Here is a 54,838-nt window from a genome sequence, read left to right as displayed (position 1 = left end):
GCCGACCCACACCATGGGCCAGTACCGAGCCTCGAAGCGATCCGGCAATGACACCGCGAGGTACACGGTCCAAGGCACGAGCAAGAGCACGGACACGCCGAACTGCCGTAGAACCCGCCGGTAGCGGCGGCGCAGCGCGACACTGTCCAGTGAGAAGGAGCCGACTGTCATACCGGCGGGGGCGGTGGGGTCCCTCTGCTCGCTCATCTTCGCCTGTTCCTTCCGGCAGCTGGTGGCCCTGCGAACCGCCGCTGTTGGTGCACTTCCTTCATGGTTGCATCCCACCCGAGTGGGGTGGGGTCCGGCACCATGGGAATGCCGCTGCCACTGTTCCTGCTGCTGTGGGCGCCGATGAGTTCGACGGCCGGGCGGGGTCTGGATCTGAGCACCGCAAGCTGCGCACACGACAGTGAGGGATCATGAGCGCCAACGCACTACCGCCCGTCGTCGACGCCGAGACCTGGCAACGAGAGCTCGATGCCCTGCGCGTCCGGGAGAAGGCCGCGACCCGAGAACTGGACGCGATCGCCGCCCAGCGTCGCCGCCTGCCCATGGTCCGGATGCCTGAGTACACCCTGGAGGGTGAGAAGGGGCCGGTCCGGCTGGTGGACGTCTTCGAAGGCAGTACGCAACTGATCGTTTACCACCACATGTGGTTCCCCGGGAAGCAGTGGCAGTGCCCGGGGTGCACGGGCTTCACCTCACAGTTCACCCGACTGGAGTTCCTGGACGCCTATGACGCCCGGTTCGTCATCGTCACCCAGGGGCCGATCGACGAAGCGCTCGCTTACAAGCGGCGAGTCGGAAACCACATGACCTGGTACTCCACGGCGAACAGCCCGTTCGGAAGCGATGTCGGCGCACCGCCCGGCGGGGGATTCGCCGTCAACGTCTTCCTGCGTGACGGCGACACCGTCCACCGGACCTGGCACACCGACGGTCGTGGCGTCGAACAGCTCAGTCACACCTTCTCGCTCATCGATCTGTTGCCCTACGGGCGACAGGAGGACTGGCAGGACTCGCCCGAAGGCTGGCCACAGGATCCGACCTACAGCCGGTGGAGCTCCTCCGAAGACATCGCGGCACTCTACGGCCCGGGACAGCACACGTAGAACTGCCACCGCCGGGCAGTCCAGGGGGCCCGGGCCTGCACGGCTACGAGGATCCCCGCCTGCCTCCCGGACCGGTCACCCGTAGCGTGCCGAGGGTCGGCCGCGAGGGCGCCCACGACGACGGGTGCACAGCGGCTGCCTCCGCGTCGTCGCGCACAGCGCCCAGTTGCTGTGCGCGGCGAGGAGCGTGGCCAACGACTCACCTGTCTGCGCCGTCATTGTTCGACTTCGGGCATCCGTGGAGCCGCCCATTGCCGTGCCGGCTTCGGTCAGGTCCTGCTCAGCGTCGGCCTCGGCCGTCCAGCCCCGTTGATCAATGCCTCAACTCCGAGCCGCTGGAGGCCACTTGCCGAACGAGAGCACCGCGTGACGCCCTCCGGCGTTTCCTCCGCCTCACCGCCGACGCTCCCAGCGAGGCCATGGCCGATCTGTTCGGTACGGACACCGTTGCACGGTCGGTCGCATGGTGAGCCACTCCGGCCGCACACTGCATCAGGTCGCGCCCAGTGGCACGGGGTGTGGTGCGACAGCCGGTGGCTGCTGTGCTGGTGACGGCTGGCCGACGTCGCCAGGAGCGGCGGTCGGTGGGCCTCCGGGGCATGCGGAAGCGCAAGAGCCGGCCCATGCGGCCGTCCAGCTGCAGGCCACCGTCGTCACCGTGGCTCGGCCGTCCGGCCAGGTGACACATCGTCCCTGGTCCATGCCCCGGGCCACAACCCAGGGGGACGGGCAGCGGCCCCAAGCTTGCGTCCCCCACCTGTCTCACCCGTTCGGCGGTGGGAAACACCGGAATGGAAGCCCAACGGCCACGACGTCGGGACAGGGACTGACGGGAGGCGTTCGGGCGGGCATCACCAGGTGGATCGGCCGGTGAACGAAAGGACGGGCGCCCGGAGAGCAGTCCGGCAGCGTCTGGTGCATCGCTCCGGTGGGCTGCGTACGGCGCGTGTGGTGTCGGACAATGGTCAGTACTGGGCCCCGGCCCGATTCCGGCGGGCCGGGGCTCCAGATCATTCACTTGACGCCGGCCTAGCCCCAGCGGTCCCGGACCACGCGGAAGCTGGCGACCACGCCGTGATGGACGTGGATCTCATGGGTGGGGCACACGCGCACGCCGTCGCTCTGGCTGTGGGGTCCGACGATGGCGACCGGAGCACCGTTGTCGCAGACCGCCCCACGGAAGACCTCGACGGTCTTGTGCGTGTCGTTGCGGACGTTCAGGGTCTTGGCGCCCAGACCGCTGACCACGGTGATGCAGTCGCCCGGGTGGGCGGAGTACGACCGCTCGTTGATCAGGATCCGGCCCCAGTCGCCTTCACGACCCTCACGGCCCTCACGGCCCTCACGGCCCTCGTTGCCCTTGCCCTGCCCGGACATGCCGTCGGAAGGAGCCGCAGCGGCGACGACCGGGGCCGACTGGGGCACCGGGGCGGAGGCCGCCGATGCGTAGGTGATACCGGTCGCGACCAGAGCTGCGGCGGCCGCAGCTCCAGCAGTGACCACGGTGGAACGGGGGACCTTCATATCGCTTCTCCTGTCTGCTGTCTCAGAGATACCGGCTCGTCAGCCGGCCGTGATCAAAATTACCTAAAGGAGTCATACCAGTCATATTGAATGACCGCCCTTGGGCGCCGAATGGGGTATTTCCGGCGCCACATGCCGTCGCGTCAGGGGTGCGGATGAGCTTGAAGTACCCCAAGAACAAAGCAGATTGATGCGGCATTAACCCTTTTGGTTGATCCTCTGATGCCCACTCACCATGCAGACCACGGCGTGTCGCTACGGAAGGGGAGGCCGGGTCGTGCTAGCGGGCGGGCTGCCTGCACCCAGACCACGACCACGATCCAGTTGACGCAACCACTTGGTTGCCATAGTATCGCAATCAGACGGTTGCTATATCTCTGGAGGCAGACATGGCGTTCCCCGATCGAATCGAGCGGACCATCGAGATCGCGCACCCGCCGGCCAAGGTGTGGGCGGCACTCACCACGGCCGAGGGACTGAGCGCCTGGTTCGGCAACGAGGCCGCGATCGACCTCCGCCAAGGCGGCACGGCCTGGATGAAGTGGGACGGCGGCCACACCGCCGACATGCGGGTGGAACGGGTCGAGGAGCCGACGGTGTTCGGCTTCACGTGGCGCATGGCCGAACTGTCCGAGGACGATCCGCGCCGGACCTATGTGGAGTTCACGCTCGAACCGGTCGGCACCGGCACCCGGCTCACCGTGGTCGAGACCGGCTTCGCCCAGCTCGCGGACGAGGTCTACCGCAAGGAGTACGACGGCCACACCGAGGGTTGGGCGCGCGAACTGGGCGAACTGGTCGACTACCTCGATGCCGCGGCCTGACGTCGAGGCGATCGCCGAACAGGTCTTCGCCGCACTGGCCGACCCGAGCCGGCGCGCCATCCTGGCCGCGCTGGCGTCAGGGGGGCCGGCCACGGCCACGGACCTGGCCTGCCGGCTGCCGATCACCCGGCAGGCGATCGCCAAACACCTGGCCCTGCTGGCCGATGCCGGCCTGGTGACGGCCGAACCGGGTGAGCGGCGCCGGGTGCGGTACCGGCTGCGGTCCGCACCGATGCAGGTGGCGCAGCAGTTCCTGGCCGCGCTGGCTCGCGACTGGGACAGCCCGCTCAGCGCTCTGAAAGATCACCTCGACGAGCAGGCGCGCGGATCCGAGTGACGAGGACCGCCGCCTGACACACCGGTGGGAGAGCCGACGGTGAACGTGGACATCCGGCGCCCGAGCGCGCCGGCGCTGGTGCTGGGGGTGACGCTCGGGCTGGCCGCGGCATGCTGGGTGGCCGCGGTCCGGCTGATGCACGGCATGGACATGGGGGTCGCGACCGGGCCCGGGTCGTTCGGGTTCTTCGCCGCGACGTGGATGACGATGATGGCGGCGATGATGCTGCCGGGCGCGGCCCCGGCGGTCGCCGGGTACGTCCGCCTGGTCGGCAGGATGCGTGGCGCGCTGCCGTTCACCGGGGCTTACCTCGCCGTCTGGGCGCTCGCCGGTGTGGTGGCGTACGCGCTGGACCGGCCGCACGGATCACCGGCCGCCGGCGCCGTGGTGATCATCGCGGGCACCTATGAGCTCACGCCGGTCAAGCGGTGTTTTCGGCGACGCTGCCACGAGGTTGCCGGTTCCGGGCTGAGGTTCGGGCTGTACTGCGCCGGATCGAGCATCGGGCTGATGGCGATGCTGGTGGCGCTGGGCGTGATGAGCGTGTTGTGGATGTCGTTGGTCGCCGCCCTCGTCTCCGCGCAGAAGCTGCTGCCCGCGAAGACCGTGATCGATGTACCGCTGGCGCTGGCGATCGTCGGGCTCGGCGTCGTGACCGTCGTCGCGCCCTCACTGCTCCCGGGGCTCACGCCACCGCCGATGTAGCGACGCGCGGCAGGACGAGGCAGAACAAGGCAGAACAAGGCAAGGAGACAGGCGATGACCGGTCACAAGACAGGGACACGCGAGGAGTGGCTCGCCGCGAGGCTGGAGCTGCTCGAGGCGGAGAAGGAGCTGACCCGGCGCGGTGACGAGCTGGCCCGGCGGCGGCAGGAGCTGCCCTGGGTCCGGGTGGACAAGGACTACCGCTTCGAGACCGACGAAGGGACGGCATCGCTCACCGACCTGTTCCGGGGTCGCTCGCAGCTGCTCGTCTACCACTTCATGTTCGGGCCCGACTACACCGCCGGATGCCCGTCCTGCTCGGCGATCGCCGACGGCTTCAACGGCTCCGTGGTCCATCTGGCCCAGCACGACGTCATGTTCTGGGCGGTGTCGCGAGCCCCGCTCGCCAAGCTCCACGGCTACCGGCAGCGCATGGGCTGGACCTTCCCGTGGGCGTCGTCCTACGGCAGCGACTTCAACTTCGACTTCGGGGTGGCCCACACCAAGGAGGAGTGGGAAGCGGGACTCGTCGCGTACAACTTCGGTGAGGAGGACATGCGGCCGGCATCGGACGACGAGCAGGGTTCCCGCGATGCCTTCAGCCAAGCGATCGTCGGCACGGACTGGGAGACCTACCGGCGGGAAGGGCCCGGCGTGAGCGCGTTCGCGCTGCAGGACGGCGAGGTCTACCACACTTATTCGGCGTACGCGCGCGGCCTGGACGCCCTGTGGGGCATGTACCAGTGGCTCGACCGTGCGCCGCTGGGCCGCAACGAGACCGGCTTCTGGTGGCGCCGCCACGACGAGTACGACAACCGGTCCTGACCGTTGCGGTGCTGAGCACGAGTTGCGGTCGATATGGCCGTTGAGGCTGCGGGTGTGGACGCGACCGACCTTCCCACAGCGGCCACAAGGCCGACGTGGGGCTCGGTCGATGGAATGCTATGAGCTGACGACGCCGGCCACCGCGGCATGTCAAGTGGCGGGCTTGTCGCGGCCGTTCCCTGAATCCGCTCGGCCCGGAGAGGACTGCCACTGTTGGCGGCATACAACCTGCGCCCGATCGGGCACGTCGAATCACCGTTGACCGATCGGGCGGCGGCTCCCCGACAGCCCGATGAGGGAGCCCCCGACGCCTGGCTCGTCTTCGAGGACCGGTACGCCCCCGCCCTGGACGGACTGACCCCGGGCACCGACGTGCTGCTGCTCACCTGGCTCGACCGCGCCGACCGCGACACACTCAGAGTCCGCCCGCGCGGCGACACCGACCGCCCGCTCACCGGCGTCTTCGCGACCCGCGCCCCCGACCGCCCCAACCCGATCGGCCTCCATACGGTCCGCATCCTCGCCATCGCCGGAACGCGCGTCCACGTCCGCAACCTCGAAGCGCTCGACTCGACCCCGATCCTGGACGTCAAACCCCTCCTCACTCCGGACCGTTGACGGCCGGGCCCCGGCCTTCGTGGAACGGAGTCCCAGCGGTTGGCGTTCGTGACGTGGCAGACCACGCGGCAAGGCAGGTGTCCGTAGTCCACCGTCCCGGGGATCCGGAGGGACCGCCGCTGCGTGTGCGGGTGGGCGACGAGGTCGTCGTCACCTTGCACGGACCAGCCGCCTATGGGTGGACGCCGGTCGAGGTGGTCACCGGGCCCTTGAGGGTGATCGCGGCGGAAACGGCCGACGGCACCGTGCGGGCCACTGTCCGGGCAGTCGCGGCCGGTGCGGCGGAGTTGCGGTCGACGTCGTCGTTCCGCGTCGACCGGTTCGGGCCGCAGACGCGGCTGTGGCGGCTGCTGGTGGATGTCGAACCTGCCTAGACCTACGGACGGTTACGGGATCACGGTCAGAGTCAGTCGCCAGACCCGCGAGCTCGGGCCGTGCGGATCGGGGGTGTAGGTGTCGGCCGAGTTGAGGCTGGCGGTACCCGCAGCGGCGGCGCATGCGGTGGCGGACCGGGTTCCGTCCGGTGCGGCATGGTCGTCCAGCAGCGGCACCGTCCGCGGATCCGAACTCGTGACCGGCGCCCAGCCGTAGCGGGGCGGCGGCTTCAGGATGATGTGGATCGTCGTGCCCACGTGGACGCAGGCGGTGCGCAGGGGGTTGTCCGCGGGCGGGTAGCGGACCGTGACGGTGCCGCTGAGGCACTGGCGGGTCGAGCCGGACGCAGAGGAGCCGACGGGGGCCGGGCTCCCTTGGGACGACCGGGTCGAAACGGCGAGGGCGGAGGCGCCCGTCCTGGCAGGCAGTGCGCCCCCGGCGCCACAGGCAGCGGCTGAGACCATGACGGCGACCACGGCAAGCGATCGGGCGCCCAAGTGGCGGTGTCCCACGATGCCCCCAGGGGAAATCCCTTCAGCGCCACAGAGCGAACCCCTGCGGTTTTACTGCGAGTTGACTGTACTCCGTAAATTCTCGGTTGCCTCGCGCCACCCTGGCGTCTCCCCTCTTGTTGCTTGACATGTCCGGTGCAACCATGCCGGATTGCGAACACGCGCTCCATCGGCGTGAACGTCCTTCTTCTCCCCGCACGCCGGAGGATCTCCGGCTGTTCGAAAGGATGTTCCGTGCCCCGATCCAGACGCAGACGCGGCCGCATAGCCGCGCTCACCGCGATCCTGACCGCAGTTCCCGCTCTGTGGCTATCCGCTCCGGCCGCTCAGGCTGATCCCGCGCCGCACACCCCGGCGCCGCACCGCTCGGCCGACACCGGCCCCGCCGTCCGGCACGACACCTCCCCCACTCTGCGCTCCATGGCCGCCCACGCGCACCACGGGCACCACGGCAAGAAGGAGCAGGACGACGACCCCGGCGAGGAGCGGCTGCCGCATCCGCCCGCCTCCCGTATCCCCGACCCGGTCGTGCAGTCCAGTCCCGGCGGACCCTCCACCCCCTCGACGGGCACGAAACAAGGACAACACCACCGGCACGACCACCACCGTGCTGGCCAAGACCTGTGTGTCGTCCTCCGGCTGGCATCAGAAGACCGCCCCGGTCACGGCCGGGCACAGCTACTCGCTCACCCTGATCAGCCATGACGACAACTGGACGGGTGACGCCACGTACACCCGCTACGACGACGTGACCCTGTCCTGATCCACCGCGTCGTCCCAGGGGCCGCCAACCTCACGCCGGCGACCCCGCCCGAACCTCCCTCCACGACAAGGGGTCTTCTCATGTCGCGCACTGCTGTCCGCAGATCCGTGGCGATGGCCACCACCGCTCTGCTCTCGTCAGGCGGTCTGCTCCTCGCCTCGCACCCGGCACTGGCCGACGTCTCCAACGGCGGCTTCGAATCCGGCGGTCTGACCGGCTGGACCGCCGCGGGCACCACCGCCGTCGTCAACTCCGGTGCCCACACTGGTACATACGCCGCCCGCGTCGGCGGCACCTCGCCCACCAACGGCGACTCCTCGATCGCCCAGAGCTTCACCGCGCCCACGGGCGCCACCCAGCTGTCCTTCTGGTACGACGTCACCTGCCCCGACACGCTGACGTACGACTGGGCCACGGCCACCCTGACCGACACCACGACCGGCACCACGACGACCGCACTGGCCAAGACCTGCACCAACGGTCAGGGCTGGAAGCAGGTCACGTCGTCCGTGACCGCCGGCCACAGCTACACCCTCAAACTCGTCAGCCACGACGACAACTACGCGGGCGACGCCACCTACACCCTCTACGACGACGTCGCCTTCACCACCGCCACCCCGCCGCCCGGACTGACCCAGGTCAGTACCGACCCGTTCACCAACTCCTCCAGTCAGCACGCCACCGAGCTGGAACCCGACACCTTCGCTCACGGCAACACGATCGTCGCCTCCTCGCAGGTCGGCCGGTTCTCCGACGGCGGCTCCTCCGACATCGGCTGGAACACCTCCACCGACGGCGGCACCACCTGGCAGCACGGCATGCTGCCCGGCATCACCACCTACCAGGGCGGCACCTGGGCCCGAGTCTCCGACCCGGCCGTGGCCTACGACGCCAAGCACGGCACCTGGATGATCGCCGGACTGGTCATCGACTCGAACGTGAACGGCGCCGGCGTCAGCGTGAGCCGCTCCACGAACGGCACGAACTGGCAGAACCCGGTACTCGCGGTCGGCAACGACGGCCAGGGCTACGACAAGGAGTGGATCGTCTGCGACAACTCCGCCACCAGCCCCTACTACGGCACCTGCTACGTCGAGGTCGACATCACGTCCTCGGGCAACGCGGTGGTGATGAGCCGCTCCACCGACGGCGGCGCCACCTGGTCGACGCCGGTGGCCCCGTCCGGAGGCCCGAGCGGCCTGGGCGGCCAGCCCCTGGTCCAGCCCAACGGCACGGTCGTGGTCCCCTACTCGGCGAACGGCAGCGCCGTGCGTGCCTTCAACTCGACCAACGGTGGCGCCGGCTGGTCCTCCAGCACGCTGATCGCCAACGTCTCCAGTCATGGAGTGGCCGGCAACCTGCGCGACGGTGAGGGCCTGCCGTCCGCCGAGATCGACGGATCCGGCAAGATCTACGTCGCCTGGCAGGACTGCCGCTTCCGCTCCGGCTGCCCGGCCAACGACATCGTCTACGCCACCTCCACCAACGGCACCAGCTGGTCGGCCGTGACCCGGGTTCCCATCGACGCCACCACCAGCGCCGTCGACCACTTCATCCCGGGCATCGGCATCGACCCCGCCACCTCCGGCACGACGGCGAAGATCGGCCTCTACTACTACTTCTACCCGAACGCCAACTGCACTGCCTCCACCTGCCAGTTGGAGGTCGGCTACATCTCCTCCGCCAACGGCGGCAGCACCTGGAGCAGCCCGACCACGGACGCCGGCCCCATGTCCCTGTCCCAGATAGCGAACACCACTCAGGGCAGCATGGTCGGCGACTACCTCTCCACCTCCGTCATCGGCGGCAAGGCGGTCTCCGTCTTCGCCGTCGGCAAGGCCCCGGCAGGCGGCCAGGCCTTCGACGAGGCGCTCTACACCGCCGGCCCGCTAGCCGTCACCGGCGGCAACTCCGCCGCCACGACCCGAGGTGCCGCCAGCGTCGCCGCACCGCACACCACCCATCCCCTCCCGACCCGGCACTGATCCAGGACGGCGGGCGGGTGCGCCCCGGCAGGCAACCCAGGGGCGCACCCGTCAGCGCGCGAGAGAGCGGCCATGGCGCGCACTTCGCTGGGGAAATGGTCCTCGGCCAGGTCCGCGGCGGCTGACCGGGATCCGCGCCGCATCCGCTGCCCGTGTCAGCTGCCGCCCGCTCCCAGTGCCGCCAGCAGCACCAGCACCAGCACCAGGGTCGCGGCACCGAGAAGGCCATGGGCGGCGACGACGGGAACGGGCAGATGCGGTTCCGCGGGCGTCGATTCCTCGCCTGCGGCCGCCGGGGCGGAGCGGTACACGGGGACCCAGCGGGCGAACATCGTGAAACCGAGCAGCGCGACGGCGACGAGGATGCCGAAGGACGTCCAGGCCAGGGCCGACCGGTCGGCCGCGAGACAGACGATCCAGACGACCAGCCCGGCCGCCGCGAGCAGGAAGTGGCCGAAGACGACCGGGGCCGGGAAGCGGGTCGTCCCCGTCTGCTGCTGGCGCAGGCCACCGCGCGCGATCCAACGGGCCAGCAGATGTCGTACTCCAGTGGTTCCGAGGTGCGGATGGGTGAGGATCGGGCTGCCGGTCAGGGGCGGTGCCGGGTGCGGTAGCCCTCGGCCTGCGCGGACTCCTCGGCGACCCGGACGCCGTAGCGGTAGGCGAGCTTGCCGCCGAGGTAGCCGGACACGCCGAGGACGGCGAGCGAGACGGCGGAGAGCACGAGTTGGCCGTATCCGACGCCCTGCCCCTCCGGGTGCCCGCCGCCCTGCCGCCAGACGAAACCGGCCGCGTACGCGGCGGTCACGGCCAGGTTCAGCCCCATGTGCACGAGGCCCGTGCGGAAGGCCGGCGTGCCGGTGGGAATGGCGAACAGGTCCAGGAACCCCAGGCAGGCCGCCGCCAGCGCACCCAGCATGCCGATGACGATCAGCCAGGTCGAGCCGTGGGCCAGAAAGGCCGGCCCGTGGACGATCCGCGAGGCGATGTCGAAGACCAGGCTGCACACCCAGGCCCCGATCGGCACGGTGACCAGAATCGGATGGAACGGATGCCCGTACGGCCCTGCCAGCGCGCCGCTGACCGGCTGCTTCGCCTGCCGCAGGCCCTTGAGATCACTGTCCACGGTCATACGGCACGCACCTCGCCCTTGAGCCGGCCGTCGAGCCGTTTCACCAACGATTGTTGGTCTTATTGGCGCCACGGGTCAAGAGGCCGTCACTCTCCGCCGCGTAGGCGGTCTCGGTGCGGCACCGGTCGTCGGGCGTCCCAGCCAGGCAAGGAAGGCAAGGACGAACAGTCCTTCGACGATCAGGGACAGCGGGCCGTACGGCGGATCCCAGCTGGTTTCGTGGTAGCCCTCCGGCAGGCCGACGGTCCGCGACAGCAGAAATCCGGCGATCATGCCGAGGCTGACGAGGGTCCCGGTCAGCCAGACGATCATGGGGCGCGCCAAGGCCACCAGTGCCGCCGCCACGAAGAGCATGACGACAGCGCCCACGGCGAACAGAACGCCGATGTAGAACTTCTCCTCGAGGTGATCGGGAATGAGGACGGTGTGCAGCACCACGTTGCCGATGGCGCAGCACGCTCCCAGTCCTCTGAGGGTGACTTCGGTCGCGGAGGTGGAGTTCATCGGTGACTCCAGCTGTTGTCGTTGAGGGAGCAGCCCAGCCGGGGGGCGGTGGCGGCCGGCGGTCGATCCCGCCTGTGTTCACCGCTCGCAGGCGGTGCCCGCCTCCGGATTGCCTCCCGGCATGCGCTCACCGCGCAGTTCCACGCAGCATGCGCCGGGTCGCGGGGCGAGCACCGCTGTGGTCCTGTCGCTTCCCAGGCCGTGCAGATAGCCGGCCAGGAACGCCTGATTGACGGCGCACACCAGTTCCGGGGCCTTGGCCGCCAGGGGGTGGAAGGGGCAGTTGCGCAGCCGCAGCAGGGTGGGTGTGGTGCGCTCGGGCTCGAAGCCGAACTCCTCGAGCGTCTCGGCCGCCACGCCCAGTCCGCGCTCGGCACCGAGGCGTCCGGGACGCACCCGTTCGCGTTCGGCGCCGCCCAGGGCTTCGCCGCGCGCGTACGCGACGCGGAGCGCGGCATCGCGGGCGGATTCGCCGTCGGTCTCGGTGAGCACGGCCTCGGTGAGGACGTCGGCCAGCATTCCGTAGCGACGCTCAGGGATGCTCACCGCGATGGCCTCGCCCGTCGGTTCATAGACCTTGGGCCTGCGTCCGACCTTGCGGATGCCCGTCGGAGGTTCGTAGCTGGCCTGGAGCAGACCGGCGGCCACCAGCTTGTCGAGATGGAAGGCCGCCAGCTTGCGGGAGATGCCGAGGCCCTCGGCCACCTCCTCACGCGTCATCGGCCGCCGCTCGTGCCGGATGAGCTCGAACATGCGGCGCCGTGTGGCGTCGCCGAAGGCCGCCAGGCTGGTCAGCGAGGCGTGGTCCAGTCCCACTCGTTCAGTGTATTCGCCCATGAGAATTGGCGAAACTCTTCAGTGGTGCTGTTGTCCGGGAGGTTTCCCTCCCATGGCGTCATACGAATAGGACCTTGGACGAGATTGCCCCGGTCGCGGGTCAGTCGGTGCCGCGCCCACCCAGCAGGCCGGTGACCTGCGAGCGTACGACGTGCCACGCGGCGGTCGGCAGGTCGCCGAAGGCCGACGCGCGCAGCGTCTGCAGCGCCTGCGCCGGGTCGGCTCCGCACGGGGCGCTGCCGCTGAGCACGTCGTAACCGTCGCGCACGGCGACCCGCAGCCTGTCGCCACCGTCGTCGACGTGCACCGCCGAGGCGACGACGGGAGGCGGCGGTCCACCCGCCTCACCCGCGAGCTTCCGGTACGCACAGGCGATCGGTTCACGCCAGCGCAGGCTGAGCAGGACGGGGCGCTTGGCCACCAGCTCGGCCAGGTCCGTCTCCCGGACGCCGTCGGATTCCAGCACCGTCGCCCGCGCGTCCAGGACGATCGCCGCGGGCAGCAGACAGCGCAGCGCGCTGCCGACGAGGTTGCCGCCGACCGTCGCCGTCCGCCGCACGGCCCCGGTGCCCACTGCGGCGGCTGCCAGGCGCAGCACGTCCGGCACCCGGTCGTTCATCCGGTGCAGGACTACGGCGCCACCCACGGTCTCCCGCTCCAGCACGTTGGCCTCCGGCACATCGCGCAGGGACATGGCCAGCTCGGGGAAACCGTCCCGCTGCCATGTGGCCCACACGAGCGTGGCCCCGCCGATCGGCACGGCCCCCTCGGCCAGGCACTGCTGCGCTTCGGACACCGACGTGGGGAAACGCACCAACACAGCGACCGGCCTGCCTTCCTCGGGAGTTGACCGAAGGCGGTGAGCAATGCCTTGGCCAACCGCCCTCACCGAGGCAGTCTTCTCGCCCGGGCGGGGGCGCGTACAGGGCTCACACGAGCACGCCGCGCCCTCGCCACGCCGATCCGACCGCCGCCGCCGCCGCCGAGCATGGTTTTGGACCTTCGTACCGGTGACATTGTGGACCTGTCGCCGACGTCCACGGTGCGGGCAGCGTGGACGACATGGACACGCCTTCCGCTTCGTTCGCCCAGCTCCTCGCCGGCATCATCGGGATGACGCTGGTCGGCAGCAGCGTCACCGTCTCGCGCACGCTCGTCGACGCCCCGCTGTTCACCACCCAGGCGGTCCGCTACGCGGCCGCGACCGTCATCCTCTTGGTCATGGCACGGCTCGCCGGTGCCCGGCTGGTGTGGCCTCAGGGCCGCGAGTGGCTGTGGCTGGCCGGGATCGCGGTGACCGGTCTGGTGCTGTTCAACGTGGCCGTGGTCCGGGGCGTCGATCATGCGGAGCCCGCGGTGGTCGCCGTCGCGGTCGCCTGTGTGCCGGTGGTTCTCGGGGTGGTGGGTCCGGTGCTGGAGCGGCGCAGGCCGAGCCGGCAGGTCCTGTGGGCCGCGCCGGTCGTCATGGCGGGCGCGGTGCTGGTGGAGGGAACGGGCCGCACCGATGCCGTCGGGGTGGCCTGGGCCGCGCTGGCCCTGGGCTGCGAGGCCGCGTTCACGCTGCTCGCGGTGCCGGTACTGCGGCGGCACTCGCCGTGGGGGGTGTCCGTGCACGCGATATGGCTGGCCGCCGTGCTGCTGGCCGTGCTCGGTACGGCGGCGGATGGGCCGTCGGCCGTACGGGAGCTGTCCGGGCCCCAGTGGGCGGCCGCCGGATATCTGGCGTTGATGGTGACGGCGGTCGCCTTCGTGCTGTGGTACTCCACGGTCCGCGCCGTAGGGGCGGGGCGAGCGGGGCTGCTCACGGGCATCGCGCCGCTCGCCGCGGCGGTCGTCGGCGCCGTCTCGGGCAGCGGGGTGCCGAGGCCGTCGGTGTGGCTGGGCATCGCCGTGCTGATCGCCGGCCTGGTCGCTGGTCTGCGGCCACGCGGCGTTCCCGGCGCAGAGGCCGCGGATCCGGATCCCTCGGCCGCGGCGAACCCTTCCCCGGCCTCGGCCCGCTCCAGATAGCGGGCCACCGGGGTAGCGCCCGTTGCCGGAACCCCTCGGTGCGGAATCCCCCCGTCAGCAAGTCCGGCATAAGTAGGGTGATATGCATGAAGGCACTTTTGTTGTCTGGCGGCTCAGGTACCCGTTTGCGCCCCATCACCCATACATCGGCGAAGCAACTTGTACCGGTCGCGAACAAACCGGTGCTGTTCTACGGTCTGGAGGCGATCGCCGAGGTGGGCATCACCGAGGTCGGGATCATCGTCGGGGACACCGCCGAGGAGATCCGGGAGGCGGTCGGCGACGGTTCCGCGTTCGGCCTCGACGTCACCTACATCCCGCAGGCGGCGCCGCTGGGTCTGGCCCACGCGGTGCTGATCGCCCGTGAGTTCCTGGGTGACGACGACTTCGTGATGTACCTCGGCGACAACTTCGTCGTCGGAGGCATCACGGACCTGGTGGACGCCTTCCGCAGCGAACGGCCGGAGGCGCAGATCCTGTTGACGAAGGTGCCGGACCCGACCGCGTTCGGGGTGGCCGAGCTGGACGCGGCCGGCCAGGTGATCGGCCTTGAGGAGAAGCCCCGGCACCCCAAGAGCGAGCTGGCGCTGGTGGGCGTGTATCTGTTCTCCCCGGCGATCCACGAGGCCGTGCGCTCCATCGAGCCGTCCTGGCGCGGCGAGTTGGAGATCACGCATGCCATCCAGTGGCTGATCGACGCCGGACGTGATGTGCGTTCCACGATCATCTCCGGCTACTGGAAGGACACCGGGAACGTCACCGACATGCTCGAGGTCAACCGCTCGGTTCTGGAGACCCTGGAGCGACGGATCGACGGGACGGTCGACGACGAGAGCGAGATCATCGGCCGGGTGCGGATCGAGCCCGGGGCGAAGGTCACCGGCAGCCGCATCGTGGGACCGGTGGTCGTCGGTGCGAACACCGTGATCACCGACTCGTACGTCGGCCCCTTCACCTCGATAGCCGGCGACTGCCGGATCGACGACAGCGAGATCGAGTACTCGATCGTGCTGCGCGACTCCTCGGTGAGCGGGGTCCGGCGGGTGGAGGCCTCCCTCATCGGACGCAACGTCGAGGTGACTCCCGCGCCTCGCAAGCCTGCCGCCCACCGTCTCGTCCTCGGCGACCACAGCAAGGTGCAGATCTCCTCATGACCACCAGGATCTTGGTGACCGGCGGTGCCGGTTTCATCGGCTCGCACTACGTCCGCACGCTGCTCGGCCCGGCCGGCCCGGATGACGTGGCGGTCACGGTGCTGGACAGGCTCACCTACGCGGGCAACCCGGCCAATCTCGACGAGGTGCGCGATCATCCCCGATTCGCCTTCGTCCAGGGTGACATCTGTGATGCCGCGCTGGTCGACGAGCTGCTCGCCGGGCACGACCAGGTGGTCCACTTCGCCGCCGAGTCCCATGTGGACCGCTCGATCCTGGCTGCCACCGAGTTCGTCCGGACCAACGTCCTGGGCACGCAGACACTGCTGGACGCGGCGCTGCGCCACGGAGGTTCGAAGACCTTCGTGCACATCTCCACCGACGAGGTGTACGGCTCCCTCGACTTCGGCTCCTGGCCGGAGACGGACCCGCTGCGCCCCAACTCCCCGTACGCCGCCTCCAAAGCGGCCGGCGACCTGATGGCCCTCGCCCACCACCGCACCCACGGCCTGGACGTGCGGGTGACCCGCTGCTCCAACAACTACGGCCACCACCACTTCCCCGAGAAGGTCATCCCGCTGTTCATCACGAACCTGCTGGACGGCAGGAAGGTCCCGCTGTACGGCGACGGCGGCAATGTCCGCGACTGGCTGCACATCGACGACCACGTCCAGGGCATCGAGCTGGTGCGCACCCAGGGGCGCGCCGGTGAGGTCTACAACATCGGCGGCGGCACCGAGTTGACCAACAAGGAGCTGACCGCGTTGCTGCTGGAGGCCTGCGGCGCCGACTGGGACACCAGCGTCGAGCACGTCGCCGACCGCAAGGGCCACGACCGCCGTTACTCCGTGGACTGCACGAAGATCCGCGAAGAGCTCGGCTACCAGCCCCGCAAGGACTTCGCCACCGGCCTTGCGGAGACGGTCGCTTGGTATCGCGAGAACCGCGCCTGGTGGGAGCCGCTGAAGGAGCGCGCGGCGTTGTAGTGCCGGCATCGACACCCCTTTGACGACGAACAGGGAACCATGACCACCACTTGGCTGATCACCGGCTGCACCGGAATGCTCGGACAGGATGTCCTCGCGCGGCTGCGCCGGGACGGGGAGAGCACCGTCGGCCTCGCCCGTGGCAGTCTCGACATCACGCACGCCGAGGCGGTGGCCGATGTCGTCGACGCGCACCGGCCCCGGATCGTGGTCAACTGCGCCGCCTGGACGGCCGTCGACGACGCCGAGTCGCACGAGGCGGACGCCCTGCGGGTCAACGGCGACGGACCCCGGCACCTCGCCGAGGCCTGTGTGAAGACCGGCGCCCGGCTGATCCAGGTCTCGACGGACTATGTGTTCGGGGGCGACGGGACCGGCCCGTATCCAGAGGACGCCCCGACGGCACCGCGCGGAGCGTACGGACGTACCAAGCTGGCGGGGGAACAGGCGGTGCTGACGACGCTCCCGGACGCGGGATACGTCGTGCGTACGGCGTGGCTGTACGGCGCGGGAGGCGGAAACTTCGTCGACACGATGATCGGACTGGAGTCGGTCAAGGACACCGTAGACGTGGTCGACGACCAGCGCGGACAGCCCACCTGGACGGTGGACCTCGCTGACCGGCTCGTACGGCTGGGGCGTGCCGCCCTCGCCGGTGCCGCGCCCGCCGGGGTCTACCACGGCACCAGTGGCGGGGAGACGACCTGGTTCGGCCTGGCCCAGGAGATCTTCCGGCTGCTGGGCGCGGACCCCGGACGGGTCCGGCCGACCACCGGCACGGCCTTCGCACGGCCCGCTCCCCGCCCCGCGTACAGCGTCCTGGGGCACGGCCGCTGGCGCCGGGCGGGGATCGAACCGATCCGTGACTGGCGCGAGGCGCTGCACACGGCTTTTCCGGCTCTGCTCGACGAGAAGAAGGGCTCATCCCGGTGAACTTCAGGATCCAGCCGACCGCACAGGTCGACGAGACGGCCACGATCGGTGACGGGACGACGGTCTGGGACCTGGCCCAGATCCGGGAGGACGCCCGGCTGGGCAGCGGGTGCATCGTGGGCCGGGGAGCATATGTCGGCCCGGGGGTGCGGATCGGCGACAACGTGAAGCTCCAGAACTACGCGCTGGTCTACGAACCCGCGCAGCTCGGTGACGGGGCGTTCGTCGGTCCGGCGGCGGTGCTCACCAACGACTACTTTCCCCGATCGGTGGACCCGCAGGGCCGGCTCAAGCGCGGTGGCGACTGGGAGGCCGTGGCGGTGGTGGTGGGCGAGGGAGCGTCCCTGGGGGCCCGGTCGGTGTGTGTGGCACCGGTGCGCGTCGGCCGTTGGGCGCTGGTCGCGGCGGGTGCCGTGGTGACGAAGGACGTGCCGGACTTCGCGCTCGTGGCGGGCGTTCCGGCGCGCCGCATCGGCTGGGTCGGCCGGGCCGGCGTACGACTGGTCGAGCGGGACGGCGAGCCGGGCGGATGGGAGTGCCCCGAGACAGGGGCGCTGTACGACGAGAAGGACGGCCAACTCGTCGAGCGCGCCTGACTTCTCGTCGAGCGCGGATGACTTCTGATTCTCCCAAAACACCAATGCTCGAACACGTGCAGGCATAACATGTGTGCGAACTGTGCAGACCGGGCACAGTCAGCGCACAAACCAGTGCCCAGGGGGGGTTACCGGGTGGGACGCCTGTGTCCGAAGCGCGGAGTGACGACCGCTCCGACGCCTGACGTCTGACGTTCCGACGTCTGCTGTCCGCCGCGTGGCCGTCCGCGACGCGGCGCCCACAAGCCTGCGCAAAAAGAGGACCCACAGGGGGGTTGGTGTGTCCAGAAGATGACCAACACACGTCTGGCGGCGCTCGGTCATGAAGAGCCGCCGCTGCTCGCGCTCGGCCGGCGACTGCTGGCAGTCGCCGAGTCGGGACTTCCGTCGATGCTGCTTCCCGGCGGTGAGGCCTTCGCCTTCACCATGGCGGGGCGGGAGGCACCCGATGGTTCCTGGACCCTGGAGCGGCGTGGGACCAGTACCCGGTACGCGGCCATCACCGCGCTGGGTGCCCGGTTCCTGCCCGAGGACCGCCAGTGCGCGGTGCTCGGCGGGCGCACTGCCCAGGAGTTCACGGGTCTGCTGGTCGAGTCTCTGCCCGGGGTAACCAACCTCGGCGACGCGGCGCTCATCGCCTGGGCCGCCGCCGAGACCGCACACCCCAAACTCTCCGACGCCCTCGCACGGGTCGAAGCCCTGGACGAGGAGGGCCGGCCGCAGTACACCGTCGAGGCCGCATGGGTGCTGTCCGCCCTCGCGGCGGCTCGCGGCACGGTCGACGTGGAGAGCCGTCTCACCGCGGCCCGCGACCGCCTGCTGCGGGCCCGGATCGGGAACAGCCCGCTGTTCCCGCACGCCACCGGGCCCGGACTGGTGCCCTGGTACCGGGCGCACGTGAGCTGCTTCGCCGACCAGACGTACCCGCTCCAGGCCCTGGCCCGCGCCCACGCCTCGGGCGAAGGCGGCGGCGATCCGGAGGCGCTGGCCGCGGCCGAGGCGTGCGCGGCCCGCATCTGCGAGTTGCAGGGCGCGGGCGGTCAGTGGTGGTGGCACTACGACGCGCGCACCGGCGATGTCGTGGAGGGCTACCCGGTCTACAGCGTCCACCAGCACGCGATGGCGCCGACCGCGCTGTTCGACCTCGCCGACGCCGGCGGCACCGACTTCGGCGCGTCGGTCCGCAAGGGCCTGCGCTGGATGACGGACGTGCCCGAACTCGCCGAACGCCCGGAGCACCGCGAGCCGTTGATCCTCGACGAACTGGGCGTCACCTGGCGCAAGGTCTACCGGGGCGACCCGAAGAAGGCCGTACGCGCCGCCCGGGGACTCGGCAGCCGGGTCGCTCCCGACCTCCGGCTGAAGGCCCTGGACCGGATTTACCGGCCCCTCTCCGTCGACCGCGAATGCCGGCCGTACGAGTTCGGCTGGACGCTCTACGCCTGGCAGGGGGGCCGCATATGAGCGGGCGTCAGTCCCTCTTCGGTGTCGAGCTGGACCCGCTGACCATGGACGAGACCGTACAGCGCTGCCTCGAAGCGGTCCAGGACGGCAGCCAGTTGGAGATCGGGGTGGTCAACGCCGCGAAGCTGGTGAACATGCGGCGCGATCCGCGGCTCGCCCGGGCCGTGACCGGCTGCGATCTCGTCCTCGCCGACGGACAGGCCGTGGTCTGGGCCGGCCGGGTGTTACGCGCCCCGCTGCCGGAACGGGTGGCCGGTATCGACCTCTTCCTGCGGTTGCTGGCAGAGGCGGAAGCGGCCGGCATCTCGGTGTACTTCCTCGGCGCCAGGAAGGACGTGCTGGAGCGGATGCTGCACCGGGTCGCCGACCGCTTCCCCCGCCTGACGGTGGCCGGCAGCCGGAACGGCTACTTCGACGATTCCCAGCAGGAGGCCATAGCGGAGGAGATCGCCCGAAGCGGCGCCCAGATGCTGTTCCTCGGCATGACCTCGCCCAAGAAGGAGGTCTTCACCGCCGCCTACGGCGCCCGCACCGGCGCCCGAGTCGTCCACGGCGTCGGCGGCTCCTTCGACATCCTGGCCGGGGTCACCAAGCGGGCCCCCGAGTCCTGGCAGCGGTGGGGCCTGGAGTGGCTCTACCGCGCGCTGCAGGAGCCGCGCCGCCTGGGCCGACGCTACCTCACCACCAATGCTGCCTTCCTCCTCATGACGGCGCGAGAGTTCATCCGGCTCAACCCGTCGACCGCTCCCGCGAACAGGAGTCACTGATGCGCGTCGTCGTGGTTGGACAGGGATACGTCGGCCTGCCACTGGCCATCCGCGCCGCCGAGGTCGGACACGAGGTGATCGGCTACGACGTCGACTCCCGGCGGGTCAAGAGCCTGTCCGCCGGTGAGTCCTTCGTCGAGGACGTCTCCTCCGAGCGGATCCGCGCTGCGCTGGACAACGGCACCTACCGTCCGAGCGAATCGGCCCGCGACTGCGGCGGTTTCGACGTCGCCGTGGTGACCGTCCCGACCCCGCTGCACGAGGGCACTCCCGACCTGCGCTACATCAAGGAGTCCGCGGTCACCCTCGCCCGCTATCTGCGCCCCGGAGCCACCGTCGTCCTGGAGTCGACCACCTATCCCGGCACCACCCAGGAGCTGTTCGCCCCGATCCTGGAGGACGGCTCGGGCCTCACCGCCGGAAGCGACTTCCACCTCGGCTACAGCCCCGAGCGGATCGACCCGGGCAACACCGTCTGGGGTTTCAAGGAGACCCCGAAAGTCGTCTCCGGCGTCGACGCGGCGTCGCTCACGGCCGTTCAGGACTTCTACGCAGGCCTCGTCGACACCACCGTGCCGGTGCGCTCGCCCAAGGAGGCCGAACTCGCCAAGCTGCTGGAGAACACCTTCCGCCATGTGAACATCGCGCTGGTCAACGAGATCGCGATGTTCGCCCATCATCTGGACATCGACGCCTGGCAGGCCATCGACGCCGCCTCCAGCAAGCCCTTCGGCTTCATGAGGTTCACCCCCGGACCGGGCGTCGGCGGCCACTGCCTGCCGATCGACCCCTCGTACCTGTCCTGGCGGGTGCAGCGCGAACTCGGCCAGAGCTTCCGCTTCGTGGAACTGGCCAACGACATCAACAACCACATGCCCGAGTACGTGGCGCGCCGCATCAGCGACCTGTTCAACGAAAGACGCCGTTCCGTGAACGGCTCGCGCATCCTGCTGCTGGGTCTGGCGTACAAGAAGAACACCGGCGACGCCCGCGAGTCGCCCGCCCTGCGCATATCCCAACTGCTGCTCGACATGGGGGCCCAGGTCAAGGCGGCGGACCCGCATGTCGTCGAGAGCCTGCCGGTGGACACCCGGCTGGTGCGGGTCGACCTGACACCGGAGGAGCTGGCGGCCGCCGATGTGGTGGTGCTGCTCGCCGACCATGACAGCTTCGACTACGAACTCGTCGCCGAGCACGCCCCCTTCGTCCTCGACTGCCGTCGACGGCTGCCGTCCGGTCCCTCGATCGAGGTGCTCTGAACCATGCAGCGCATCGTCTGCGTCGCCGGGGCGCGCCCCAACTACATGAAGATCAAACCGGTGATGGACGCCTTGGAGCGCCGGGGCGCCGAGGTGGTCCTCGTCCACACCGGGCAGCACTACGACCCGGCCATGAACGACGTGTTCTTCGCCGACCTCGGCATCCGGCCGCCCGACCGTTTCCTCGGGGTCGGGTCCGGCACCCACGCCGAGCAGACCGGACGCGTGATGACCGCGTTCGAGCCGCTGCTCGGCGAGGTGTCCCCGGACATCGTCGTCGTGGTCGGCGACATCAACTCCACGCTGGCCTGCGCCCTCGTCACGGCCAAGGCCGGGCCGCTGCTGGCCCACGTCGAGGCCGGGCTGCGCAGTCGCGACTGGAGCATGCCGGAGGAGGTGAACCGTGTCGTCACCGACCGCCTCAGCGACTATCTGCTGGCGCCTTCGCCCGACGCCGGCGACAACCTGCGCGCGGAAGGGTACCGGGACGACCAGATCCACCTCGTCGGCAACGTCATGATCGACACGCTGCTGGCCAACCTGGAGCGGGCCAGGGCCTCGGATGTCCTGGGCCGGTACGGCCTGGCCAGGGGCGAGTACGGCCTGGTCACCCTGCACCGACCCGCCAATGTGGACGACCCCGAGGTCCTCGCCGCCCTTCTGAAGGCCCTGGGCGAGATCGCCGGCCGCTGCCCGCTGCTGCTGCCCGTGCATCCCCGCGCTGCGCAGCGGCTGGCCGACGTCGGCGTCCCAGGAGGCGTGCGGCTCGTGCCGCCCGCCGGATACCTGGACTTCATCGCCCTGCAGGACGCGGCCCGGCTCGTGCTGACCGACTCGGGCGGCGTGCAGGAGGAGACCACCGCGCTGGGCGTGCCGTGCGTGACCCTGCGGGACAACACCGAGCGGCCCGTCACCGTCGAGCAGGGCACCAATGTGCTGGCCGGCCGGGATCCGGCACGCATCGTGGCCATCGTGGACCGGGTGCTGGACGATCCGCCCGCGCCGCGCCGGCCCGAACTGTGGGACGGCCGCGCGAGCGACCGCATCGCCGATGTGCTCTTGGAAGGAGGCACGGCGAGCACACGGCCGAGGCCCACCGACCAAACGTTCCCCATATGATCCGCTTGCGACATATGCTCGTCGAACATCTGGTCGCGAGGGGGGACCACCATGGATCTGGCTGAGATATTCCGTGTCATGCGCAGGCGCTGGTACGTCCTGCTGCCCGGACTGCTGCTGACCGTCGGCCTGACGGTCGCCGTGGCCCTGCTGGTTCCCGTCACCTACCAGTCGCAGAGCACGGTGGTTCTCCTGAACTCCGAGAAGGCCACGATGGCCTACGACGGCAACCCCTTCCTCAGCACCCAGACCTCGCTCACCGGCATGGCCGACGGCCTGGCCCGCAGCCTCAACTCCGACGGCTCGGTCCGGCAGCTGAAGTCCCGTGGCGCCACAGGAACGTTCGCGGCCAAGCTCGCCGACAACGCGCAGGGGCCGCTGATGTGGCTCACCGTCACCGGCACCGACAAGACCGCCGTCCTGGCCTCGGACAAGATCCTCACGGCCTATGCCAAGCAGCGGCTGGACCAGTTCCAGCAACAGCAGTCGGTCGCCCCGAAGGCCATGATCCGTATGACGACCCTCGTCCCCCCGCAGAACCCGGTGGCGCAGACCAAGACCCGGCTCGAGTACCTGGTCATGGGCGGGTGCCTGGGTCTGGTGCTGAGCCTGGTCGCCGTCTTCTACGTGGAGGCGCGCCGTCGGCCGCAGAGGTCCGCCCGGCCAAAGGAGCCCGCGCAGCCGACGGCCGGGGAACCGGTCGCGGAACAGACCATCGCCCTCCGGCAGACGCCCAGTTGGTCGCGGTCCACCGAGAACAGGTCCGCCGCGGAGCCGAGGGCCGGGCGGCCCGTCGTGGCCGTGGTGCCCACCGCCGAGCCGCTCGACGAGGAATCGACTCATGGACAGCGTTCGCACACCGGACAGCGAGACCGCTGAGCCGAGCGACACCCACACCACCCCCGCTCCCAACTCCCTCGGCCGGAAGGTCCGTTCGGCGGCCCGCTGGAGCCTGATCAACACCGTGGTGATGCGCCTCGGCAATTTCGCCACCGGCGTCCTGCTGGCGCGCTTCGCCCTCGGACCGGCCCAGTGGGGCGTCTACGGCATGGCCCAGACCGTGCTCCTGGTCCTGCTCTCCGCGAACGAACTGGGCGTCAGCCTGGCCATCGTCCGCTGGGACGGCGACCCCCGCCGCTTCGCGCCGACAGTACTGACCCTGGCCACCGCGTCCAGCGGCCTGCTGTACGCCGCCCTCTTCGTCTCGGCGCCGACCGTGGCCCGACTGCTCGACTCACCCGACGCCTCGGGCGTACTGCGGGTCATGTGCCTGTGCCTGGTGATCGACGGGGTGGCCCAGGTCCCGGCCGGCTTCCTGACCCGGGAGTTCGCCCAGGGCAGGCGGATGCTCATCGACGCGCTCAACTTCGTCCTCAGCACCGCCGTGACGCTCGTGCTGGCCTTCGCCGGACGGGGCGCGATGAGCTTCGCCTGGGGCGCGGTCGCGGGCAACATCGCCGCCCTCGCCGGCTGCGCCGTGGCGGCCCCCGGCACTCTGCGGTTCGGCTGGGATCCCCAACAGGCCCGGGCACTGCTGAAGTTCGGTCTTCCGCTGGCCGGGGCGAGCCTCCTCGCCCTCGCCGTCGTCAACGTGGACACCATGGTCGTCGGCTCCACCCTCGGCGGAGTCTCCCTCGGCTTCTACGTCCTGGCGTTCAACATGTCGGGCTGGCCGGTGCGCGTCATCTCCGAGGCCGCCCGCCGTGTCTCCTTCGCCGGCTTCTCCCGTCTCGCCGCCTCCCCGCAGGCCCTCGCCCAGGGCTTCAGCCGCGCCCTGGCGGTGCTGGTCACCGGCACCGTGCCCCTGTGTGTCCTGCTCGGGGGCCTCGCCGCCCCGGTCGTCCGCCTGGTGTACGGCGGCAAGTGGGTGCCCGCCGCCGATGCGCTGCCCTGGCTGATGGCCCTGGGCCTGATCCGCATCGGCTGTGAACTCGCCTACGACTGCCTCGTCGCCACCGGGCAGCGCCGCTTGCTGATCCTCACCCAGGCTCTCTGGGTCGTCGCCCTCATCCCCGTCCTCGTCGTCGGCGCGCGCCTGGGCGGCATCGTCGGCGTCTCCCAGGGCCATGTGCTGGTCGCCGCCGGACTCGTCGTCCCCGCCTTCCTGTACGCCCTCGGCCGGGCCGGGATCGGCCTTGCCCCCGTCGCCGGGGCCTGCGCCTGGCCCTTCTTCGGAGGAGTCGTGATGACCCTGGTCGTCGTCGCGGCGAAGCGCCTTCTCGGCGACGGCACCCCCGCCCTGTTCGGCATCGGCACAGCCGCGCTGGCCTGCTACGTGGTGTGCGTGCTGCCCGGCCGCCGTTTCCTGCTGGGCTCCCGGACGCCGGAGACCGTATGACGAGACTCCGCCGTCTGCTCGCCGGCCTGGCCCTCCTGCTGTCCGCCGCCTGTTCTCCGGGCGCCTCGGGCACCGACTCCGCACCGCCCGCCCGGAGCCACTCCCCCGGCACGGCTCGGGCCAGCACCGCGGCGCCGGGCGAAGCCGGTTTCCCGGACGCCCGCACCACCGGTCCCCGCATCCCCCTGGCACCGCACTCCACGGGGAACATGAGCGTCAAGACCGACGGGACCGTCATCAAAGGGTGGGACGTCACCGGCTCACTCGACATCTACGCCGACGACGTGACCATCGTCGACAGCAGGATCACCTCCGCCAACTGGTGGGGGGTCAACCTGCGCCCCGGCCACCGCGGCCTGAGGATCCTGCACACCACCATCACCGCCGTCCCCGGCAAAGGCCCCGACAACGGCGGAGTGGACTACGCCGTCTCCAACATGGGCACCAGCTCCGTCGAGGTCGGCTGGTGCGACATCGCCGTCTTCGGCAACGCCCTCTCCATGGGCCAGGGTTACCTCCACGACAACTACGTCCACGACCTCGTCCCCTTCCGCAACAACGGCGGCGAGTGGCAGCACACCGATGCGGTGATCAGCGGCGGCGGCACCAAGGGCCGGCTGGTCATCCGTCACAACACACTGCTCAACCCCGTCGCCGTCGACCGGGGAGCGTCCGCCGCCCTGGGCCTGTTCGCCGACACCGGCCATGTGTCCAACACGGTCGTCGACGGCAATCTGCTGGCCGGCGGCGCGTACGCCCTCTACGGGGGTGGCGCGGGCGCCACCGGGATCCGGGTCACGAACAACGTCTTCTCGACCCGGTACCACCGCAACAGCGGCGTCTACGGGGCCGTCACCGCCTGGAACGCCGGCGGTCCCGGCAACGTCTGGCGCGACAACCGCTTCTCCGACGGCACCCCGGTCAGCCCCGAGCCGGCCGGCTGAGAAGGAGGATCATGCGACGCATCATCCGCGTCCCCTGGGAGGTCCTCAAGCGCACCTTCGGCTGGCTCGTCCTCTTCGAGCTTCGCAACAAGGTCCTGCTCCTCCCCTCCGCACTGCGGCTGCGCCGCTTCGAGACCGCGGAATCCCGCCGCCTCGCGGCTGCTGCCGCTTCCCTGCCCGCCGCCCTCGTCGCGACGGTCATCGCCACCCACCGACGCCCGGACGAGCTGCGGACGGCGGTCCGGTCGGCCCTGGCCCAGACCGTTCGCGATCAGGTCGTGATCGTCGTGGACGACGGTGCCGGTCTTTGCGAACTGCCCGACGATCCACGGCTCTTCGCCGTTTCGCTGGCGCGCAACACCGGCGTGGCCGGCATCGTGCGCAATGTCGGCATCCGCCTCACCCGCTCGCGGTACGTGGCGTTCCTGGACGACGACAACCTGTGGGAACCCGACCATCTGCAACGTGCCCTGGCGGTCCTGGAGTCCCCCGGCGGTCCGGACGGCGTCTACACGGCGCTGCGCCGTGTCCTCCCGGACGGGACCGAGCGGGACATCCTCTCCGTGCCGTTCGACCGCCGGCGCGCCGCCCGGGAATCCTTTCTGGACACCAACGCGTTCGTCGCCCGACGCAACCGGGCCCTGCACTTCAGCCGTCTGCGGCGTACCCCGGACGTGCTCCCGCGTGAGGACTGGGAGCTCGTGCACCGGTACAGCCGCCGCCACCGCGTGCGCCATGTGCCGTACGCCACCGTGCGGTATCTGGTGAACCCCGGGAGTTTCTACACGACTTGGTCCGGCTGAGCGTCCGTCGACCGGGCCTCAGGGGCCCGGCGTGACCTGCAGCGCGCCCGGCCTCAGCAGTGCGGTCGCCGCCGCGCGGCTGGCCTTCCGGCCGAGAAGAGCCCGCGATGTCTCGCGCAGGAACACGGCACCTCTGAAGCACGCGGTCGCGACGGCTCCGTGCCGCCGCCCGTACAGCCGCACCCGGTTGAGCGTGAGCAGGGTCCACAGTCGGGGCGAGACCTGGGAGTCGCCCCCCAGATGCACGGCCTCGGCCTTCGGCTCCAGTTGCGTGACGTATCCCAGGTCGCGTGCCCGCAGGCAGTACTCGGTCTCCTCCGAATAGAGGAAGAAGGACTCGTCCCACGGGCCACAAGCGGCCAGGCAGTCGGCCGAGACGGACATGAGCGCGCCGGTCGCCCAGTCGGCGCGCGTGGGCCGTCGATACGCGGCGGGGTCCGTGACGAGTTCGCTGAGGCGCGGGAATCGCCCGGCCCGGCGGTTGCCGATGACGGCCTCGCCGAGGGCCCTCAGCACGCTCGACTCGCGGCGCAGCGAGTAGTGGGGCGTGTCCCGGCCCTCTTCGTACAGCAGGGGCACGGCGATGCCCACTCCGTCGCCGAGGCTCTCGACGAGCCGTTCGGCGCAGCCTTGCCGCATACGGATGTCGGGGTTGCAGATGAGAGCGACCCGGTACTCACCGGCAGCATCCAGCGCCGCGTTGATCCCTGCGGCGTACCCGGCGTTGCGGCCGGTCTGGACGACGGTGGCGTCGGGGGCCAGGGCCTGGAGAACCTCGACGGTGTCGTCGGCCGAGTCGTTGTCGGCGACGACCAGCCGCCAGTCGAGGCCGGCCATGCCCTCGCCGAGCGCGGCGAGGAACCCGGGGAGCACCGAGGCGCTGTTCCAGGTGACGACGATGACGGCGACGGTGCTCATCGGGACTCCACGAGTTGGGGGAGCTGGACTTCTGGGGTCTCAACGGGGCCCTGTGCGGCAGCGGCAGCCTCGCGCCGTACAAAGCCCAGACAGCTGCCCCCCGCCCCCAGGATCAGGAAGAACATTCCGGCGAACATGGGGAAGCTGAGCGAGTCGAACGTGGCGCTGATGACCAGGGCGACCAGCGACGAGGCGAAGAACGCCTGGCCCAGCTCGCGGTCGGACTCGGTCCGGGCCAGGCGCCGGATGGCACCGCCGTGATGGATTCCGGTGATGAACAGGACGAGCAGGGCGACGAGCCCGAGCACGCCCATCTCGGCCAGGCCCAGCATGTACTGGTTGTCGGTGAAGAAGTACAGGTCGGGAGTGAAGGTGCCGAAGCCCCTCCCGAACCAGGGGTGTTCCTTCAGATACGGCATGATCGCGCTGTACTTGACCGTACGGGCCTGGGTGCTGCTGTCGGAGTTGGACAGGAAAGAGGCGAACAGAACCGTGATGGTGCCGATCAGCCCCGGCACGAGAACCTTGAAGACGGCCACGGAGGCCGTCATCACGCCGATCGCGGCCCAGCGGCGGGCCGGTTTCCAGCGCGGCACCATCACCAGCGCCACCAACAGCAGGCCGATGATCGAGGTCCGCGACACGGACAGGGGCAGCGCTCCGGCCATCAGCAGCACCGGACCCCAGCGGCGCAGCGCGTGGCGGTGGCGTCGTACCGGATCCAGGGCCTGCTGGATGGCGAAGGGCAGGAGGATCGCCAGCATGCCGGCGAACTCCAGCGGCTGGGCCGTGGTGGCCCGGGGCCGGGTGAAGGCGCCGCGGTCCATGACGCTCACCTGGGCCACGCTGGTCTGGAGGCCGGGGATGTGAATGGAGTCGGCGATGTTGGTAGCGGCGAAGAAGTCGTAGAACCCGATCGCGGCGACCACGGAACCCATGACGACCATCCGGCGCATCAGGACGTCCAGCCGCTCGCGCTTCTGTACGGCCGCCGAGGTCAGGACGACGATCGACACCCACACCAGGAATCCGATGAGCCCTCGGTCGGCCCCGAGGACCTCCTCGTGCGAGCTCTCGCGCATCGCGTCCGCGACGTAGGCCGTCAGGACGGCCAGCCCGAGCACGCACAGCGCGACCCGGGGGGACCTGGTGCCCGGCGCGGGAAGGATACGGCCGCCGAGCCAGGTCGCGAGGTACCACAACAGTCCCAGCAGGGCGAAGACGTTGGCCGGGGTGCCGACGCCGCCGAGCGCGGGCAGGGCCAGGTTCGACGGGATGAAGAAGGCCAGCACCAGGTAGACGGTGAGGATCGCCGTGGCGTCGACCCGTCGGCCGAGCACTCCTCGCTCGGTGGTTCGGGCGTCCTGTGGTCGCGGGGCGGGGGCGTTCCCGGCGCGCCGCCTGCGGCGGACCACCGCGACGCCCTCCAGCAGGATCGACAGCAGGAACGCGCTGACGACGCCCAGGATGACGACCGCCGCGATGTCCTGGTAGCGACTCTTGGACTTCGCCACCGGGGTCTGCGGCAGGACGACCGGCGCCGTCTGGACGAAGTAGGTGGGCGGGACCTTGGCGGCGGCCTGCAGGGCCTTGAGTTGTTCGCCGGCGAAGGCCGTCAGGGTGTTGGTCTCCTTGAGTACCTTCGCCCGGTCGGTGCCGGTGACGCTGAGCGAGAGGAGCGGGCTCTCGCTCTCCGGCGCGAAGCCGGCCGTGTAGGGATCCGTGACGCCACGGCTGTGCAACTCCTTGGCGGCGTCGGCCGATTCAAGGGTTCTGATCAGCACGTCGGCCGTGACGATGAGCGAACCGCCCGCATTGGAGATGGGGTTGCCGAAGGTGGGGGCCAGCCGGGCGACGGCCGAGGAGTCCAGCAGCGCGACCGAGCTCTGCGACTGATAGGAGACGGGCACGGTCACGTACAGATACGCGCCACCGAGCAGGCTGAGCAGGGTGAAGGGCACCATGAAGTACCAACGTCTGCGCAGAATGGCCCATATCTCACCAAGGCTCACGAACCAACCCCCCATTCGGTGGCATCCAGCCGCGCGTCCTGCCAGTATCGGGGGTGACGGAAGGAACTCGTATGTCGCCCGGGAACGTCGCCGATGCGCTGCTCCGTCGCTGGTACGTCGTGGTGGTCGCGCTGCTGCTGACGGCCGCCGGTGCGTACCACGTGGTGCGCCCGGCCCCCCAGTACGTCGGCTCCGCGGTGGTCGTCCTCAAGCCGCCGGTGACGCAGAACCAGCCCAACCAGCTCACCAATCTGCAGCCGCCGCTCGCCGTGGTCTCCTACGCGGTCGTCCAGCAGCTGCAATCCCCCGGCGGGGTGAGGGAGTTGAGCGCGGCGGGGGTCCACGGGACCTATCACCTCGTGCCCCGCAACAGCGGCACCAGCGCGACACCGCGCTATCTGATCCCTTCCCTGCAGGTGCAGTCGCAGGCGTCCGACCCCGACGCGGCCGTCACGGCGGTGCGCCGCATCATCGACGTCTACACCCAGCACGTCGAGGAGATGCAGACGGGTCAGGGAGTTCCCTCCGGGGCACGGATCACCGCCTCCGTACTGACCTCCCCGAGCGCCGCCGAGGTGCAGGGCACCAAGAGCCGGGGCCTGGCCGGCACGGCCCTGCTGGGCCTCGCCGGCGGGATCCTCGGCGCATTGTGGCTCGACCGCTATGTGATGAGGCGCCGTCAGGCCGTGCCTGCCCGGCAGGCCGGTCCCGTTCCCGTGGCCAACTGAGCCGTAACGGTCGCTCATCAGATTCCGCGGCGCTTCCACGACTCCCACCACAGCCACTCCCGGCCGCGCTCGGCCACGGCCGACCACACCAGCGGCTGCAGATACGGCATCGCCTTCGGACCGATCCGCCGCCTGAGCCGCAGCGCGCGGTACTCCGGCAGCGCCGCGTATCCCGGCAGACACTCCTCGGCGAAGGCCACGCACTCATCGACCGGTACGACCCCCGTGCGTCCCCGGTCGTAGGCACGGTACGCGCGGCGCAGCGCGAAGCGGGCGAGCCGGGTGTGCACCTGATCGGCCAGGCGGTCGGCGTGGGGCAGCCGGTCGGCGCATTTGGCGAGCACCGAGTCGAAGGCCACGAGACGCTGGCGCAGGTCGTCGAGCTGACCACCGAAGTCCGTGGTGGACATGTTCTTGCCGTGGACTCGGTAGAAGGCCTGGTCGGCCCCGCGTATGTAGCCGACGTCGGCGTGTGCGGCGAGCCGCATCCACATCTCGATGTCGCCGGCGTGCGGAAGGGCGGGGTCGTAGCCGCCGGCCTTCCGCTGGAGGCTGGTGCGGACGACGACCTCCGGTGAGGTGATGCAGCCCGTGCCCTCGCGGAAGCGCCGCTCCAGCCACCACTGCCCGGGATAGACGACCGAGCCGGTGCTCTGCGTACGGGCCCGTGGCCGCGGGCCGCCGTGCTGGAAGCGCAGGGGACGCCCGTAGGCGAACCCCGCCTCGGGACGGGCGTCCAGGAGTGCGGCGGCCCGGACCAGCGCGCCCGGCACCAGTCGGTCGTCGGCGGAGAGGAGGGCGACGTAGTCCCCGTCGGCCCATTCCAGGAGGCCCTCGTTGTAGGTGGCGATGTGTCCCTTGTTGGTTTCGTGGACGCGGACTTCGATACGCGGATCCGCGGCGGCCAGTTTCTGCGCGATCTCCGCCGAGTCGTCGGGCGAGGCGTCGTCGATGATGAGCACCCGGACGTCGACGCCGTTCTGCTCGTCCAGGACACTGCTGACGCAGTCGGCGAGGAAATGGCCGTACTTGTAGCAGGGGATGACAACACTGACGGTGCTCATCGGTGGGCAAGCCAATCCCCGGTGGCGGCCTCCGCGTCGGGCGGAGACCACCACCGGTGCGTTCGGGTCGGTCAGTTCTTCTTCTTGCGGACGGTCTCGCTGGTCAGGGTCCAGCTGTGGGACTTCACCGGGTGGCCGTGTCTGTCCCGGGCCGTGACCGTGACGGTGAACCGGGTGCCGTCCGGCAGCGGGACGGACAGGTGGACGGATACCTTGTGGGTGCCCCGGTCGTAGAAGGCGACGACCGTGACGTGGAGCTTCTTGGCGTCCTTGGAACCGCGCAGGATGGTCACTCTCGCCTGCACGGACGACACGGCGGCCTTGTCCGGCACCGACATGACGAGGGCGTTCGCCGCGTCGGCGGTGTGCGCCACCGAGGACGCGGTCACCTCCGAGGCGGTGGCCGTCGTCAGGGCGGCGCTGGGGTTGTCGGCGGTGAAGACCGGGCCGACCCAGTAGTTCGCGGATCCGTAGGAGCTGTTGGGGAAGGCCGCGTCGGCGCCGTACCGGTAGAGCCCGTTGTGGTGCGCGGTGGTGTCGGCGGTGGCGGTCAGCGGATACGACAGGTGGGCTGCCGTGAAGTAGCCGCCGTCCACCGCGTAGTTGCCGTTCGGGGCGTGGTAGGAGACGACGTACGGGGTGCCGGCGGTGATGGCGACCGGGGTGGCGAAGGTCAGCGTCTGCCAGCCGGAGGCCGTCTCGTTGGTGAAGGTGCCGGTGGCGAGCAGCGTCCCGGTGTCGGACCACAGGCTGCCGGTGTGCGTGCCCGTGTTGCCTGTGCCCTTGTAGAAGGTGACACCGGTGACCCAGCCGTCCGTCGAGGAGGTGAACCGGGTGCCGAGCTCGACGGAGTTGGCGTCACCGGTCATGTCGGTCGTGGCCGGCGTGACGGAGGAACCCCACAGCGTGCAGGGGCAGGTGACCGCGGGTGGCGTGGAGCTGGTGGTGAAGGACCAGGTCACCGGGTCCGCCATGGCATTGCCCCACACGTCGGAGGCCTGGACGGACGCGGTGTACGCGGTGTGCAGCTCCAGCTCCGTCGACGGAGCGAAGGTCGCCTTGTTCGACGCGGGGAAGGTGACGGCCCCCGGCACGGTGTTGCCGTTCGGGTCCTTCACGGTGAAGGTCACGCTGTCGGGGTCGACGGCCGAGCTGAACGTGGCCGACACCGGTGCCGTGATCGACGCGTCGGTCGCCCCGGAGGTCGGGGAGGTGGAGGTGACGGTGGGCGGGGTCGTGCTGGCCGTCGAAGTGTCCAGCACCACGTCGACCCAGTAGTTGCTGCCGGAGGACTGAGAGGACGGGAAGGCGCTGGTGGAGCCGTAGTGGTAGACGCCGTTGCCGCCGTCGGTGCCGGACTTCAGTGCCGTGAGCGGGGCGAGGCCCGCGTCGCTGCCGGAGAAGTAGCCGCCGTCGTAGGAGTATCCGCCGTTGGGGGCGAAGTACGAGGCGACATAGGTGGTGTTGGCCTTGACGGTCACCGGGGTGGCGAAGTTCAGCTGCTGCCAGCCGGAGGCCGTCTCATTGGTGAAAGTGCCGGTGGCCAGACGGGTGCCGGAGGCGCTCCACAGGCTGCCGGTGTGGGTTCCGGTGTTGGCGGGTGACTTGTAGAAGCGGACGGCGGTGATGGAACCGGCGACCGTGGTGCGGAACTTGACGCCGAGCTCGACCGAGCTGCCGTCGCCCGCGTTGACGGTGCCGGGCACGGCCGAGGCCGCGAACACGCTGCACGGACAGGCCTGGGGGCCGACGGTCACGGGGATCGTGGTCACGGCGCCGATATTGACGCTGTCGTCGACGGCACGGACCTTGATGGACGCCGGACCCGGGGTCGTCGGGGTCCAGCTGTAGCTCCAGGACGCGAGGCCCTTGGCGGCCTGCCAGGTCGTTCCGCCGTCCGTGGACACCTCCACGCGGGCCACCACGCCCCCGCCGGAGTCGGTGGCGGTGCCGGCGATGGTGACCGGCTTCAGCGCCGGGACGGTGACACCGGAGGCGGGGCTCGACACGGTGACCGCCGGGCCGGTGGTGTCGGTGGAGGCCCCGGCCGCGACGAGATTGCTCTGCAGGGTCAGCGGCTGGACGCCCATGTCGGCGAGGATGTTCACCGTCGCCTGCTGCATACGGGCGTCCTCGGTGACCACCGTGTCGGCGGGGTTGTACGTCGGGACGTCGGTCAGGCCCCACGACCACTGCACGGTCCCCGACCCGAACACCAGGGCCCCGGAGTCCTGGTCGCGGAACTCGACGAGCTTGTGGGTCGCCGTGCCGTTGCCGTAGACATTGCCCCAGTCCATGCGGAGCTTGCCGTCGTTGACGTCCACCGTCGTGGACGACACATCGATGGCTCCGGCGGGTCTGGTGCTGTTGTCGATGTCGCTGTCCCACTCGTAGCCGAGGGTGCCCGTCGGGAAGGTGGCGGTCTGGCCGGCGGTGAGGCTCGCGATGGAGGTGTTGCGCCAGATCCGGTTCCTGCCGTACGAGCCGGGGACCGTGATGGCGTCGCTGCGGTAGCCGTTCACCTGGAACATGGAGCCGGTGACGATGTTCGGCGGCTGGTAGTCCTGCCCGTAGTGGGTGCTGGTCGGGTCCATCCAGGTGCCGGTCCAGATGCCGCTGGGGTCGGCGATGCCGTTGTTCTGCGCCATCTTGGTCATCTTGTAGCAGACCAGGGTCCGGTCCGCCGTGTTCGTGCCGTCGATGCTCGGCGCGAGCCGGGTCTTCCAGAAGACCTCGTTGCCGCTGAAGAAGGCCTCCCGGACGCCGGCCTTCCGGGCCGCCAGGACGTTGGAGTACTGGCTCTGTGTCCAGTACTCGTCGTGGCCGGAGGACATGTACACCTTGTGCTGCTTCAGCAGGGTGGCACCGCTGGTCGACGACACGTCCACGCCGGACAGATAGCTGACGTCGTAGCCGTTGCGCTCCAGCCAGGACAGCATCATGTACTCGGAGCCGTAGATGCCGTTGTCGCCGCCGATGTCCAGCGGCCGGTTGTAGCTGACCTCGTAGGCCCGGCCGTCGGGCGCGGGCCCGGTGCCGCCGTAGAGGTCCTGGCCGCCGTAGTGGTTGTAGGCCTGCCAGGTCTGGTCGCTGGTCTGCACGACGACGCCGGAGGTGCTGGAGTCCTTGCGGACGACGAACGGGTACGGCATCAGGCCGTTGCCGTCCGTCTGCGTCAGGTTCGCGATGTACAGGCCGGACACGGCGTCGCTGGGCACTGTCCAGCTCGCGGTCACCGGCCAGTTGCCGCAGTCGACCAGGCCGGTGCTGCTCTTGGTGGTACAACTCGCCGGTTTGATGGCGTAGTTGGCCGGATAGGTCACGGCCGCCTGGGCCGCGGTGGACATCTCGCGCGCGCCGTCGCCGCCGTACCAGCCCAGCCGGTAGATCTCGATGTGGTAGGGGACTTTCGACTGGACCTTGAACTGGACGGTGTCGCCGGCCTGGACGCTCTCCTTGGTGGAGAAGCCCTGGATGTCGCCGTACGCGTTGGGCGAGAACCAGTCGGTTTTGGGGCTGCCCGGCTTGGAGTTCTCGCAGACGATCGGGTTCGAACCCGCTCCGCACGGGTCGGCTGCCGCCTGGGCGGTCGCGGCCTGCGGGAGAACCGCCCATATCAGTGCTGCTACGACGGCGAGGCGGCCGCCCCGGAGCCGTCTGCTCCATCTGTTCATGTGTACCTCTCAGCGGTGCTGTGCAGGACCGGCCCGTGCGGCCGGGGTGGAGCGGGAAAACCGGGGGTCGATCAGCATCCGAGCGCGTCGGCGAGCGTGTCCACGACGCGCTGCTGCTGGTCGGGGGTGATCTGCGGGTAGAGCGGCAGTGACAGGATCCGGTCCGCCGCGCTTTCGGCGTTCGGGAAGTCGCCGCGGGAGTGGCCGAGATGGCGGTACGCCGGCGTGAGGTGGACCGGGGCGGGGTAGTGCACCCCCGCGCCGATACCCTCCGCGTTGAGCTTGCCGACGACGGCGTCGCGGTCCGCGCCGGTGACCTGGACGACGTACAGGTGCCATACGTGGACGTTGCCGGCCGCCGTCGTCGGCAGTACGACCCGGCCGGCGGCCGCCAGGTCGGCGAGCAGCGCGTGGTAGCGGGCCGCGGCCGCGCGCCGGGCCGCGTTGCCGTCCGCCAGCCGGGCCAGCTTGGCGCGCAGGACGACGGCCTGGAGTCCGTCCAGACGGCTGTTGAACCCTGGCACGTCGTGGCGGTACTTGGCGACGCCGCCGTGGTTGGCGATCGCGCGTACCTGTCCTGCGAGTTCCTCGTCGTCGGTCAGCACCGCGCCCGCGTCGCCGTACGCGCCGAGGTTCTTGCCCGGGTAGAAGCTGGTGGCCGCGATCCCGCCGCAGCCGGGCGCGCGGCCGTCGCGGGTGGCGCCCTGGCACTGGGCGGCGTCCTCGACCACCCGTATCCGGTCCGGCAGTCGGCCGGACAGCGCCGTCACGTCGGCCATCTGCCCGTAGAGGTGCACGGGTACGACCGCGCGGGTGGCCGGGCCGATCGCGTCCAGTGCGGTCTGGGGGTCGAGCAGGTAGGTGTCGGGCAGGCAGTCCGCGAGGACCGGTCGGGCGCCGGTTCTGGCCACGGCGCCCGCGGTGGCGATGAAGGTGTTGGCGGGTATCACTACCTCGTCGCCGGGCCCCACCCCGCCGGCGCGGAGGGCGAGTTCGACGGCGTCGGTGCCGTTGGCGACGCCCACGCAGTGCGCCACATCGCCGAAGTCCGCGTATTCACATTCGAACTGTCGGACCTCGTCGCCTCCGATGAACGCGGTGCCGGCCAGGATCCGTTCGAACCCGGCCCGTACCTCGTCGGCGACTTCCTCGTGGGCCGCCTTGAGGTCCACGAGCGGAATCCGGTTCATGTCAGCGGTCCCCCCACTGTTCGCGTCGCAAGTTCGTCGAGCGCGGGCGCTTCCGCCGCGCGCAGCCGCCGGGCCGGGCTCCCCACCCAGACCTCGCCCGGCGGAACGTCGCCGAGCACGCTGCTCCCCATCCCGATCAGCGACCAGGCGCCGACCGTCGTACCCTCCCTGACCAGTGCCCCGGAGCCCACATAGGCACCCCGCTCCAGCCGTGCGCCCCCGCCCATGCGGACACCGGACGCGAGCGTGGCGAAGTCCTCGACCACGTCGTCGTGGGTGAGGACGACCTGCGGCATCACCGCGACATGTGCGCCCACCCGCACGGCTGCGGTCAGGACGCAGTGCGCGAGCAGCACCGAGCCGGGGCCGATCCCGGAGGTCGCCGACACCACCGCCGTCGGGTGGATCACGGTGGCGTAGCGGTCCGCGGGCAGGCCGAGCCTGCGGACCAGCCGGGCGCGGGCCGCGTAGTCCCTGGGGTTGCCCACGCAGATCACCACCCGGGCCTCGGGCAGGACGTGGACCAGGTCGCAGCCGCCGAGGACGGACACGCCGTCCACCTCGGTGCCGTGCAGGGCGGGGTTGTCGTCCAGGTGCCCGAGCAGCTCGAACTCGCCCGTGTCCCGTACAGCCTGCGCGGTCTCCCGGGCGAAGCCGCCCGCGCCGACGATCAGCAGCCCGCTCATCTTCGCGCCTGTTCGTGCAGCGCTGCCACGACGCGGTCCTGCTGGGCCTCGGTCATCGTGTGGAACAGCGGCAGGATCAGCGAGTCGTGGGTGATCCGCTCGGTGACCGGGAGGGGCGCGCGGGGGTGGTCCGCGTAGGCGGGTTCGAGGTGGGCGGCCATGATCCCGCGCCGGGCGGAGATGCCGGCCGCGGCGAGCGCGGCGAGCAGGTCGTCCCGGCCGACGGGGAAGTCCTCGTCCAGCAGCACCCAGTAGGACTGGAAGTTGCTCTGCCCGTGGGCGGGGTCGCGTACGGGGGTGAGGCCGGGGACGTCGTGCAGCAGCGTGTCGTAGCGGGCCGCCAGTTCGCGGCGGCGGGCGATCATCGCGTCGAGTCTGCCGAGCTGGACCAGGCCGATCGCGGCCTGGACGTCCGTCATCCGGTAGTTGTAGCCGACCTCCAGGTAGCTCTCCAGGACCGGCTTGTTGCTCGCATGGCGCTCGGCCGCCGAGGCGCTCATCCCGTGCTCGCGCAGCCGGCGCAGGCGGGCCGCCCACTCGGCGTCGTCGGTGGTGATCATGCCGCCCTCGCCGGTGGTGACGAGCTTGCGGGGGTGGAAGGACCAAGCGGCGATCAGCGCACCGTGCCCGACGGGCTTGCCCCCGACGGACGAGCCGATGGCGCAGGCCGCGTCCTCGACCAGGGGCAGGTCCCAGTCGGCGCAGGCGGCGCGCAAGGCGTGCACATCGGCGGGTGCGCCGCCCTGGTGGACGGCGAGGACGGCCCTGGTGCGGGCGGTGCGGACCGCGTCCACGGTGGCCACGGTCAGGTTGCCGGTGGCGAGGTCGACATCGGCGAACACCGGCTCGGCGCCGACGTACCGTACGGCGTTGGCGGTGGCGATGAACGACAGCGAGGGCACCACGACCTCGTCGCCGGGGCCGAGGCCGAGCGCGACCAGCGACAGGTGCAGGGCGGTGGTGCAGGAGCTGACGGCGACGCCGTGCTCGGCGCCCACCCGCTCGGCGAAGGCCTGCTCGAAGGCGGCGACCCGGGGGCCCTGGGCGACCCACCCGGACAGCACCGCCTCGGAGGCGGCCCGGGCCTCCTCCTCGCCGAGCCAGGGGATCATCACCGGGATGCGGTCGGTGCTCACTTGGCCGCCTCCCGCTCCGCGCGCCACCACTCGACCAGGTCCCGCAGCCCGGTGCTCAGGTCGATCCGCGCCGTGAACCTGAGCCGCTCGGCGGCCTGTGACGTGTCCGCGAGCCGCCGTACCACCGAGTTGACGCTGCGGGCGGGCCCGTGCACCGGCTCCAGCCCGGTCGCCCCCATCGCCTCCAGCAGGCCCTCGGCGAGCTCCTTCAGCGAAGTCTCCGTGCCGCTGGCGATGTTGAACACCTCGTCGGTGAGATCCGACTCGGCGGCCAGCACATTGGCCCGGGCGATGTCGCGGACGTCGACGAAGTCCATGGTCTGCGTGCCGTCGCCGAGGATCAGCGGCGGCTCGCCCGCCTCGATGCGCTCCATCCAGCGGATGAGCACCTCGGTGTAGAGGCCGTGGATGTCCATCCGGGGGCCGTAGACGTTGAAGTAGCGCAGCGCCACGTAGTCCAGGCCGTACATGGCGTGGAAGCTGCGCAGCATGCCCTCGTTGAAGGCCTTCGCCGCGCCGTAGAAGGTGTCGTTGTTGTACGGGTGGTGGCGCTCGGTCGTCGGGAAGGTCTCGGCCATGCCGTAGACGGACGCCGACGAGGAGGCGACCACCTTGGCGACCCCGGTCTCGGCCGCCGCCTCCAGGACGTTGAAGGTGCCGTCGACCAGGACCTCGTTGGCGAGCCGGGGTTCCTCCGCGCACTGGGTGATGCGGATCGCGGCGAGGTGGAACACCAGGTCGGCGCCTTCGGTGACCTTCCGTACCGTGGCGGCATCACGGACGTCGCCCTCGACGATCTCCACGACGCCGCTGGGCAGGGCCTGGGCGAGGTTGGCCCGCCGCCCGCGCACGAAGTTGTCCAACACCACGATCTCGCGGGCGCCGCCCTCGGCCAGGAGGTCGACGAGGTTGGAGCCGATGGTGCCCGCTCCCCCGGTGACCAGGATCTTCTTGCCTCGTACGCTGCTCAACTGCCGTGCCCTCTCAGTGTGTTCGATCTGCTCAACGCCCGGCGCGCAGGCCGACGACCGCGCCCTTGAATTCGAGGCTCCGGGACGCGGCCTCGAGAATGTCCAGCACGCGCAGGCCCGCCCGGCCGTCGGTCAGCGGAGGCCGCCCGTTCCTGATCGCGTCGGCGAACTCGTCGACCATGCCGCGCAGCGCCTCCTTCTCCCCGATGGCGGGCGCGACCATGTCTCCGGAGCGGTACGAGACGAGCATGTCCCGGCGCTCGTCGTCGCCGATCTCCTGGGGGGAGGCCAGGTCCACGCCCCGGTCGTAGATGGCCACCCGCTGCAGGGGGTTGAGGTCGTCCCAGACCAGGGTGCGTTTGGCGCCGCCCACCATGGTGGTCCGCACCTTGGTCGGGGACAGCCAGTTGACGTGCACGTGGGCGATGGCTCCGGTGCTGAGCGTGAGCGTCAGATAGGCCACGCAGGCCTGTCCGGCACCGATCGGGTCGGCCCCGTGGGCCGCGACGGCGACCGGCTCCACGTTGTCGGGGAGGATGAAGTCCAGGATCGACAGGTCGTGGGGGGCGAGGTCCCACAGGACGTCGATGTCCTTCTGGACGAGCCCGAGGTTGATCCGGACCGAGTCGACGAAGTGGATCTCGCCGAGTTCGCCGGACCGGACCAGCTCCCGGATGCGGCCCACGGCCGGCGTGTAGCAGTAGGTGTGGTCGCACATCAGGGTGAGCCCGCGCTCTTCCGCCTCGGTCACCAGGCGCATCCCGTCGGCGTAGGTCGCCGCGAGCGGCTTCTCCACGAGTACGTGCTTGCCGGCGCGCAGGGCGGCCAGGGCGATGTCGAGGTGGGTGCCGGCGGGCGTGGCCACGGCGACGGCGTCCACGGAGGGGTCGGCGAGGACGGCCGCGTAGTCCGCGGTGGCCTCGACCGTCGAGTAGCCGCCGAGGACCCGTCGGGCCCGGTCCACGTCGAGGTCGCACAGCCAGCGCAGCCGGAACCGCTCGCTGGCCTGGAAGTTGCGGACGAGGTTGGGGCCCCAGTAGCCGGCCCCGACGACCGCGACCCCCAACGGCTGCGTGGTCTGCGTCACTTGTTTCCTCTCCCCTTGGTCCATCGGTAGGCGGTCCGTCCGCAGGCGGTGCATCAGTAGGCCCCCGTTCCCCGCACCACGGCGGACCCGGTGCGCAGCAGGATCGACAGGTCCAGGCTCATCGACCAGTTGTCGACGTATCCGAGATCGAGCCGGACCGCCTCCTCCCAGGGCAGGTCGGAGCGGCCGCTGACCTGCCAGAGTCCGGTGAGGCCAGGCTTGACGAGCAGCCGGCGCTTGATGTCCGGCGTGTACGCCTCCACCTCTTCGGGCAGCGGTGGGCGGGGGCCGACGAGCGACATGTGGCCCCTGACGACGTTGAGCAGCTGTGGCAGTTCATCGAGCGAACTGCGGCGCAGGAACGAGCCGACGCGGGTGATCCGCGGATCCTCCTTCACCTTGAACAGCAGGCCGTCGCTGTTCTGGTTGAGGTGCTCCAGTTCCGCCCGCAGGGCCTCCGAGTCCGGCCGCATGGTGCGGAACTTCAGCATGGTGAAGTGGTCGCCGTACCGGCCCACCCGTTGCTGTCGGAACAGGGCGGGCCCGGCGCTGTCCAGCCGGACGATCAGGGCGACCAGCAGCATGGGCAGCGCGAGGAACAGCAGGAGCGCCGCGGCGAGCGACCGGTCCAGCAGTTCCTTGGGCAGCCGGGAGGTCCGGGAGAGGTTCGGCGGCTGGATCCGCAGCAGCGGCACCCCGTTGGTGGGCCGTACCGCCAGCCGGGAGGCGGAGACGTCGGCCAGCACGGGAGCCAGCAGGAAGTCGACGCCCTGGGCGGCCGCCGTCCAGGCCATCCGGCGCAGGACGGAGGCGTCGGTCCCGGGTAGCGGCAGTGCCACCACGGTGGTGATGCCCAGGGCCCGGACGACGTCGTCCATGTCACCGACGCCGCCGAGGAAGGGGAGCCCCAGCTTGCGTATCTCCGCGGCGTTCTGCGGATCGCTCAGGCACACTCCGGCGGCCCGCAGTTCCTGTACGCCGCCGCGCCGCAGCACGGTGAGCATCTCCACGATGCCGCGTGCCGGGCCGACAAGCAGCGTCGTGCTGCGGTCCCGGCCCCGCGTCCACCGCCTGTGCAGCCGGCGGCGCAGCGTGTACCGGATCGGCAGGGCGATCGCGGCGGCCGGTGCCGCGGCCATGGTCATGTCATGAAGGAGGGCTGAATCGCGCGTGAACAACCAGTACGCGAGGGCGGCCAGCGCCGGCAGCGCGACGGCTCCGCGCAGCACCCGACGGTATTCCTCGCTCCCCAGGCCGAAGGCACTGCGATCGTAGGAGCGATGGGCCAGCATCGCGATGATCCATGTCGGGGGCAGCGCCAGGGCCACCGCCCAGCGGCCGTACGCCCCGTGGATCACTAAGCCCGCGGCAACGGCTGCGAGGCCGTCCGCGACCAGCAGGACTGTCCGGTACTTCCGTTCCCAGCGTCTTCGGCGAGCCTCTGGACGTCTGTGCTCCACGACCAGTTGCTCATGCGTGACCTCAATGGTCATGCGCCCCCCCACCACATGCGCGGCTCCCCCTGACCACACGCAACTGCACACGTGATCGCAAGTGCGCAGCCAGGGCTGAATCAGCACCGCATGTGTCTCCTCAGCACAGCGGCACTGGAAAACGAGTGAGCCTTCAGCGGTTCCCCAACCGCCTCATGCCCCCAGCATGTTGGTTACTGACTGTGTCGTACCCGGTTCATGACGCCGTACATTGACATGCCGTCAAGGACAAGTCACCCTCCCAAACCGGTCCGGCGGACCTCAATCTAGACCACGTGACGCAGTCACGGGAACAGTTGGACGAAACACGCAGCGCAATGGCGACTTCGAGGCCATACTGCCCGGGTGACGAGCATCGTGATCCCGGCCCACAACGAGGCACGCGTCATCGGCCGGCTCCTCGATTCGCTGCTGGCCGACTCCTCCGCGGACGAGACCGACATCGTGGTCGTGTGCAATGGCTGTACGGATGACACCGCGGGGATCGCGGCCGCTCGCGGTCCGCGCGTCCGGGTGGTGGAGATCCCCGTCCCTTCCAAGCACGCCGCCCTGCGGACGGGGGACGATCACGCGCGCGGCTTCCCCCGGCTCTACGTGGACGCCGACGTCGTGATCACGGGCGCCGACGTACGGGCGCTGACCGAACCCCTGACCGACGACACATCGGGCATCCTCGCCACTGCCCCGGAACGGCGGATCACGCCGGCCGCGTGCGCCTGGCGGGTGCGCGCCTACTACCAGGTGTGGCAGCGCCTCCCAGCCGTACGCGAGGGGCTGTTCGGCCGGGGAGTCATCGCGGTGTCCAAGGCCGGGCAGGCCCGGATCGCCGCGCTGCCGCCGCTGATGGCGGACGACCTGGCCGCGTCGCTGGCGTTCGCCCCCGAGGAGCGGCTCGTGGTCCGCGCGGCCGGCGTCGTGATCCAACCGCCGCGCACCTGGCCGGACTTGATCAAACGGCGGATCCGGGCCGCGGTGTCCACCGCACAGGTCGAACAGCATCAGGGACCTGAACGAGCCTCGGCACGCACGAGCAAGGCGGATCTGAAAGCCCTGCTGCGCGGGGAGCCGCGCCTATTCCCGGGTGTCGTGATCTTCGTCGCGGCGGCGGTCGTCGCCCGGCGGGGTGCCCGAAAAGCCATCAGGGCACAGGACTTCGGCACCTGGCTACGGGACGAGAGCAGCCGGCAGAACTGATCACATCGCATCTGGAGCCTTGTCTTGTATCTCACCGATCGCTCCGCGCCCGCCGGGGCGGACACCGAACGGGGCCGAAGACGCGGTCCGGGGGCCAGGGTCGCCCCGGTCGTGCTCGTGCTGGGCGCGGTCAGTCTGATCACCGACATCTCCTCGGAGATGGTCACCGCCGTCCTGCCGCTCTACCTCGTCACCACACTCGGCTTCAGCCCGCTGGGCTTCGGCACCCTCGACGGCGTCTACAACGGCGTCAGCGCGCTGGTCCAGCTCACCGGCGGCCACCTCGCCGACCGGGTGCGGGGCCACAAGCTGCTGGCCGGGCTCGGCTACGGACTGTCCGCACTGTGCAAGCCGCTGCTGCTGATCGCCGGCAGCCTCGGCACGCTCGGCACGGTCCTGGCTCTGGAACGGACCGGCAAGGGCCTGCGCACCGCCCCGCGCGACGCGATGATCTCCCTGGCCACTCCGGCCCAGAACCAGGGCCGGGCCTTCGGCGTGCACCGGGCGATGGACACCACCGGGGCGATGCTCGGACCGCTGACCGCCTTCCTCATCCTGCGCGCGGCGGCCGACGGTTACGACGCCGTGTTCGGGGTGAGCGCGTGCGTCGCCGCCCTCGGCGTGGTCGTGCTGGTGCTGTTCGTGCCGGGCGGGCGTCGGAGCGAGCAGCGCGCGGTCCAGGGCAAGCCGCCCGTCCACGTACGCGAGGCACTGGCGCTGCTGCGCCTGCCGCGGCTGCGGGCGCTCGCCGGCTGTGCCGCGCTGCTCGGCCTGACCACCGTCAGCGACGCCTTCGTGTATCTGCTCCTCCAGCGGCGCGCGGGTGTCGGCGAGCAGTGGTTCACGCTGCTGCCGCTGGGCACGGCCGCCGTGTTCCTGCTGCTGGCCATGCCCGTCGGGGCGCTGGCCGACCGGGCCGGACGGCGCACCGTGTTCCTCGCCGGGCACGTGGGTCTGCTCATCGCCTACGCCCTGCTGCTGTGGGCCCCGGACACACTCCTCCTCGCCCCTGGCGTCCTCGCCCTGCACGGCACGTTCTACGCGGCCACCGACGGCGTGCTCCCCGCCGCCCTCGCCGGCCTCGTGCCCGAGCATCTGCGCGCCAGCGGTCTGGCCATCGTCGGCACCGGCCAGGCGCTGGCCCGGTTCTGCTGCTCCCTGGCCTTCGGCGCCGCCTGGACGGCGTGGGGCGACGGCCCGGCGCTGGCCGGCTCGGCGGTCGGGCTGCTGTGCTGCGCGGCCGTCGCGAGCGTGGTGCTGCGACCGACCGGCAGGACCCGATGACCACCACAGCCACAAGGATCCGGATGACATCGCCGCGCCGCCGTCTGCTGATACTCGTCGCGGCGGTCATGCTGCTCGCGGGCCTGGGCACCGGCGTGGTCCTGCACGCCGCCGCCCGCGCGGACCGGGCGAACCAGCCGCAGTCGGGCGATCCCGCCGTCCGCGCGGGCAAGCTGACCCTCGGCCAGCAGGGCCGCCTCGCCTTCCTCAACGCGGCCCCTGGTCCGCACCGCACCGCGGTCGCCTCGGTACCGTCCACGGACCCGAAGGGCGGGCGGACCGCCTCGGGACTGAAGTGCGCGCGCTTCTACGCGGCCGCCGGCACGGGCATCTGCCTCCAGTCCAATCCCGGTGTCCTCAGGCAGAGCAACCGCGCGCTGCTCCTGGACGCCGACCTGCGCGCCAAGCGCGCCTTCCCGCTCGCGGGCACCCCCAGCCGGGCCCGGGTCTCGCCCAGCGGCCGTTTCGTCGCCTGGACCGTCTTCGTCTCCGGCGAGTCCTATTCGTCCGCGTTCTTCTCCACCCGGACCTCGATCCTGGACACCCGGACCATGCGGCTGACTCCCAGCCTGGAGACGTTCTCCGTCATCAAGGACGGCGAGCCCTACCACGCCTCGGACATCAACTTCTGGGGCGTCACCTTCGCCTCCGACGACGACACCTTCTACGCCACCCTCAACACCGCCGGCAAGACCTATCTGATCCGGGGTTCGATCTCCCGGCGTACGGTCACCACCCTGGTCGAGAACGTGGAGTGCCCGTCGCTCTCCCCCGACGGGACCCGCGTCGCCTTCAAGAAGCGGGTGTTGTCCCGGACCGACCTCTGGCATGAGTATGTCCTCGACCTGCGCACCCTGCACGAGACGGCGCTGGCCGAGCGCCACAGCGTCGACGACCAGGCGACCTGGCTCGACGACCACACCGTCGCCTACGCGCTCCCCACGAACGGCGAGGTCGGCAGCAGTGACCTGTGGAGCGTGCCCGCGGACGGCTCGGGAACCCCGCACCTGCTGATCCCGGGGGCCTCTTCCCCCGCGCCGCTGTAGTGCCCGGCGCGATCACTGGAAGTAGACGAGAATGCGTCCGTTGTTGCCCGTGTCGACCTCGCGCCGGACGTACAGCCTCCTGATGTGCTTCTGGTCCAGGAACGCGAGCACGCGAGCCCTGAGTCGCCCGGAACCCTTGCCCGGAATGATCTCCGCAACGGGCTCGCCCGAATGGTTCGCCCTGAAGAGGAACTGACGCAGCGCCAGTTCGATGTCGCGGTTGTTGCGGAAGATCGGATGGAGATCGAGCGACAGCATGGGGAACCTCCCGGTGATGCGGCACGGCTGTCCGAGCACGGTCCATCATCGACTCTTCCCCGCACTGCCTGCTCAGGCCATACGATATGCCGCCATGCGGAAATACAATGCCACCAAGAGGAAAAGTAGGGTGGGGTTGAGTATGCGGCGCCATAGGACGATGAAGTCGCTCGGCCGGGGTCCGAGGTTCGCGATCCGCGTGCTGCGCGGCCTCGCGCAGGTCATGTTTCTGGACAGCGCTCGGGCAGGCGCTGTCTTCGCCGTCGCACCCACCGGCTCCACCGCGCGTGCGGCGCTGTGCCGGGTCCGCAAAGGCTGATCGCGGCTTCACCGACACCCGGCCGCCGCCGTCCACCGCGGGCGTCACACGCCCGCAGGCCAGGTCTGCTCCTCCCGGCTCTCTTCGGCCAAGGGGTGCAGCGGGGTGAGCGCGTGGGTGCGGTCGAGGTAGCAGAACGCATCGTAGCGCTGGGCCAGGACCGTGGGGACGTAGTTGCCGACGGGGTCGTACTGCGGCCGGTACACGACGCCGATCGCGCGGTGACCGTGCTCCTCGTGGAACCACTCGCCCCGGCCGGAGGAGGGCGGACGCTGGAGCTGCACATGCGGGAAGACGAACAGCGCCCGCTCGCCGGACAGCGCCCGGTGCAGCAGATCCTCCACACTGCCGGTGCGCGCCGGCGGCACGCTCATGATCCTGGGAACGTCGCCCCACGCGTCCGCGGCGATCACGGTGCCGGAGTGCGAGCCGAACCCGACCAGCACCACACCCCGGCCCATGTGCCGCTCGCGCACCAGTTGGCCGACGTTGACCTCGCCGACGTCGACCATGTCCGTGGCACGCGCATCGCCGATGTGGGTGTTGTGCTCCCACACCACCGCCTTGGCGTCGGGGCCGTAATGCTCCATCAGCCGGTCCAGGGTGTCGGCCATGTGGCGGTCCCGGATGTTCCACGAGTCGGGCCCGCTGTCGAGCATGACCCGGTAATAGGCCTCGGCCCCGGCCAGCACCTCCGCGTTCTGTCTGGCTGCGAACTCCGCGAGCGAGCCGTCCACGGCCGCCGCCTGCGCGGCCCGCCGCCGAAGCTCGGTGAGCAGAGACACCACCTGAAGTTCGCAGCTCTCCGGCACGTAACGGGTGGCCAGCGCGTACGCCTGCGGATCCTCCGCATAGGGCTCGAAGCAGGGGAACGTCTCCAGGGCGTGTTCCACCTGGCCGGGATCGTGCTCGCGCAGATGGCCCAGCACCGCGTGCAGCGATTCCCACAGGCTGTACACGTCCAGCCCGAAGAAGCCCACGCGCCGCTCGGGCGGCAGGCCCTCATTGTGCCGGCGCAGCCACCGGGTGAAGGCGGCCACATCGGTGTTTCCCCACATCCATGTCGGCCAGCGCCTGAAGCCTTCCAGTACCTCGCCGGGGTCCTCGGGCGCGTCCGGCGCCGCGACGACGGAGCAGTGCACGGCCTGGCAGTCCGGCCAGTCACCCTCCACCGCGACGAAGGAGAAGCCCTTCTCCTCGATCAGCCGGCGCGTCATCGCGTCGCGCAGCTGGTAGTACTCCGCGGTGCCGTGGGAGGCCTCGCCGAGCAGTACATAGCGGGCGTCGCCGATGCGCTCCATCAGCGGGTCCAGCGACGCCGGGTCGGTCAGCGGCAGGGCCTGGCTGTGGATGCGGTCCAGGTCGGTGTCGGGCACGGATGCTCCTCTTTCCGCGGATGCCGCACCGGGTTCCCGCGGCGCCGCACCCGAAACGGCGTGCCCAGCGCGTCGCCCCCGCACCAGGGAACGGCCGCGCGCGGAGCGAGCGTGCCAGCACCCCGCGAAGCCATGATCCTCAGCCTGCGCTACGGCTGCACGCCGGGCATCCGCGCACACTGCAGCAGGTGGCCGACCAAGTGGGGCCGCCCGGGAACGCGTGCGCCGGCTGGAGAAGCAGTCGCTCGCGCGGCTGCGGGCACCCCAGACGGGCGAGCGGCTGCTGGACTGGGCGAGCTGACGGCACACCGCTCCGGCTGCTCACGCCGGGCGCTGTTCAGGTCCGGTTCGAGCTGCCGGCTGCGGGGGCGGTGTTCACGCCCGGGTGTCGGGCCCCGCCGTCCCGCCGAACGTCGTGTGCCGCATCCGGCGCGGCCCGGATCCCCGGTGCCGGCCGGTGTGTGTGGCACCGCCCACCATGATCGCCAGGCCGATGCAGAAGATGAGCGCCAGCGCGAGTCCGGAGCTGAACAGGGCGAGGCCGCTCATGGTGGCGACATCGTGATCCAGGACGGACACCGTGTACTCGGGCCCGCCGGACAGGTTGCCCGCGATCGCGAGGGCCGTGAAGGCGCCCGCGCCCGCGAGAAGGAGCAGTCCGATGAACCGCATACCAGTCATCTCCTCGCACGGGGGTGTGTCAGTCTGGCGGGTACCCCACGCCTCCCCGGTCATCCCGTGCGGTTCGGCCGTATGTCCCTGCCCGCGCCGGGTACTCCGGTCGCATGGCCGGTATCGAACTCAGAAGTGCAGCCTTCAGTGATCACACCATGATCCCGCGTCACCATGCCCATGACGCGGACAACGTCTCGCCGCCGCTCGCCTGGTCCGGAGTACCGGACGACGCGGCAGAGCTGGCCCTGCTGTGCGAAGACCCGGACGCGCCGTCCGGAACCTTCGTGCACTGGCTCGTCACCGGCATCGACCCCCATGTCGGGGGCCTGGACGCCGGCGAGACACCAGAAGGCAGCCAGGCGCATCGCAACGGCTTCGGGGAGCGGGGCTGGGGTGGCCCGCAGCCCCCGGTCGGCGACGACGCCCACCGCTACTTCTTCCGGGTCTACGCCCTCCCCGCCCCGGTCTCGCTGCCCGACCGGGCCAGCGCCGACGACGTACACGCCGTCCTCGACCGGGAGCAGCTGGCCAGCGGCACGATCGTCGGGCTCTACCAGCGCTGACGTCGGCGGCAGCATGCCCGTCACCCCCGTCGGCGCTGGGCCGTGCCCGGCGCCTCCCGCCGCACCCCCGGGCCCAGGTCCGGCGATTCGGTCAGGGCCCAGGCACGGCATGAACACGCGGCACCCGCGGACACCGTCCCCCGGCGGCGCCCCCGCTTCCCCGGCAGGGCCGGGAGGAGTTCCTCGATCGGATCGCTGCCCGTGGCGTGAAGTGCCGTGACTCCCCCGGACCCGGCCGGCCCGCCCTTCCCCGAAGACGTCGACATCTCCTCCCAACGACGGGGGGTTAGGTCGTATGCGCAGCCGTGCCGTCGGGCGACCGCGGCCGCAGATGCCCGAGGTCGTCCTGGTGCAGGGCATGGGCGTGGCCGACTGCCTGCTGCCCGGTCTGGCCACGCTCAGCCGGCGGACCCGCACCCGCCTGCTGAAGCTGCCGGGCTTCGCGGCGATCTCCTCGTCACTGAGCGGGGCCGGGTGCGTCCGTGGCACGGCTGGGCCGCTCGGGCATCGGGGTGGGCTCCGCGAACAGCGTGCCGAACTCGTCCGGCAGGGCGCCTCGCAGGTCCGCGGCCAGGTCCGTGTCCTCCGCCGAGAGCCGGGAGACCACCGTCTGCGCCAGGAACAGCGCCTGCTCTGGAGTGGCACCCACCGGCCGGGCGACATCGGCCAGCAGTTCGTCGAGCCGCATGGCGGACTCGTCCGCCTCGTCGGCGCCGTATACCAGCGCCCCGCGTTCATGGGCCGGTACGGCCTGGCGCAGATGTTCACGGTGCGGTGCGTCCAGACGGCGGCTCAGCGCTGCGAGGACCAGGTGCACGGCTGCGTCGGCAGCCTCGGTGTCGCCGAGCCGGGCCCGCGACGCCACCTCTTCCACCAGATGCCGATGGGTGATCATGCTGCCTCCCACTGGTGAGGAGGGGGTCATGCCCGAGGGGGCCGAGCGGCGCCCCAGAGGGCCGCGTTGCCACGGGTGCCCGTGAGACCGACGCATACACGGGACGAGAGAACGCCGTACCGCGGCGAACGGAGCATGACCGGAGTCCTCACCTTCCTGGTAGGCCGGGGACAAGGGCCCCACGTCCCGCGCACGGCGGCGCCGAGGCCCACGCCGTCCGACCTCGGCGCCGCTGCCGTGCTCGTCGTTCCGCAGTACGGGGTAGGGATGGATCATGCAACGGATCACGACGCAGGTGAGTGGCCGACCGATGGTGGCCTGGCGGATCGCCGGACGGCCACCGCCGGTGGTGTGCGTCCACGGTGCCGGGGTCTCCAGCCGCGAGTTCGGGCCGTTGCTCGAGGTCCTCGGTCTTCGCCACGACGCGTGGACCGTCGATCTTCCCGGTTTCGGCGCCAGCGCCAGCGCCGGGCCCCCCGTACCCGCTGGGGTTGCGGGCGCTGGCCGACGCGGTCGTGGAGTGGCTGACCGCCGTCGGCCTCGAACAAGTGGTGCTGCTCGGCGGGTCCTTCAGCTGTCAGGTGGCCGTCGACGCCGCCGTCCGGCATCCGGGCCGCGTCGCCGGGCTGGTCCTCGTGGGACCGACCGTCGACCCGGTCGCCCGTGGCTTCATGCTTGACTTCTTCCCCGGGCTTCAGGACCCCGTTGCTGATCTCTCAAATCTCCCCTCGTACCCGGTGTGGAAGCTGGATGGTGGGCGGAGGATCGAGTTCGTTGGCGGTGATGTTCCAGTGTCGTTGGAATCGTGGTCGGGTGGAGACATCCCGGAGCTGACACGGCGGGTGGCGCGCCGGGCCTTTCCGAAGGGGTCGCTGGCGATACGGCTGCGCGACAGTCTGGGACAGATCTTCGATGACATGCTGTTCGCAGCTGCCTTCCCGTCTGATGGGCGCCCGGCCGCCTCGCCGGGCGCGCTGGCGATGGTGTCGGTGATGCAGTACGCCGTACGCCGAGGGACTGTCCGACCGGCAAGCTGCCGAGGCCGTGCGGGCTCGGATCGACTGGAAATACCTGCTGGGCCTGGAACTGGACGATGGCGGCTTCGATCACTCGCTGCTGGCCCGCTTCCGGGCCCGGCTGACCGCGCACGGCCTGGAAGAGCGGGTTCTGGAGGCGGCCGTCGACCAGGGCCTGCTGCGCCGGGGCGGGCGTCAGCGCACCGACTCCACCCGGGTGGTCGCCGACGTGCGCCTGCTGAACCGGATGGAGTTCGTCGCGGAGAGCCTGCGTGCGGCGTTGGAGGCGCTCGCCGCTGCCGCACCGGACTGGTTGGAGCAGGCCTTGGCGGAGCGGGAGACCGACTGGCTGGGCCGCTACGGGGAACGCGTGGACTCCTGGCACCAACTGCCCGACGCCCAGGACCGCGACAGCTGGCTGCGTCAGGTCGGCGAGGACGGCTTCCACCTGCTCACGGCCGCCTGGCGGCCCGATGCCCCCGACTGGCTGCGCCGCGTCCCCGCCCTTGAGACCCTGCGTCGGACCTGGGTGCAGCAGTAGCACCGCGACAGGTCCGGTGTCTGCGTTCGCGAGGGCGAGGACCTGCCACCAGGACATCAGCGGCTGGTCAGCCCCTATGACACCGACGCGCGTTATGGCACCAAGAAGACCACCGGCTGGACGGGTTACTGGCTGCACCTGACCGAGAGCTGCGACGATGACGCGCCCCGGCTGATCACGGACGTCGCCACAGCCTGCGCAGCCGAAGGCGACAGCCAGGCCCTGCCCGGCATCCACACCCGTCTCGCCACGCGGCAGCTGCTGCCCGCCGAGCAGCTCGTCGACAGCGGCTACGTCACGGCCGGCACCCTGGTCACCGCCCGCCAGGAACACGGCATCGACCTCGTGGGCCCCGCCCGCCCCATCGCCGGAGGCGATGGCCACGAGCGCTTCGGCCACGACCACTTCCACATCGATGACGAACGGCGTCAGGCGGTCTGCCCGGCCGAGCAGACCAGCATCTCCTGGGCGACCACCCGCAGCAGCCGCCGCACCCACGTCCCGCTGGTCCAGATCCGTTTCGACGCGGCGACCTGGCGCGCCTGCCCCCTGCGCTCGAAGTGCACGACAGCAGGCAACGGCAAGTGGGGACGAGCACTCACCCTGCGCGAGCCCGCTCAGCGAGCCGCGCTCCAACAGCGCCGACACGAACAAGTCACCGACGCCTGGCGGAAACGCTACCGACCACGGGCCGGAATCGAGGCAACGGTCTGCCAGATCGTGCACCGCACCCACGCGCGTCGAAGCCGCTACCGCACCGCCGCCGCCACCCACCTGGGCCACTGTCTCGCCGCCACTGCCATCAACCTCATCCACATCGACGCCTGGCAGCAAGGCCACCGCCCCGAGCGCACCCGCACCACCCACTTATCCCGCCTCCTCACCCACCCCTCGAAATGAGAGATCAGCAACGGGGTCCTGAAGCCCGGGGATTCCCCTATGAGGGGTTCGGCCGGTCGCCCGGCTTACGGGTTCCTGCTTCACGGACCGGCTGGTGCCGAGGTCTCCACAGGCTGAAACCGCATGTCCTGCGGCCTTGATATTCTTCGCCGCGTTCACGTCGACATGGTCGCCGTGTCCGCAGCCTGGGGCTTTGCACCGAAAGACCGCTTGGCTCTCGCGGTTTTGTTCGGTGACGAAGCCGCAGGCGGAGCATCGCTGCGACGTGTACGCGGGGTTGACCTTCACCACGCGCGTGCCCGTGGACCGGGCGGCGCTGGTCAGGGCGAGTTCGAGGCGGTGCCACCCCTTGTCCAGGATGGCCCGGTTGAGCCCGGCCTTCTGGCGGACGTTCCGGCCGGGCTCGGCCACGGTGCCGGACGCGCTGGCGGACATGTTCTTGATCCGCAGATCTTCGAGGACCACCAGCGCGTTCTTCGCGACGATCCGGGCGGCCGTCTGCGCGCAGAAGTCCCCACGCCGGTTGGACACCCGGCTACATGATCCGGCCCATGGCCGTGATCGTCTTGTGCCGGTTCGCACTGCCACGCTTCGACCGGGCGAGGCGCTGCTCAAGACGCCGGTAGCGGACGATCTCGCCGACCGTGACGAACGGCCGGTCGTAAAAGTCGCCGTCCGAGGTCACGACGGCGGTCCTGACCCCCCGATCGATGCCCACGGCGGTATGGGGCATGGCGTGCTGCCCGGGAGTGGCGGCCTGGTCGTTGACGAGGAGCGACACAAACCACCGGCCGCCCTTGCGGGACACGGTCGCGGAACGGATCTCACCACCCAGAGGGCGGGACCAGCGGAAGCGGACCCAGCCCAGCTTCGGCAACTTGACCCGGCCCCGGGCCGTTTGCGGGCGGGCGGTCGGCGAGTGCGGCGAGGTGGCAGGCGGGTCGTCCGTAGGCGAATCCGGCCGGGCGGCCCTGGGTGTCGGCCAGGGCCAGGGTGAAGCTGGGGTGGTACGCATCCTGGGCCAGGCGGCTGAGCGTTCGGCTCGTCTGTGCCGGTGTGGCGCGCCAGGGGTGGTGGGTGAACGCGGCGCGTGTGCGAGACGGCTGAGGGTGTCGAGTAGCGGGCGGCGACGTCCTCCCAGTTGACCAGGTCCCACAGCTTGGTGACGTAGTCGGGGCGGACGTTCTTGTACTGCAGGTAGTAGGCGTGCTCCCAGGCGTCGAAGACGAGCAGCGGGGTGCTGCCCTGACCGACGTTGCTGTGGTGGTTGTGCACGTACTGATCCCGAAATAGAGGGCTGGCCAGGTGGTTGGGGGCTGGGCACGACGGCCTGGAACGGCGGTCCGGAACGAACGGGCTTCTCGCATGAAGCTGCAACGGGTGGCGTGGATGGGGACTCAGGGTTCGATGACGAGGCGTTCGATGAGGCCGTCGCGGAGTGTGAACTGGTAACGCAGATCGATGGTCCCGCCAGGGAAGTTGCCTTCGAGGTGGTGGGTGGCGATGTAGCCGGTTGCGTCGGTCTGCTGGGCGCCGGTGAGGTGGATGGTGTAGGTGAATTCGGTGGCCGATCGGTCGAGCCACTTCCCGATCGCCTGAGTGCCCTCGTAGGTGTTGCCGTCGTCGATCACTGTGGCTTCGCGGGTGAACGCCGTGAGTGCGGTGGCGGTGTCGTGGGCGCGGTGCGCCGTCAGGTAGCGGGTGATCACCTCGGGCAGGTCGTCCGGGCTGATGGTGCGGGGCTGGTTGTCGTCCATGACGCTCCTTGGGTTGGTGGCGGGTTCAGACGGTGGGGGTGGTGCCGCCGTCGATGACGTGTTCGGCGCCGACGATGGCCGAGGCGCGGTCCGAGACGAGGAAGGCGACGAGCTCGGCCACTTCCTCGGGCCGGTTGGGACGGCCCAGCGGGATGCCGCCCAGCGAGTCCATGAGCCGGCCCAGCGCCGCTTCCCGCGTGATGTCTGCGTCGTCGGCGATCCGGGCGACGAGGTTGTCGGCGGCCGAGGTCTGCACGAAACCGGGCGAGACGGTGTTGACGCGGACGCCGTGCGGGGCGACCTCGTTGGCCAGGCCCTTGCTGTAGGTGGTCAGGGCGGCCTTGGCGGCGGCGTAGGCCAAGGTTCCGTTCCACAGCGGCATGCGGCGCTGGATCGAGGTGACATGCACGATCACGCCCTTACCCGTGGCGATCATGTGCGGCAGGAGCGCGCGGTCCAGGCGGACGGCGGCCAGCAGGTTCGTGTTCAGCTCCCTGGCCCAGTCGTCCTCGCCGAGCGCGGCGAACCCTCCGGCCGGCGCCTCGGACCCGCCGAGGGTGTTGACCAGGATGTCGACGCCTCCCACGCGGGCGTCCACCTCGGCGGCCACGTGGGCTGCGCCCTGGGCGGTGGACAGGTCGGCGGTGATGAACGCCTTCTCCTCGACGTCGTCGGGGCGGCTGCGGGCCGTGACCAGCACGGTCGCGCCGGCCTGGGCGAGACGTCGGGCGATGGCGGCTCCGGTGCCCTTGGTGCCGCCGGTGACCAGAGCGCGTCGGCCTTCGAGGGATTCGCTGATAGGTGTGGTCACGGTGTGCTCCGTTCCCGGGTGCGGGCGCAGAAGGCACCACTCCCGTCGTTACTGCTAAAATGGAAGCTACTAACTTCGACTTTAGCAGTAACTGAGGGGATGGCCACCATGGCAAGCCGGATCAGGCTGGAGGACCGGGAGTGCCCACTGTCCACGACGGTGGAACACGTAGGCGAGTGGTGGACGCTGCTGATCCTCCACGACGCTTTCGACGGCTACACGCGCTTCGACCAGTTCCAGGAGAGCCTGGGCATCTCCTCCAGCATGCTCACCACCCGGCTGAAGACCCTCGTCGCCGACGGACTGCTGGAGCGCCGGCCCTACCAGACCAACCCCGTACGCCACGAGTACGTCCTCACCGAACTCGGGCGCTCCCTCCGACCGGTGGTCGTCGCCCTGGCCGCGTGGGGCAACTCCCGCCTCACACCGGCCGAACGCAGCATGATCCTCGTCGACGCGCGCAGCGGCGAGGAAGTCGAGCCCGTCGTCGTCGACGCCAAGACCGGCCGCCGGCTCGACGACAGCGACACCTACGTCTTCACCGCAGGTCCTGCAGCCAGCGACGCCATGCGCCACCGATACGCGACACGACCTACCACCTCCGCGGAGGCGTAAGGGTGCCCCGAACCAGCACCGAACAGCCGTGAGCAGCGCCGGGACGCACCCTCGTACCTGGTCGACCAGGCAACACCGGACGGCCGCCAGCACCACGCATGCCAATCAGGGTCTGTGTAGCGAACGGTGGAACTCAGTCGGATTTGTTCAGCGGCGTCCGGCGGTGAGCCGGCCGTCGAAGGTGATGTCGAAGGCTTGGAGTG

At 70.4% G+C, this 54,838-nt stretch carries 58 protein-coding genes and 2 pseudogenes (1 of these 60 cut by a window edge); 32 read left to right on the top strand and 28 right to left on the bottom strand.

Translation table 11 applies throughout. The annotated features are described in order from the left end of the window. Positions 1-207 carry the 5' end (the start) of a hypothetical protein gene (locus ACFYOH_RS39310; RefSeq protein WP_388635881.1) on the bottom strand. It extends 369 nt beyond the left edge of the window, so the window shows 207 of its 576 coding nt (coding positions 1-207); its start codon is at positions 205-207; the stop codon falls past the left edge of the window. Between the two features lie 212 nt (positions 208-419). On the opposite strand from ACFYOH_RS39310, the gene ACFYOH_RS39305 reads away from it, so the two are divergent. Further along, positions 420-1,112: a DUF899 domain-containing protein gene (locus ACFYOH_RS39305; RefSeq protein ID WP_388635879.1), complete on the top strand. Its 693-nt coding sequence runs from the start codon at positions 420-422 to the stop codon at positions 1,110-1,112. A gap of 1,029 nt (positions 1,113-2,141) precedes the next feature. On the opposite strand, the gene ACFYOH_RS39300 is transcribed toward ACFYOH_RS39305, so the two are convergent. Next, positions 2,142-2,636, bottom strand: a complete 495-nt coding sequence (locus tag ACFYOH_RS39300; protein WP_388635877.1) for a hypothetical protein — start codon at positions 2,634-2,636, stop codon at positions 2,142-2,144. Between the two features lie 389 nt (positions 2,637-3,025). Between ACFYOH_RS39300 and ACFYOH_RS39295 the strand changes: the two genes are divergently transcribed. From ACFYOH_RS39295 to ACFYOH_RS39270, 6 genes are all read left to right on the top strand, one after another. After that, positions 3,026-3,460: an SRPBCC domain-containing protein gene (locus ACFYOH_RS39295; protein WP_388635875.1), complete on the top strand. Its 435-nt coding sequence runs from the start codon at positions 3,026-3,028 to the stop codon at positions 3,458-3,460. Beyond that, complete coding sequence (locus ACFYOH_RS39290) at positions 3,447-3,797, top strand: ArsR/SmtB family transcription factor (RefSeq protein WP_388635873.1); 351 nt, start codon at positions 3,447-3,449, stop codon at positions 3,795-3,797. Before ACFYOH_RS39295 ends, ACFYOH_RS39290 begins: the two co-directional genes overlap by 14 nt. A 39-nt stretch (positions 3,798-3,836) precedes the next feature. Beyond that, positions 3,837-4,502 carry a DUF2182 domain-containing protein gene (locus ACFYOH_RS39285; RefSeq protein WP_388635871.1) on the top strand — a complete coding sequence of 222 codons (666 nt, stop codon included), beginning with the start codon at positions 3,837-3,839 and terminating at the stop codon, positions 4,500-4,502. Between the two features lie 54 nt (positions 4,503-4,556). After that, the gene (locus ACFYOH_RS39280; RefSeq protein WP_388635869.1) at positions 4,557-5,327 is read left to right on the top strand and encodes a DUF899 domain-containing protein; all 771 of its coding nucleotides are present in this window, start codon (positions 4,557-4,559) and stop codon (positions 5,325-5,327) included. A 213-nt stretch (positions 5,328-5,540) separates the two neighbouring features. Further along, positions 5,541-5,945, top strand: coding sequence for a tRNA (N6-threonylcarbamoyladenosine(37)-N6)-methyltransferase TrmO (gene tsaA / locus ACFYOH_RS39275; RefSeq protein WP_388635867.1), 405 nt, complete (start codon positions 5,541-5,543; stop codon positions 5,943-5,945). 131 nt (positions 5,946-6,076) lie between these two features. Further along, positions 6,077-6,319 (top strand): hypothetical protein, encoded by a 243-nt coding sequence (locus ACFYOH_RS39270; RefSeq protein WP_388635865.1) that lies wholly within the window; start codon positions 6,077-6,079, stop codon positions 6,317-6,319. 12 nt (positions 6,320-6,331) lie between these two features. Here ACFYOH_RS39270 and ACFYOH_RS39265 read toward each other — a convergent pair whose 3' ends face one another. Both ACFYOH_RS39265 and ACFYOH_RS39260 read right to left on the bottom strand, forming a co-directional pair. Continuing rightward, the gene (locus ACFYOH_RS39265; protein WP_388635863.1) at positions 6,332-6,784 is read right to left on the bottom strand and encodes a hypothetical protein; all 453 of its coding nucleotides are present in this window, start codon (positions 6,782-6,784) and stop codon (positions 6,332-6,334) included. A 357-nt stretch (positions 6,785-7,141) separates the two neighbouring features. Next, positions 7,142-7,330 carry a hypothetical protein gene (locus tag ACFYOH_RS39260; RefSeq protein ID WP_388635861.1) on the bottom strand — a complete coding sequence of 63 codons (189 nt, stop codon included), beginning with the start codon at positions 7,328-7,330 and terminating at the stop codon, positions 7,142-7,144. Between the two features lie 109 nt (positions 7,331-7,439). Between ACFYOH_RS39260 and ACFYOH_RS39255 the strand changes: the two genes are divergently transcribed. Both ACFYOH_RS39255 and ACFYOH_RS39250 read left to right on the top strand, forming a co-directional pair. After that, positions 7,440-7,595 (top strand): hypothetical protein, encoded by a 156-nt coding sequence (locus tag ACFYOH_RS39255; protein ID WP_388635859.1) that lies wholly within the window; start codon positions 7,440-7,442, stop codon positions 7,593-7,595. 80 nt (positions 7,596-7,675) lie between these two features. Next, positions 7,676-9,580, top strand: coding sequence for a hypothetical protein (locus ACFYOH_RS39250; protein WP_388635857.1), 1,905 nt, complete (start codon positions 7,676-7,678; stop codon positions 9,578-9,580). Positions 9,581-9,735: 155 nt separating this feature from the next. Here ACFYOH_RS39250 and ACFYOH_RS39245 read toward each other — a convergent pair whose 3' ends face one another. From ACFYOH_RS39245 to ACFYOH_RS39225, 5 genes are all read right to left on the bottom strand, one after another. Beyond that, positions 9,736-9,912 (bottom strand): hypothetical protein, encoded by a 177-nt coding sequence (locus ACFYOH_RS39245; protein WP_388635855.1) that lies wholly within the window; start codon positions 9,910-9,912, stop codon positions 9,736-9,738. Between the two features lie 257 nt (positions 9,913-10,169). Next, positions 10,170-10,712, bottom strand: a complete 543-nt coding sequence (locus ACFYOH_RS39240; RefSeq protein ID WP_388635853.1) for a DUF2231 domain-containing protein — start codon at positions 10,710-10,712, stop codon at positions 10,170-10,172. 75 nt (positions 10,713-10,787) lie between these two features. Continuing rightward, the gene (locus tag ACFYOH_RS39235; protein ID WP_388635851.1) at positions 10,788-11,216 is read right to left on the bottom strand and encodes a hypothetical protein; all 429 of its coding nucleotides are present in this window, start codon (positions 11,214-11,216) and stop codon (positions 10,788-10,790) included. A 78-nt stretch (positions 11,217-11,294) separates the two neighbouring features. Then, the gene (locus ACFYOH_RS39230) at positions 11,295-12,032 is read right to left on the bottom strand and encodes a helix-turn-helix transcriptional regulator (protein WP_388635849.1); all 738 of its coding nucleotides are present in this window, start codon (positions 12,030-12,032) and stop codon (positions 11,295-11,297) included. 121 nt (positions 12,033-12,153) lie between these two features. Beyond that, positions 12,154-12,873: an FAD binding domain-containing protein gene (locus ACFYOH_RS39225; RefSeq protein ID WP_388635847.1), complete on the bottom strand. Its 720-nt coding sequence runs from the start codon at positions 12,871-12,873 to the stop codon at positions 12,154-12,156. Positions 12,874-13,115: 242 nt separating this feature from the next. Between ACFYOH_RS39225 and ACFYOH_RS39220 the strand changes: the two genes are divergently transcribed. The 13 genes from ACFYOH_RS39220 (at position 13,116) to ACFYOH_RS39160 (ending at position 26,426) form a co-directional block, all read left to right on the top strand. Continuing rightward, positions 13,116-14,063, top strand: coding sequence for a DMT family transporter (locus ACFYOH_RS39220; protein WP_388635845.1), 948 nt, complete (start codon positions 13,116-13,118; stop codon positions 14,061-14,063). A gap of 86 nt (positions 14,064-14,149) precedes the next feature. Beyond that, a complete protein-coding gene (locus ACFYOH_RS39215) occupies positions 14,150-15,217 on the top strand; it encodes a glucose-1-phosphate thymidylyltransferase (protein WP_388635843.1) in 1,068 nt (355 codons plus the stop codon). After that, positions 15,214-16,203, top strand: coding sequence for a dTDP-glucose 4,6-dehydratase (gene rfbB / locus ACFYOH_RS39210; RefSeq protein ID WP_388635842.1), 990 nt, complete (start codon positions 15,214-15,216; stop codon positions 16,201-16,203). Before ACFYOH_RS39215 ends, rfbB begins: the two co-directional genes overlap by 4 nt. Before the next feature lie 39 nt (positions 16,204-16,242). Then, the gene (rfbD, locus tag ACFYOH_RS39205; protein ID WP_388635840.1) at positions 16,243-17,136 is read left to right on the top strand and encodes a dTDP-4-dehydrorhamnose reductase; all 894 of its coding nucleotides are present in this window, start codon (positions 16,243-16,245) and stop codon (positions 17,134-17,136) included. Continuing rightward, a complete protein-coding gene (locus tag ACFYOH_RS39200; RefSeq protein WP_388635838.1) occupies positions 17,133-17,732 on the top strand; it encodes an acyltransferase in 600 nt (199 codons plus the stop codon). The genes rfbD and ACFYOH_RS39200 overlap by 4 nt, the downstream gene beginning before the upstream one ends. Before the next feature lie 291 nt (positions 17,733-18,023). Further along, positions 18,024-19,196 carry a hypothetical protein gene (locus ACFYOH_RS39195; protein ID WP_388635836.1) on the top strand — a complete coding sequence of 391 codons (1,173 nt, stop codon included), beginning with the start codon at positions 18,024-18,026 and terminating at the stop codon, positions 19,194-19,196. Continuing rightward, positions 19,193-19,963: a WecB/TagA/CpsF family glycosyltransferase gene (locus tag ACFYOH_RS39190; RefSeq protein ID WP_388635834.1), complete on the top strand. Its 771-nt coding sequence runs from the start codon at positions 19,193-19,195 to the stop codon at positions 19,961-19,963. The genes ACFYOH_RS39195 and ACFYOH_RS39190 overlap by 4 nt, the downstream gene beginning before the upstream one ends. Continuing rightward, the gene (locus ACFYOH_RS39185) at positions 19,963-21,222 is read left to right on the top strand and encodes a nucleotide sugar dehydrogenase (protein WP_388635832.1); all 1,260 of its coding nucleotides are present in this window, start codon (positions 19,963-19,965) and stop codon (positions 21,220-21,222) included. Before ACFYOH_RS39190 ends, ACFYOH_RS39185 begins: the two co-directional genes overlap by 1 nt. Positions 21,223-21,225: 3 nt before the next feature. Next, on the top strand, positions 21,226-22,341 hold the full coding sequence (wecB, locus tag ACFYOH_RS39180; RefSeq protein WP_388635830.1) for a non-hydrolyzing UDP-N-acetylglucosamine 2-epimerase: 1,116 nt from the start codon (positions 21,226-21,228) through the stop codon (positions 22,339-22,341). A gap of 51 nt (positions 22,342-22,392) precedes the next feature. After that, positions 22,393-23,220, top strand: coding sequence for a chain length determinant protein (locus ACFYOH_RS39175; RefSeq protein WP_388635828.1), 828 nt, complete (start codon positions 22,393-22,395; stop codon positions 23,218-23,220). Continuing rightward, on the top strand, positions 23,183-24,679 hold the full coding sequence (locus ACFYOH_RS39170) for an oligosaccharide flippase family protein (RefSeq protein WP_388635826.1): 1,497 nt from the start codon (positions 23,183-23,185) through the stop codon (positions 24,677-24,679). The genes ACFYOH_RS39175 and ACFYOH_RS39170 overlap by 38 nt, the downstream gene beginning before the upstream one ends. Further along, positions 24,676-25,623, top strand: a complete 948-nt coding sequence (locus ACFYOH_RS39165; RefSeq protein ID WP_388635824.1) for a hypothetical protein — start codon at positions 24,676-24,678, stop codon at positions 25,621-25,623. The genes ACFYOH_RS39170 and ACFYOH_RS39165 overlap by 4 nt, the downstream gene beginning before the upstream one ends. An 11-nt stretch (positions 25,624-25,634) precedes the next feature. After that, a complete protein-coding gene (locus ACFYOH_RS39160; protein ID WP_388635822.1) occupies positions 25,635-26,426 on the top strand; it encodes a glycosyltransferase family 2 protein in 792 nt (263 codons plus the stop codon). Between the two features lie 18 nt (positions 26,427-26,444). Here ACFYOH_RS39160 and ACFYOH_RS39155 read toward each other — a convergent pair whose 3' ends face one another. Both ACFYOH_RS39155 and ACFYOH_RS39150 read right to left on the bottom strand, forming a co-directional pair. Further along, positions 26,445-27,344, bottom strand: coding sequence for a glycosyltransferase family 2 protein (locus tag ACFYOH_RS39155; RefSeq protein WP_388635820.1), 900 nt, complete (start codon positions 27,342-27,344; stop codon positions 26,445-26,447). Further along, on the bottom strand, positions 27,341-29,308 hold the full coding sequence (locus ACFYOH_RS39150; RefSeq protein ID WP_388635818.1) for an O-antigen ligase family protein: 1,968 nt from the start codon (positions 29,306-29,308) through the stop codon (positions 27,341-27,343). Before ACFYOH_RS39150 ends, ACFYOH_RS39155 begins: the two co-directional genes overlap by 4 nt. A 119-nt stretch (positions 29,309-29,427) precedes the next feature. On the opposite strand from ACFYOH_RS39150, the gene ACFYOH_RS39145 reads away from it, so the two are divergent. After that, positions 29,428-30,084: a hypothetical protein gene (locus ACFYOH_RS39145; RefSeq protein ID WP_388635816.1), complete on the top strand. Its 657-nt coding sequence runs from the start codon at positions 29,428-29,430 to the stop codon at positions 30,082-30,084. A gap of 17 nt (positions 30,085-30,101) precedes the next feature. Here the strand turns inward: ACFYOH_RS39145 and ACFYOH_RS39140 are convergent, their stop codons facing one another. From ACFYOH_RS39140 to ACFYOH_RS39105, 8 genes are all read right to left on the bottom strand, one after another. Next, complete coding sequence (locus tag ACFYOH_RS39140; RefSeq protein ID WP_388635814.1) at positions 30,102-31,148, bottom strand: glycosyltransferase family 2 protein; 1,047 nt, start codon at positions 31,146-31,148, stop codon at positions 30,102-30,104. Positions 31,149-31,219: 71 nt separating this feature from the next. Continuing rightward, a complete protein-coding gene (locus ACFYOH_RS39135; RefSeq protein ID WP_388635812.1) occupies positions 31,220-34,822 on the bottom strand; it encodes a DUF4082 domain-containing protein in 3,603 nt (1,200 codons plus the stop codon). 71 nt (positions 34,823-34,893) lie between these two features. Beyond that, entirely contained in the window at positions 34,894-36,012 is a 1,119-nt protein-coding gene (locus ACFYOH_RS39130; protein WP_388635810.1) for a DegT/DnrJ/EryC1/StrS family aminotransferase, read from the bottom strand. Further along, the gene (locus ACFYOH_RS39125) at positions 36,009-36,698 is read right to left on the bottom strand and encodes an acetyltransferase (RefSeq protein ID WP_388635808.1); all 690 of its coding nucleotides are present in this window, start codon (positions 36,696-36,698) and stop codon (positions 36,009-36,011) included. Before ACFYOH_RS39125 ends, ACFYOH_RS39130 begins: the two co-directional genes overlap by 4 nt. After that, positions 36,695-37,834 carry a DegT/DnrJ/EryC1/StrS family aminotransferase gene (locus ACFYOH_RS39120; protein WP_388635806.1) on the bottom strand — a complete coding sequence of 380 codons (1,140 nt, stop codon included), beginning with the start codon at positions 37,832-37,834 and terminating at the stop codon, positions 36,695-36,697. Before ACFYOH_RS39120 ends, ACFYOH_RS39125 begins: the two co-directional genes overlap by 4 nt. Beyond that, complete coding sequence (locus ACFYOH_RS39115) at positions 37,831-38,805, bottom strand: SDR family NAD(P)-dependent oxidoreductase (RefSeq protein WP_388635804.1); 975 nt, start codon at positions 38,803-38,805, stop codon at positions 37,831-37,833. The genes ACFYOH_RS39120 and ACFYOH_RS39115 overlap by 4 nt, the downstream gene beginning before the upstream one ends. A gap of 31 nt (positions 38,806-38,836) precedes the next feature. Further along, positions 38,837-39,892: a Gfo/Idh/MocA family protein gene (locus tag ACFYOH_RS39110; RefSeq protein WP_388635802.1), complete on the bottom strand. Its 1,056-nt coding sequence runs from the start codon at positions 39,890-39,892 to the stop codon at positions 38,837-38,839. 53 nt (positions 39,893-39,945) lie between these two features. Next, complete coding sequence (locus ACFYOH_RS39105) at positions 39,946-41,385, bottom strand: exopolysaccharide biosynthesis polyprenyl glycosylphosphotransferase (RefSeq protein WP_388635800.1); 1,440 nt, start codon at positions 41,383-41,385, stop codon at positions 39,946-39,948. A 345-nt stretch (positions 41,386-41,730) separates the two neighbouring features. Here ACFYOH_RS39105 and ACFYOH_RS39100 point away from each other — a divergent pair, with 345 nt between their 5' ends. The 3 genes from ACFYOH_RS39100 to ACFYOH_RS39090 are packed head-to-tail and all read left to right on the top strand — an operon-like array spanning position 41,731 to position 44,909. Continuing rightward, entirely contained in the window at positions 41,731-42,579 is an 849-nt protein-coding gene (locus ACFYOH_RS39100) for a glycosyltransferase (RefSeq protein WP_388635798.1), read from the top strand. Positions 42,580-42,603: 24 nt separating this feature from the next. After that, positions 42,604-43,863, top strand: coding sequence for an MFS transporter (locus ACFYOH_RS39095; RefSeq protein ID WP_388635796.1), 1,260 nt, complete (start codon positions 42,604-42,606; stop codon positions 43,861-43,863). A gap of 23 nt (positions 43,864-43,886) precedes the next feature. Further along, the gene (locus ACFYOH_RS39090; protein ID WP_388635794.1) at positions 43,887-44,909 is read left to right on the top strand and encodes a TolB family protein; all 1,023 of its coding nucleotides are present in this window, start codon (positions 43,887-43,889) and stop codon (positions 44,907-44,909) included. A 12-nt stretch (positions 44,910-44,921) separates the two neighbouring features. Here the strand turns inward: ACFYOH_RS39090 and ACFYOH_RS39085 are convergent, their stop codons facing one another. After that, positions 44,922-45,167: a Smr/MutS family protein gene (locus tag ACFYOH_RS39085; protein WP_388635793.1), complete on the bottom strand. Its 246-nt coding sequence runs from the start codon at positions 45,165-45,167 to the stop codon at positions 44,922-44,924. 160 nt (positions 45,168-45,327) lie between these two features. On the opposite strand from ACFYOH_RS39085, the gene ACFYOH_RS39080 reads away from it, so the two are divergent. Then, positions 45,328-45,486 carry a hypothetical protein gene (locus ACFYOH_RS39080; RefSeq protein ID WP_388635791.1) on the top strand — a complete coding sequence of 53 codons (159 nt, stop codon included), beginning with the start codon at positions 45,328-45,330 and terminating at the stop codon, positions 45,484-45,486. A 44-nt stretch (positions 45,487-45,530) separates the two neighbouring features. Here ACFYOH_RS39080 and ACFYOH_RS39075 read toward each other — a convergent pair whose 3' ends face one another. Beyond that, the gene (locus ACFYOH_RS39075; RefSeq protein WP_388635789.1) at positions 45,531-46,862 is read right to left on the bottom strand and encodes an erythromycin esterase family protein; all 1,332 of its coding nucleotides are present in this window, start codon (positions 46,860-46,862) and stop codon (positions 45,531-45,533) included. A gap of 117 nt (positions 46,863-46,979) precedes the next feature. On the opposite strand from ACFYOH_RS39075, the pseudogene ACFYOH_RS39070 reads away from it, so the two are divergent. Then, positions 46,980-47,163: pseudogene (locus ACFYOH_RS39070) on the top strand (sigma factor-like helix-turn-helix DNA-binding protein); the annotation flags it as partial. Between the two features lie 74 nt (positions 47,164-47,237). Here the strand turns inward: ACFYOH_RS39070 and ACFYOH_RS39065 are convergent. Next, positions 47,238-47,534 carry a hypothetical protein gene (locus ACFYOH_RS39065; RefSeq protein ID WP_388635787.1) on the bottom strand — a complete coding sequence of 99 codons (297 nt, stop codon included), beginning with the start codon at positions 47,532-47,534 and terminating at the stop codon, positions 47,238-47,240. Between the two features lie 113 nt (positions 47,535-47,647). On the opposite strand from ACFYOH_RS39065, the gene ACFYOH_RS39060 reads away from it, so the two are divergent. Next, on the top strand, positions 47,648-48,100 hold the full coding sequence (locus ACFYOH_RS39060) for a YbhB/YbcL family Raf kinase inhibitor-like protein (RefSeq protein ID WP_388635785.1): 453 nt from the start codon (positions 47,648-47,650) through the stop codon (positions 48,098-48,100). A 457-nt stretch (positions 48,101-48,557) separates the two neighbouring features. On the opposite strand, the gene ACFYOH_RS39055 is transcribed toward ACFYOH_RS39060, so the two are convergent. After that, a complete protein-coding gene (locus ACFYOH_RS39055; RefSeq protein WP_388635783.1) occupies positions 48,558-48,995 on the bottom strand; it encodes a DUF2267 domain-containing protein in 438 nt (145 codons plus the stop codon). A 1,044-nt stretch (positions 48,996-50,039) separates the two neighbouring features. Between ACFYOH_RS39055 and ACFYOH_RS39050 the strand changes: the two genes are divergently transcribed. Together ACFYOH_RS39050 and ACFYOH_RS39045 are read left to right on the top strand one after the other, a co-directional pair. Then, on the top strand, positions 50,040-50,552 hold the full coding sequence (locus ACFYOH_RS39050; protein ID WP_388635781.1) for a transposase: 513 nt from the start codon (positions 50,040-50,042) through the stop codon (positions 50,550-50,552). A gap of 345 nt (positions 50,553-50,897) precedes the next feature. After that, a complete protein-coding gene (locus ACFYOH_RS39045; RefSeq protein ID WP_388635779.1) occupies positions 50,898-51,452 on the top strand; it encodes a transposase in 555 nt (184 codons plus the stop codon). On the opposite strand, the gene ACFYOH_RS39040 is transcribed toward ACFYOH_RS39045, so the two are convergent. From ACFYOH_RS39040 to ACFYOH_RS39020, 5 genes and pseudogenes are all read right to left on the bottom strand, one after another. Beyond that, positions 51,420-51,983 (bottom strand): RNA-guided endonuclease InsQ/TnpB family protein, encoded by a 564-nt coding sequence (locus tag ACFYOH_RS39040; protein WP_388635777.1) that lies wholly within the window; start codon positions 51,981-51,983, stop codon positions 51,420-51,422. The two genes, ACFYOH_RS39045 and ACFYOH_RS39040, sit on opposite strands and share 33 nt — an antisense overlap. Before the next feature lie 4 nt (positions 51,984-51,987). Then, complete coding sequence (locus ACFYOH_RS39035) at positions 51,988-52,329, bottom strand: hypothetical protein (protein WP_388635936.1); 342 nt, start codon at positions 52,327-52,329, stop codon at positions 51,988-51,990. Positions 52,330-52,565: 236 nt separating this feature from the next. After that, positions 52,566-52,733 (bottom strand): annotated as a pseudogene (locus ACFYOH_RS39030) (Fe-Mn family superoxide dismutase); the annotation flags it as partial. Between the two features lie 116 nt (positions 52,734-52,849). Further along, entirely contained in the window at positions 52,850-53,209 is a 360-nt protein-coding gene (locus ACFYOH_RS39025; protein ID WP_388635775.1) for a nuclear transport factor 2 family protein, read from the bottom strand. A gap of 25 nt (positions 53,210-53,234) precedes the next feature. Beyond that, a complete protein-coding gene (locus ACFYOH_RS39020) occupies positions 53,235-54,020 on the bottom strand; it encodes an SDR family oxidoreductase (protein ID WP_388635773.1) in 786 nt (261 codons plus the stop codon). Positions 54,021-54,128: 108 nt separating this feature from the next. On the opposite strand from ACFYOH_RS39020, the gene ACFYOH_RS39015 reads away from it, so the two are divergent. Then, positions 54,129-54,635: a winged helix-turn-helix transcriptional regulator gene (locus tag ACFYOH_RS39015; RefSeq protein ID WP_388635771.1), complete on the top strand. Its 507-nt coding sequence runs from the start codon at positions 54,129-54,131 to the stop codon at positions 54,633-54,635. Positions 54,636-54,838: the final 203 nt, after the last annotated feature.

The organism is Streptomyces sp. NPDC007856 (assembly GCF_042868225.1).
Taxonomy (GTDB): domain Bacteria; phylum Actinomycetota; class Actinomycetes; order Streptomycetales; family Streptomycetaceae; genus Streptomyces.
Note: the sequence above shows the minus strand (reverse complement) of the source record. Positions and strands in the feature narration are given on the sequence as shown.

Bases quoted from the DNA above. Each gene is read 5' to 3' on its own strand.
- ACFYOH_RS39125 (WP_388635808.1), bottom strand. From the start codon at position 36,698: ATGAGCGGGCTGCTGATCGTCGGCGCGGGCGGCTTCGCCCGGGAGACC.
- ACFYOH_RS39130 (WP_388635810.1), bottom strand. From the start codon at position 36,012: ATGAACCGGATTCCGCTCGTGGACCTCAAGGCGGCCCACGAGGAAGTC.
- ACFYOH_RS39165 (WP_388635824.1), top strand. From the start codon at position 24,676: ATGACGAGACTCCGCCGTCTGCTCGCCGGCCTGGCCCTCCTGCTGTCC.
- ACFYOH_RS39290 (WP_388635873.1), top strand. From the start codon at position 3,447: ATGCCGCGGCCTGACGTCGAGGCGATCGCCGAACAGGTCTTCGCCGCA.
- ACFYOH_RS39295 (WP_388635875.1), top strand. From the start codon at position 3,026: ATGGCGTTCCCCGATCGAATCGAGCGGACCATCGAGATCGCGCACCCG.
- rfbD (WP_388635840.1), top strand. From the start codon at position 16,243: ATGACCACCACTTGGCTGATCACCGGCTGCACCGGAATGCTCGGACAG.
- ACFYOH_RS39215 (WP_388635843.1), top strand. From the start codon at position 14,150: ATGAAGGCACTTTTGTTGTCTGGCGGCTCAGGTACCCGTTTGCGCCCC.
- ACFYOH_RS39260 (WP_388635861.1), bottom strand. From the start codon at position 7,330: ATGCGGCAGCCGCTCCTCGCCGGGGTCGTCGTCCTGCTCCTTCTTGCC.
- ACFYOH_RS39170 (WP_388635826.1), top strand. From the start codon at position 23,183: ATGGACAGCGTTCGCACACCGGACAGCGAGACCGCTGAGCCGAGCGAC.
- ACFYOH_RS39185 (WP_388635832.1), top strand. From the start codon at position 19,963: ATGCGCGTCGTCGTGGTTGGACAGGGATACGTCGGCCTGCCACTGGCC.
- ACFYOH_RS39135 (WP_388635812.1), bottom strand. From the start codon at position 34,822: ATGAACAGATGGAGCAGACGGCTCCGGGGCGGCCGCCTCGCCGTCGTA.
- ACFYOH_RS39025 (WP_388635775.1), bottom strand. From the start codon at position 53,209: ATGGACGACAACCAGCCCCGCACCATCAGCCCGGACGACCTGCCCGAG.
- ACFYOH_RS39155 (WP_388635820.1), bottom strand. From the start codon at position 27,344: ATGAGCACCGTCGCCGTCATCGTCGTCACCTGGAACAGCGCCTCGGTG.
- ACFYOH_RS39240 (WP_388635853.1), bottom strand. From the start codon at position 10,712: ATGACCGTGGACAGTGATCTCAAGGGCCTGCGGCAGGCGAAGCAGCCG.
- ACFYOH_RS39250 (WP_388635857.1), top strand. From the start codon at position 7,676: ATGTCGCGCACTGCTGTCCGCAGATCCGTGGCGATGGCCACCACCGCT.
- ACFYOH_RS39195 (WP_388635836.1), top strand. From the start codon at position 18,024: ATGACCAACACACGTCTGGCGGCGCTCGGTCATGAAGAGCCGCCGCTG.
- ACFYOH_RS39145 (WP_388635816.1), top strand. From the start codon at position 29,428: ATGTCGCCCGGGAACGTCGCCGATGCGCTGCTCCGTCGCTGGTACGTC.
- ACFYOH_RS39160 (WP_388635822.1), top strand. From the start codon at position 25,635: ATGCGACGCATCATCCGCGTCCCCTGGGAGGTCCTCAAGCGCACCTTC.
- ACFYOH_RS39015 (WP_388635771.1), top strand. From the start codon at position 54,129: ATGGCAAGCCGGATCAGGCTGGAGGACCGGGAGTGCCCACTGTCCACG.
- ACFYOH_RS39280 (WP_388635869.1), top strand. From the start codon at position 4,557: ATGACCGGTCACAAGACAGGGACACGCGAGGAGTGGCTCGCCGCGAGG.
- ACFYOH_RS39085 (WP_388635793.1), bottom strand. From the start codon at position 45,167: ATGCTGTCGCTCGATCTCCATCCGATCTTCCGCAACAACCGCGACATC.
- ACFYOH_RS39055 (WP_388635783.1), bottom strand. From the start codon at position 48,995: ATGATCACCCATCGGCATCTGGTGGAAGAGGTGGCGTCGCGGGCCCGG.
- ACFYOH_RS39220 (WP_388635845.1), top strand. From the start codon at position 13,116: ATGGACACGCCTTCCGCTTCGTTCGCCCAGCTCCTCGCCGGCATCATC.
- ACFYOH_RS39060 (WP_388635785.1), top strand. From the start codon at position 47,648: ATGGCCGGTATCGAACTCAGAAGTGCAGCCTTCAGTGATCACACCATG.
- ACFYOH_RS39265 (WP_388635863.1), bottom strand. From the start codon at position 6,784: ATGGTCTCAGCCGCTGCCTGTGGCGCCGGGGGCGCACTGCCTGCCAGG.
- ACFYOH_RS39150 (WP_388635818.1), bottom strand. From the start codon at position 29,308: ATGGTGCCCTTCACCCTGCTCAGCCTGCTCGGTGGCGCGTATCTGTAC.
- ACFYOH_RS39065 (WP_388635787.1), bottom strand. From the start codon at position 47,534: ATGCGGTTCATCGGACTGCTCCTTCTCGCGGGCGCGGGCGCCTTCACG.
- ACFYOH_RS39140 (WP_388635814.1), bottom strand. From the start codon at position 31,148: ATGAGCACCGTCAGTGTTGTCATCCCCTGCTACAAGTACGGCCATTTC.
- ACFYOH_RS39080 (WP_388635791.1), top strand. From the start codon at position 45,328: ATGAAGTCGCTCGGCCGGGGTCCGAGGTTCGCGATCCGCGTGCTGCGC.
- ACFYOH_RS39245 (WP_388635855.1), bottom strand. From the start codon at position 9,912: ATGTTCGCCCGCTGGGTCCCCGTGTACCGCTCCGCCCCGGCGGCCGCA.
- ACFYOH_RS39190 (WP_388635834.1), top strand. From the start codon at position 19,193: ATGAGCGGGCGTCAGTCCCTCTTCGGTGTCGAGCTGGACCCGCTGACC.
- ACFYOH_RS39305 (WP_388635879.1), top strand. From the start codon at position 420: ATGAGCGCCAACGCACTACCGCCCGTCGTCGACGCCGAGACCTGGCAA.
- ACFYOH_RS39235 (WP_388635851.1), bottom strand. From the start codon at position 11,216: ATGAACTCCACCTCCGCGACCGAAGTCACCCTCAGAGGACTGGGAGCG.
- ACFYOH_RS39090 (WP_388635794.1), top strand. From the start codon at position 43,887: ATGACATCGCCGCGCCGCCGTCTGCTGATACTCGTCGCGGCGGTCATG.
- ACFYOH_RS39175 (WP_388635828.1), top strand. From the start codon at position 22,393: ATGGATCTGGCTGAGATATTCCGTGTCATGCGCAGGCGCTGGTACGTC.
- ACFYOH_RS39105 (WP_388635800.1), bottom strand. From the start codon at position 41,385: ATGACCATTGAGGTCACGCATGAGCAACTGGTCGTGGAGCACAGACGT.
- rfbB (WP_388635842.1), top strand. From the start codon at position 15,214: ATGACCACCAGGATCTTGGTGACCGGCGGTGCCGGTTTCATCGGCTCG.
- wecB (WP_388635830.1), top strand. From the start codon at position 21,226: ATGCAGCGCATCGTCTGCGTCGCCGGGGCGCGCCCCAACTACATGAAG.
- ACFYOH_RS39300 (WP_388635877.1), bottom strand. From the start codon at position 2,636: ATGAAGGTCCCCCGTTCCACCGTGGTCACTGCTGGAGCTGCGGCCGCC.